The organism is Neopararhizobium haloflavum (genome assembly GCF_002750855.1).
GTDB lineage: Bacteria > Pseudomonadota > Alphaproteobacteria > Rhizobiales > Rhizobiaceae > Georhizobium > Georhizobium haloflavum.
In genome coordinates this window covers 1-57,671 of sequence record NZ_NWUC01000011.1, presented here as the reverse complement: position 1 = coordinate 57,671, position 57,671 = coordinate 1, and the positions used below count along the sequence as shown (strand labels likewise).

Annotated in this window: 47 protein-coding genes (1 of these 47 running past the window's edge); 28 read left to right on the top strand and 19 right to left on the bottom strand. The window is 61.8% G+C overall.

Translation table 11 applies throughout. The annotated features are described in order from the left end of the window. Positions 1-502: the final stretch of a TRAP transporter large permease subunit gene (locus tag CN673_RS18945; protein ID WP_198586064.1), read on the top strand. It extends 1,394 nt beyond the left edge of the window; only the last 502 of its 1,896 coding nucleotides appear in the window; the start codon falls outside the window, past its left edge; it ends in the stop codon at positions 500-502. 223 nt (positions 503-725) lie between these two features. Here the strand turns inward: CN673_RS18945 and CN673_RS18940 are convergent, their stop codons facing one another. From CN673_RS18940 to CN673_RS18915, 3 genes are all read right to left on the bottom strand, one after another. Beyond that, positions 726-1,850: a PAN domain-containing protein gene (locus tag CN673_RS18940; protein WP_157928951.1), complete on the bottom strand. Its 1,125-nt coding sequence runs from the start codon at positions 1,848-1,850 to the stop codon at positions 726-728. A gap of 143 nt (positions 1,851-1,993) precedes the next feature. Continuing rightward, complete coding sequence (locus CN673_RS21370; protein WP_099867977.1) at positions 1,994-2,782, bottom strand: SH3 domain-containing protein; 789 nt, start codon at positions 2,780-2,782, stop codon at positions 1,994-1,996. A gap of 1,777 nt (positions 2,783-4,559) precedes the next feature. Continuing rightward, positions 4,560-5,426: a LysR family transcriptional regulator gene (locus CN673_RS18915; RefSeq protein WP_245409998.1), complete on the bottom strand. Its 867-nt coding sequence runs from the start codon at positions 5,424-5,426 to the stop codon at positions 4,560-4,562. Between the two features lie 121 nt (positions 5,427-5,547). On the opposite strand from CN673_RS18915, the gene CN673_RS18900 reads away from it, so the two are divergent. Genes CN673_RS18900 through larB form a run of 5 tightly spaced genes read left to right on the top strand, consistent with a single transcriptional unit; the run spans position 5,548 to position 11,239 of the window. Then, positions 5,548-7,092, top strand: coding sequence for a class I adenylate-forming enzyme family protein (locus CN673_RS18900; RefSeq protein WP_280951205.1), 1,545 nt, complete (start codon positions 5,548-5,550; stop codon positions 7,090-7,092). Positions 7,093-7,095: 3 nt separating this feature from the next. Further along, positions 7,096-8,490, top strand: a complete 1,395-nt coding sequence (locus tag CN673_RS18895) for a lactate racemase domain-containing protein (protein ID WP_099867971.1) — start codon at positions 7,096-7,098, stop codon at positions 8,488-8,490. 1 nt (position 8,491) lies between these two features. Beyond that, entirely contained in the window at positions 8,492-9,766 is a 1,275-nt protein-coding gene (gene larC, locus CN673_RS18890; RefSeq protein ID WP_099867970.1) for a nickel pincer cofactor biosynthesis protein LarC, read from the top strand. Further along, the gene (gene larE, locus CN673_RS18885) at positions 9,759-10,577 is read left to right on the top strand and encodes an ATP-dependent sacrificial sulfur transferase LarE (RefSeq protein ID WP_099867969.1); all 819 of its coding nucleotides are present in this window, start codon (positions 9,759-9,761) and stop codon (positions 10,575-10,577) included. The genes larC and larE overlap by 8 nt, the downstream gene beginning before the upstream one ends. Then, positions 10,574-11,239 (top strand): nickel pincer cofactor biosynthesis protein LarB, encoded by a 666-nt coding sequence (gene larB, locus CN673_RS18880; protein WP_099867968.1) that lies wholly within the window; start codon positions 10,574-10,576, stop codon positions 11,237-11,239. Before larE ends, larB begins: the two co-directional genes overlap by 4 nt. 17 nt (positions 11,240-11,256) lie before the next feature. Here larB and CN673_RS18875 read toward each other — a convergent pair whose 3' ends face one another. The 8 genes from CN673_RS18875 to CN673_RS18840 form a co-directional block, all read right to left on the bottom strand. Beyond that, positions 11,257-13,431: a TRAP transporter permease gene (locus CN673_RS18875; protein WP_198586061.1), complete on the bottom strand. Its 2,175-nt coding sequence runs from the start codon at positions 13,429-13,431 to the stop codon at positions 11,257-11,259. Between the two features lie 113 nt (positions 13,432-13,544). Then, positions 13,545-14,567, bottom strand: coding sequence for a TAXI family TRAP transporter solute-binding subunit (locus tag CN673_RS18870; protein ID WP_198586060.1), 1,023 nt, complete (start codon positions 14,565-14,567; stop codon positions 13,545-13,547). 111 nt (positions 14,568-14,678) lie between these two features. After that, the gene (locus CN673_RS18865; protein ID WP_245409996.1) at positions 14,679-16,190 is read right to left on the bottom strand and encodes a class I adenylate-forming enzyme family protein; all 1,512 of its coding nucleotides are present in this window, start codon (positions 16,188-16,190) and stop codon (positions 14,679-14,681) included. Next, positions 16,174-16,908: a CoA-transferase subunit beta gene (locus CN673_RS18860; protein ID WP_099867966.1), complete on the bottom strand. Its 735-nt coding sequence runs from the start codon at positions 16,906-16,908 to the stop codon at positions 16,174-16,176. The genes CN673_RS18865 and CN673_RS18860 overlap by 17 nt, the downstream gene beginning before the upstream one ends. Beyond that, positions 16,901-17,749 carry a CoA transferase subunit A gene (locus CN673_RS18855; RefSeq protein ID WP_245409995.1) on the bottom strand — a complete coding sequence of 283 codons (849 nt, stop codon included), beginning with the start codon at positions 17,747-17,749 and terminating at the stop codon, positions 16,901-16,903. The genes CN673_RS18860 and CN673_RS18855 overlap by 8 nt, the downstream gene beginning before the upstream one ends. 11 nt (positions 17,750-17,760) lie before the next feature. Beyond that, on the bottom strand, positions 17,761-18,483 hold the full coding sequence (locus tag CN673_RS18850; RefSeq protein ID WP_245409994.1) for an enoyl-CoA hydratase/isomerase family protein: 723 nt from the start codon (positions 18,481-18,483) through the stop codon (positions 17,761-17,763). Then, positions 18,480-19,637 (bottom strand): CaiB/BaiF CoA transferase family protein, encoded by a 1,158-nt coding sequence (locus tag CN673_RS18845; RefSeq protein ID WP_099867964.1) that lies wholly within the window; start codon positions 19,635-19,637, stop codon positions 18,480-18,482. Before CN673_RS18845 ends, CN673_RS18850 begins: the two co-directional genes overlap by 4 nt. Next, the gene (locus CN673_RS18840; RefSeq protein WP_370853075.1) at positions 19,638-20,441 is read right to left on the bottom strand and encodes an IclR family transcriptional regulator; all 804 of its coding nucleotides are present in this window, start codon (positions 20,439-20,441) and stop codon (positions 19,638-19,640) included. It abuts the gene before it with no gap. 804 nt (positions 20,442-21,245) lie between these two features. Between CN673_RS18840 and CN673_RS18835 the strand changes: the two genes are divergently transcribed. From CN673_RS18835 to CN673_RS18825, 3 genes are read left to right on the top strand one after another with little or no spacing between them, the layout of a single operon-like run. Continuing rightward, on the top strand, positions 21,246-21,755 hold the full coding sequence (locus CN673_RS18835; RefSeq protein WP_099867963.1) for a 2Fe-2S iron-sulfur cluster-binding protein: 510 nt from the start codon (positions 21,246-21,248) through the stop codon (positions 21,753-21,755). Beyond that, on the top strand, positions 21,752-22,729 hold the full coding sequence (locus CN673_RS18830; protein WP_099867962.1) for an FAD binding domain-containing protein: 978 nt from the start codon (positions 21,752-21,754) through the stop codon (positions 22,727-22,729). Before CN673_RS18835 ends, CN673_RS18830 begins: the two co-directional genes overlap by 4 nt. Positions 22,730-22,732: 3 nt before the next feature. Continuing rightward, a complete protein-coding gene (locus CN673_RS18825; RefSeq protein WP_099867961.1) occupies positions 22,733-24,943 on the top strand; it encodes a xanthine dehydrogenase family protein molybdopterin-binding subunit in 2,211 nt (736 codons plus the stop codon). 46 nt (positions 24,944-24,989) lie between these two features. Here the strand turns inward: CN673_RS18825 and CN673_RS18820 are convergent, their stop codons facing one another. Next, the gene (locus CN673_RS18820; RefSeq protein ID WP_157928949.1) at positions 24,990-26,711 is read right to left on the bottom strand and encodes a sulfatase-like hydrolase/transferase; all 1,722 of its coding nucleotides are present in this window, start codon (positions 26,709-26,711) and stop codon (positions 24,990-24,992) included. A 421-nt stretch (positions 26,712-27,132) separates the two neighbouring features. Here CN673_RS18820 and CN673_RS18810 point away from each other — a divergent pair, with 421 nt between their 5' ends. Then, entirely contained in the window at positions 27,133-28,791 is a 1,659-nt protein-coding gene (locus CN673_RS18810) for an AMP-binding protein (protein WP_099867958.1), read from the top strand. On the opposite strand, the gene CN673_RS18805 is transcribed toward CN673_RS18810, so the two are convergent. The 3 genes from CN673_RS18805 to secA form a co-directional block, all read right to left on the bottom strand. After that, entirely contained in the window at positions 28,784-30,079 is a 1,296-nt protein-coding gene (locus CN673_RS18805; RefSeq protein WP_099867957.1) for a GNAT family N-acetyltransferase, read from the bottom strand. The two genes, CN673_RS18810 and CN673_RS18805, sit on opposite strands and share 8 nt — an antisense overlap. Further along, on the bottom strand, positions 30,079-31,488 hold the full coding sequence (locus CN673_RS18800) for a lipopolysaccharide biosynthesis protein (RefSeq protein ID WP_099867956.1): 1,410 nt from the start codon (positions 31,486-31,488) through the stop codon (positions 30,079-30,081). Before CN673_RS18800 ends, CN673_RS18805 begins: the two co-directional genes overlap by 1 nt. A 119-nt stretch (positions 31,489-31,607) precedes the next feature. Continuing rightward, the gene (secA, locus tag CN673_RS18795; RefSeq protein WP_099867955.1) at positions 31,608-34,319 is read right to left on the bottom strand and encodes a preprotein translocase subunit SecA; all 2,712 of its coding nucleotides are present in this window, start codon (positions 34,317-34,319) and stop codon (positions 31,608-31,610) included. A 250-nt stretch (positions 34,320-34,569) separates the two neighbouring features. Between secA and CN673_RS18790 the strand changes: the two genes are divergently transcribed. From CN673_RS18790 to CN673_RS18765, 6 genes are all read left to right on the top strand, one after another. Next, complete coding sequence (locus CN673_RS18790) at positions 34,570-35,556, top strand: peptidylprolyl isomerase (RefSeq protein ID WP_099867954.1); 987 nt, start codon at positions 34,570-34,572, stop codon at positions 35,554-35,556. Between the two features lie 136 nt (positions 35,557-35,692). Continuing rightward, positions 35,693-36,925: a bifunctional glutamate N-acetyltransferase/amino-acid acetyltransferase ArgJ gene (gene argJ, locus CN673_RS18785; RefSeq protein WP_099867953.1), complete on the top strand. Its 1,233-nt coding sequence runs from the start codon at positions 35,693-35,695 to the stop codon at positions 36,923-36,925. Between the two features lie 55 nt (positions 36,926-36,980). Next, positions 36,981-37,754, top strand: a complete 774-nt coding sequence (locus CN673_RS18780; protein ID WP_099867952.1) for a GNAT family N-acetyltransferase — start codon at positions 36,981-36,983, stop codon at positions 37,752-37,754. Positions 37,755-37,763: 9 nt separating this feature from the next. Then, positions 37,764-38,192, top strand: a complete 429-nt coding sequence (locus tag CN673_RS18775; RefSeq protein WP_099867997.1) for a (deoxy)nucleoside triphosphate pyrophosphohydrolase — start codon at positions 37,764-37,766, stop codon at positions 38,190-38,192. A 219-nt stretch (positions 38,193-38,411) separates the two neighbouring features. Next, entirely contained in the window at positions 38,412-38,723 is a 312-nt protein-coding gene (locus tag CN673_RS18770) for a hypothetical protein (RefSeq protein WP_099867951.1), read from the top strand. A 148-nt stretch (positions 38,724-38,871) separates the two neighbouring features. Beyond that, positions 38,872-39,081 (top strand): Flp family type IVb pilin, encoded by a 210-nt coding sequence (locus CN673_RS18765; RefSeq protein WP_099867950.1) that lies wholly within the window; start codon positions 38,872-38,874, stop codon positions 39,079-39,081. 4 nt (positions 39,082-39,085) lie between these two features. On the opposite strand, the gene CN673_RS18760 is transcribed toward CN673_RS18765, so the two are convergent. Beyond that, complete coding sequence (locus tag CN673_RS18760) at positions 39,086-39,952, bottom strand: methyltransferase domain-containing protein (RefSeq protein WP_099867949.1); 867 nt, start codon at positions 39,950-39,952, stop codon at positions 39,086-39,088. A gap of 60 nt (positions 39,953-40,012) precedes the next feature. Here CN673_RS18760 and CN673_RS18755 point away from each other — a divergent pair, with 60 nt between their 5' ends. From CN673_RS18755 to CN673_RS18735, 5 genes are all read left to right on the top strand, one after another. Beyond that, on the top strand, positions 40,013-40,789 hold the full coding sequence (locus CN673_RS18755; protein ID WP_099867948.1) for a ComF family protein: 777 nt from the start codon (positions 40,013-40,015) through the stop codon (positions 40,787-40,789). A gap of 78 nt (positions 40,790-40,867) precedes the next feature. Next, positions 40,868-41,137: a glutaredoxin 3 gene (grxC, locus tag CN673_RS18750; RefSeq protein ID WP_099867947.1), complete on the top strand. Its 270-nt coding sequence runs from the start codon at positions 40,868-40,870 to the stop codon at positions 41,135-41,137. Next, positions 41,134-41,994: a carbon-nitrogen hydrolase family protein gene (locus CN673_RS18745; RefSeq protein WP_099867946.1), complete on the top strand. Its 861-nt coding sequence runs from the start codon at positions 41,134-41,136 to the stop codon at positions 41,992-41,994. The genes grxC and CN673_RS18745 overlap by 4 nt, the downstream gene beginning before the upstream one ends. Next, on the top strand, positions 41,991-42,419 hold the full coding sequence (locus tag CN673_RS18740; protein WP_099867945.1) for a DUF1178 family protein: 429 nt from the start codon (positions 41,991-41,993) through the stop codon (positions 42,417-42,419). Before CN673_RS18745 ends, CN673_RS18740 begins: the two co-directional genes overlap by 4 nt. Then, positions 42,406-42,888, top strand: a complete 483-nt coding sequence (locus tag CN673_RS18735) for a DUF1284 domain-containing protein (protein WP_245409993.1) — start codon at positions 42,406-42,408, stop codon at positions 42,886-42,888. The genes CN673_RS18740 and CN673_RS18735 overlap by 14 nt, the downstream gene beginning before the upstream one ends. On the opposite strand, the gene ubiG is transcribed toward CN673_RS18735, so the two are convergent. Then, positions 42,851-43,615, bottom strand: a complete 765-nt coding sequence (ubiG, locus tag CN673_RS18730) for a bifunctional 2-polyprenyl-6-hydroxyphenol methylase/3-demethylubiquinol 3-O-methyltransferase UbiG (RefSeq protein WP_099867944.1) — start codon at positions 43,613-43,615, stop codon at positions 42,851-42,853. The genes CN673_RS18735 and ubiG overlap by 38 nt on opposite strands. Positions 43,616-43,837: 222 nt before the next feature. On the opposite strand from ubiG, the gene CN673_RS18725 reads away from it, so the two are divergent. The 7 genes from CN673_RS18725 (at position 43,838) to CN673_RS18695 (ending at position 55,171) form a co-directional block, all read left to right on the top strand. After that, a complete protein-coding gene (locus CN673_RS18725; RefSeq protein ID WP_099867943.1) occupies positions 43,838-45,091 on the top strand; it encodes an aspartate kinase in 1,254 nt (417 codons plus the stop codon). 111 nt (positions 45,092-45,202) lie between these two features. Beyond that, positions 45,203-47,467 carry a phosphoenolpyruvate--protein phosphotransferase gene (gene ptsP / locus CN673_RS18720; RefSeq protein WP_099867942.1) on the top strand — a complete coding sequence of 755 codons (2,265 nt, stop codon included), beginning with the start codon at positions 45,203-45,205 and terminating at the stop codon, positions 47,465-47,467. Positions 47,468-47,521: 54 nt separating this feature from the next. Next, on the top strand, positions 47,522-48,601 hold the full coding sequence (gene prfA / locus CN673_RS18715; protein ID WP_099867941.1) for a peptide chain release factor 1: 1,080 nt from the start codon (positions 47,522-47,524) through the stop codon (positions 48,599-48,601). Between the two features lie 5 nt (positions 48,602-48,606). Beyond that, entirely contained in the window at positions 48,607-49,491 is an 885-nt protein-coding gene (gene prmC / locus CN673_RS18710; protein ID WP_099867940.1) for a peptide chain release factor N(5)-glutamine methyltransferase, read from the top strand. A gap of 297 nt (positions 49,492-49,788) precedes the next feature. Next, complete coding sequence (locus tag CN673_RS18705) at positions 49,789-50,577, top strand: DUF4167 domain-containing protein (protein WP_099867939.1); 789 nt, start codon at positions 49,789-49,791, stop codon at positions 50,575-50,577. 219 nt (positions 50,578-50,796) lie between these two features. Next, on the top strand, positions 50,797-53,409 hold the full coding sequence (gene clpB, locus CN673_RS18700) for an ATP-dependent chaperone ClpB (protein ID WP_099867938.1): 2,613 nt from the start codon (positions 50,797-50,799) through the stop codon (positions 53,407-53,409). 274 nt (positions 53,410-53,683) lie between these two features. Then, a complete protein-coding gene (locus CN673_RS18695; RefSeq protein WP_099867937.1) occupies positions 53,684-55,171 on the top strand; it encodes a L,D-transpeptidase in 1,488 nt (495 codons plus the stop codon). A 65-nt stretch (positions 55,172-55,236) separates the two neighbouring features. On the opposite strand, the gene CN673_RS18690 is transcribed toward CN673_RS18695, so the two are convergent. Together CN673_RS18690 and CN673_RS21170 are read right to left on the bottom strand one after the other, a co-directional pair. Further along, positions 55,237-57,198, bottom strand: a complete 1,962-nt coding sequence (locus CN673_RS18690; protein WP_099867936.1) for a M23 family metallopeptidase — start codon at positions 57,196-57,198, stop codon at positions 55,237-55,239. Between the two features lie 154 nt (positions 57,199-57,352). Continuing rightward, positions 57,353-57,671: hypothetical protein (locus tag CN673_RS21170; protein ID WP_210200122.1), on the bottom strand; the 319-nt coding region annotated here is incomplete at its 5' end.

Sequence of the window (57,671 nt, the reverse complement as noted above, 5' to 3'; positions counted from 1 at the left end):
TGAATTGCCGCGCATTCTGGCCGATGGTGTGCTGGTCGGCGGCATGATCATGGCGATCATCTACGGTGCGCTTATTCTGGGAACCGTGACCACCTTGCTGCAGGTTCCTCAGCAGTTGCAGGCTCTGATCGAACAGGCTGAGCTGTCGCGTTGGGTGGTCTTCGCCATCGTTGCTGTCTTCTACATGATCCTTGGAATGTTCCTCGAAGTCGTTTCGATCCTGCTCATTACCTTGCCGATCATCTATCCCCTGATGAAGTCGATGGATTTCAACGGGATCTGGTTCGGCATCGTATTGGTCGTCCTGATGGAGATGGCCCTCATCACGCCGCCCGTGGGCCTCAACCTCTTCACGGTGCAAGGCGTGACCCGCGCTCCCTTGCGCCGCATCATCGCCGGGGTGACACCGTTCCTCATTCTCATGTTCGGTGTCTTCATGATGTTGATTTACATCGAGGGACTCAGCACATGGCTACCGAGCACGATGGGCTTCAATTTCTAAGAAAAAGGGTGCTGCTCAGCGGATTTTTTGCCGATGTCTTGGGCAGCATCCTGTGTCGCGCGGTGTAAACATATTGTGCGTCGAAAGATGCTCTTTCGCCTGCGATACGCGAGGTATCCACACATCGTCTCGAACGGCTTCTTCAAGCATCAAGCCTTCTTTAGTATGCGGCGGAAGACTGGGCCCCACTCTACTCAGACGGTACGCCAGCTCAGGTGGTGGTTTACTGATCAAGCTTTCGGCCTGACACGACGCCGGATGCCCGTTGCAGGTTCGACGCATCTTCCAGGAAGTTGCAATCGCCGTTTTGGTAGAACGTGTAGCCTTCACACATTCTGCTATCGATGCACTCGTCATGGCACCATTCATGGGTGACATCTGTGAAGCGCCAGACCGGACGACCAACGATTTCGTATCCACGGCTTGTCTGAAACGGCGTCAGATTGGAAGCCTTTCCAAGGACATCGGGAGGCTGGACTAGGTTGGGGCGATATCCTGAGAATGCCCCGGTAAAAGGCAGACCCTCGCGGATGTACCCTTTGAGAAAGCAAACACGATATTCCTGGTTGAACGTGTATCCGACACAGGCGTTGTCGCCCTCGCAGACGGTTTGACATTCACGCCAGCTCCGAAGCGATAGAGGCATGTCAGGAAGATCGCCGCCGGGCAAATCGACATCTGGTAGAGCCTCCCATGCTGGCTGTTCGGCATCGGACGAGCCGGAAGGGTCGACGCTGGCCATTTCCTGCCTGGAGGCATCATCAGACGCGACCTCGGCATCATCGGCAGGGTCGAGCCAGTTGACCTGGATCCCGAGCGCTTGGGCGGTGTCCGGCGTCAGCTGTCGCATCTCGTCCGGCTTGGCGATCGTGAACTCCGCAATAGCCCGGTCGCTCATTCCAAGCGAGTTCAGATAACTCCCGGCGATCGCGTTCCCTGTGGCGCTCGTCACCATCTCACCGGACAAGGATCGCATGTAGGCCGCATGGAAGCCGACATAGCCGTCGATAGAGGCGAAGCGCACATTGCCACCGAGCCACGCCAGGGCGCAGGCAGAGGCACAGACGGACTCTTCGAGGACGAGCGTTGCGAACCCCTTGATGCGGATCGTGCGACCGATCTCGATCCCCGCCTGCAGGTTGCCGCCTACGCTATTGAAGACGACGATCGCCTCGTCGAGCGGTATGGCAAGCGACTGGAAGCGCCGGTGGTCATCAACGAACAGCTCGCCCTCGATATGAATAACTGAAGGCAAGCCATCGTCGGGCGGATAGACGTCCATCTCAGCAGCAGAGCAAAGGCCTGCAACAAGCGAAGACAGCCAAACGTAAGCTGCAAGCCTCTTCATGAGACCGGCTCCCCAGCCAAAACGCGATCTTGCCCTGAAATGCCCTACCTGGGAAGGTGCATGATCTGCGAGCAGTATGAACGAAAGGATTACATCATCACGAGTGTCGGCGGGGCCCGGAACGCCGATGACAGAGGCCGGTATCATCCGGCCAGCCAGCGGCTGTGCGCCCAACCTGCGTTCGATTTGGAGGGGCCGTAGACGATGGCTAACCAATCCCCCCTCGCGCCGCAAATATAGACAGCATCACCATTATGGAGTTGGTCGATTTTCCGGTATTCCGTCCCTGGACCTGCGCGGACGGCTAAAAACCCGTCGCCGTTCGGATCGAGCCCGCTGACAATGCTTTGGCTCGAGCACCATTCCTGTGATCCTACGCGGTCGGTTTCCGCAAAGGGAACGTCCAGGAATTGCGTGATTTTCTGCAATTCGGCAGGCAGAGTGTCAACCGCATCGCCGCTGCTAACGTCCAGCGTGAACGTCCGCTCGCCCGTGGGACAGCAGTGAGCATCATTGCTCTGTGGCACGGTTGTCGTCACCGAGATACGATCAAGGGCAAACGTCGCGTTGCGAGGATCGTAGCCAAACACCTCGTCGCTGGAGACCGTTCGAGACAGGGTGTAGTCTCCGCCAGACTCGCGCCAGACCCAAGTGACCAGTTGGGGGCCGCTGCCGCCAACATCATGATACACAAAGGAAATCGCGTCGTTCGTTCTTTCACCTGTCAAGTCCCCATAAAAAATGCTGACCTGTGGCGAGCGCAACCCTGACGCGCGGATTTGCGCCTCAATGGCCCTTGTGGCATCGCGATGCAATCCTTCTATCTCTTGACCTGAAGCAATGCCGGAGGCAGACAGGAAGCCAAGCAGAACTGCAAACGCTAGTAAGACCGCCCACGCAGATTGTCGGATTTTTGCTGTAATCTTTGACACTTGCGCCTCTCACATAGGGGAAATAAGTAACGATAGATGATGTAAATCGATTACCAAGTACATAATGCCGATGTCGATGTGTAGAAACCACTTTTAATCACGCCCACCCGTTTGAACGGACATCGCTTCAAAATACCAAGGCGAAATATGGACTTCAGTCATGATGTCTTCTGGTAGCACGCCGATTATGACATAGCCGTAAGTGCCCTCCCCAATTCCTGATACGCCCCCAGACCCAAGGGGTGTTGGGGGCATCGGACCTCCAGCTGTCGTCAAACCTGCTCGTGCTTTCAAATCTTGGAGGATTGCCACGTTCAGCGCCTCTGATCGCGCTTGGTCACCCTCCAATGCACCTTGGACGTAACATTCCTGGACGCGACGCTCTCCCACGATGAGGGTCGTAGTTTGCACAGCCGTGGCGTCGGTGGCTGCAAACGACCACCTTACGTTTCTGTCCAGTGTACTTCCGATATCGTTTGTATTGGTTCCTTCGCCGATGGTCCTCAGATATTCGTCCATGTCAGTGTAGGCGAGGCTGCAGCGATCAAGAAAATAGTACCAAGTCTTTTCAAGGATCGATTTCGATTGCTCCTGCGCGTGCGTCAGGTCAATGCTGCACCAGCAGTGCGGTCAACGCAGGGACGAAGGATCGAGAGCACGTCACCGAGACTGGGTTGCGATCTAAGGTATGGCTCAGTAGCCGCCGCATGATCTAGTCCCTCGCGAATTCGTAGCCGGATTGGATCTCAACCACGGACTGTCCCAACGTGATGAAGACCACAATGTTATTGGGCAGAGCACCCAGTACGACGTAGCGATAGGGGATTGCTGGATAGAATTTGTCCAATTCCTCCGAAGAACGACCACCAGTCACCGTAATTCCAGGCTGATTTACGACGTTTTGGACAAAGTCATCGTTCAGCCTCTCGGCCGAGATGGGATCCGCATCAAAATGCCCCATCACGTAGCACTCGTGTCGTCTTCGGTTTCCGCCCTCTAGCATTGCGAAGCTATCGTGCAACTGAACTCCGGTAGTACCCGCTCGCAGGATGGATCCATCTGGAGTGCTTCCGATATTGCCGCGTCCAGCGGCTAAGTCGTCCAAGTATCGCTGCGGCTCGGTATAGGCGAATGAGCAACGCTCAATAAAGTATCGCCACGTCTTGCTCAGGATCGTTCCGCCATCCTGAGAAAACGCTGAGGTCGCGGAGATGAGCAGTAAGCTTGCGACCAACACGGCGCGATATACAAACACGGGAGTCGCAGCGGCGGACCAAGCGTACCGTCGAAGCATTATTCTGCTCAACTCACTTAGTTCAAAGCGCGCCGTGTCGCAGAGCATGACTCGCCTCCCAGCTCAAAGAACGCACGGTATCATTGATGGTCTGGTGACGATTACACCTTTAAGGCGGCAAAGCCTCGCCAATATTGGTGAGAGACGTCGCTGGAGGGCAGCCGAAAGGGTCAATTTGGGCGCGGAATGCGCCAATACCTTCGCCGCAAGCGCGACCTTCTGTATCTGGCCGGGGTAGCGGTCGCTGCACGACTTCAGCCTGCAATCCAGAGTCAGCCGCTTTTGACCGGCACCTTTCGGTTCGTGTCGCCTGGGACGACGGCCCGAGCGATGCGGTTTGCCGAGACCTCGGCAATCGGCTAACCGCTGTCGGTGATCTGGGTGATCGCATCGCGCTCGAAATCGTCACTGAAATTGCCAATCCCCGTCATGGCTTCCTTGCCCCAAACTAGGAAAAAGGGCCACCACTCGTTGTCTTCTGCCTCAACTGCGGATTTCGGTGATAGCTTTAAGGAGCGCCGAGCAGACCACGCTATCGGAGGATCTTCGCGACACAAAGGAGAGATCTACTTCTGGATAGCGCGGTTCGATAGGCAATACCCTTAGCCGACCTTCGGCGATTTCCCTTTTATAGCACTGTCGTGGAAGAAGGCTGATGCCGTGGCCAGCAGCCGTGAGTTCAGCCAACACATTCATGTTGTTGCACGAAATAACGGGTTCGAAAGGCAATTCATTCTCCCGAAACCAGCGCTCGATAACGGGATAGTGGTAAGAATCGACACTCAGCGCAAGTATTGGCCGTCCCCGGAGGTCGTTCAAATCGACACTTTCCGCTGGTAGCGAAAAGGATGGTGCGGCAGTCCAAACAAACTCATCCCTTCCGATCGAAACCGATTCAATTCCGGGTTCATCCAAAGAGCCCGCGATGATCGCGTGATCGATCCGACCCTGGCGCAAATGTTCTATCAATACGCGCGTCAAACCTACATCCAGACTCAGCTTCAAACGGGGATATCGGCGCAGCAACGCGGAGACCATCAAAGGCAGCCAAGTATGAGCGACCATGCCGACGACACCTATCCTGACGAGATCAGTAATGTTGGCAGGATCGCGATATCGACGGCTTATCGCGTTAGCGCGGCTTGCATATTGGTGGGCAAATTCGAGTACTTCTTCACCCTTAGCGGTGAGCGAAACCCGGTACCCGCTCCTATCGAACAGTTCGGCGCCGACGAATCGCTCCAACTCCCGGATGCGGGCGGAGACCGTTGACTGCGTAGCGCCAAGGGCTGCGCCGGCCCGTGCGAAGCTGCCCTGCTCGACAATCGCGATCAGGGTTTCGAGTTGCACAAGGTTCAATGCTTTCCTATCGAATATTTCGATTGGTTTCGCTCAATTATTATCGTTTTTATCGCCCGTGCGCCAGACCGTAAGATGGGGTATCGACAATTGCACAGCGACCGAGCCGCCCATGTTCGCCGGAGACCTAATCCAGCCACACCATAACAACGTTGCAATCGCTTTCGAGGATAACAAGTTGTATTCGCACGAGGTGCTGGACGGCCTCGCGAATCGATTTGCGAACCATTTTCGCGCAATCGGGCTGGATGCCGGAGACCGCGTCAGCTTCCTGATGGGCAACGATCCCTTGCTGGTGGCCGGCTATATCGGCGCCTTTCGCGCTGGTTTCATCGCCAACCCGTTGAACAACCGCCTGACGCCTGCCGAACTCGCTTATATTTTGGGGCATGCCGGCAGCCATGTCATCGTGGTCGGCCGGGAATTTGCCGCGCTTATAGAGCAGACGATGCCACTCTTGTCGACACATCCGCATGTCTTGGTTCTTGGCGCGGACCTGCCGCCGGCCTATGCCCGCTCGGACGAGCGCGATGTTCTTGCCTCCGCGGACACGTTCGTGCTTCAGCCGCCGCTGGACGATGAGGACGGAGCGCTCCTGATCTACACGTCGGGAACGACGGGGGATCCCAAGGGTGTGATGCTAAGTCACCGCAACGTCGTGCGAGCGGTCGAATATGTGCGCCGCGGCTTTCGGATCGGGCCATCGGATCGCACGCTCTGTGTGATGCCGCTGTTTCACACCAACGGATTGATGTTCAGCACATTGCCGTTTCTTTCCGCCGGAGCGACCGTGATCCTGCGCAGGCGTTTCAGCGCCACCCGCCTCTGGGCACAATGCCGTGACGAGCGCGCAGACAGTTTCAGCGCTTCGCCGACCATTCTGGCCCTGCTTCTGGAGCATGAAGCGACCGCACCGCCATCAAGCGAGATCGCGCTGAAATATATCAAGGTGGCGTCTGCGCCAACCAGTGTGGAACTCGCACGCCGTTTCGAGGCGCGCTTCGGCGAGGGATTGCTGCTGGAGACCTTCGGCCTGACCGAGACGACGGCAATCACCACGATGAACCCGCTCGAAGGCCCGCGCAAGTTCGGATCGATCGGAAAGGCGCTTCCGCCGCAGGAGGTGCGGATCGTCGATGATACGGGACGCTGCGTGCCGGCCGGCGAAACGGGCGAGATCGAAGTGCGCGGCGAAACGGTCATGAAAGGCTATTATCGCGATCCCGACAACACGCAAAAGACATTCCGCGACGGCTGGTTGTGCACCGGCGATCTGGCTCGGATGGATGAGGACGGTTATGTCGTGATGGTGGGACGCGCAAAAGAGATGATCGTGCGTGGCGGCGAGAACATCTCGCCGCTGGAGGTCGAGGCGGTTGTGTTGCGTCACCCTCTCGTGCACGAAGCCGCTGTCGTTGGGCTGCCGGACCGGATCTGGGGTGAAATCGTCGGCCTGTTCGTTGTCGCCGACCCGTCGATTGAGGCCGGCGATTTGATCGAACATTGCGGCGGCGCGCTCAGCACGTTCAAGCTGCCCGAAGTCGTGCATTTCGTCGAAGAACTGCCACGCAATGCGATGGGGAAGGTCATGCGCAGCCGGCTTGCCGGACTGGTCAACACATCCGCGCCACCGACCGCCGAAGGAAGAGGAGCCTGAGACATGACGACCAAACGCATCGCGGTCGATTATGGCGACCGGAAGATCGATATCGACGTCCCGAACGAGGCAGTGGTGGTAGAATACGAAGACCCTCCGCTCCTCGAAAATCCGGAAGAGGCAATTCTCGCCGCGCTGCGCAACCCGCTGGACAGTCCGCCGCTGGCAGATCTCGCCCGACCCGGAATGAAGGTGGCGATCGGTTTCGATGATATCACCCGGCCAAACCTGCCGCCGCGCACGATCCTGCCGATCATCGTCGACGAATTGAACCGTGCGGGCGTTCCCGACAGGGATATCCTGTTGATCAATGCCTGCAGCAATCACCGCAAGAACACCCGCTCCGAACTCGCCAATCATCTCGGCCCCGCGATCTTCAACCGGTTCTGGCGTTCCGGTCAGATCCGCAATCACGATTGCGCCGATCAGGAGGGGCTGATCTATTTCGGTGTCACCGAAAGCGGCCGTCACGTTGAACACAACCGCGATTTCATGGAAGCGGACCTGCAGATATATCAGGGCAACGTCTCGGCGCAGCCCTGGCGCGGCTTCACCGGGACGGGCGTGATCGTCGGCCTGGCTTCGACGCGCTCGATCGCGTCGCATCACAGCTTCAATACCATTCCCGATCCAATGCGAAAATCGCGCAAGACCGGCGCCAAGAAAGTCGGAATGAAGGAGGAGATGACGGCTTTCCTCGAAGAGGCGACAGGCAAGAAGACATTCTACGTCAACGCCGTCACAGCCACGGGCGGCCGTTTCATCAATGTGTTTGCCGGGTCCGCCGGGGCCGTGTCGGCGCCGGCCTGGGAACTTGCAACCAAATCGGTATCACGCAAGGTGCCGCAAGCCGACGTTCTGATCGTCGGCCTTCCACCGGCGTATTCCTACGGCAGTTCCGACAACACGCTTATCGCCGCCGTCGGCGCACTGGTTCCCCCGCGCTACAGTCCCGCAGGACCCGTGCTGCGCGAAGGCGGCGTGGTGATTGCGATGTCGCCAAGCCGCGGCCAGATCGACCTGGCGCGATATCCCTCCTACCAGGACGCGGCGGATCTCTACGCCCGGTGCCATCGCGTGCGCGAGATGGTCGATCACGAGGCCGAGTTCGATGCGCGTCCGCAATACCGCCATCCCTATCATGATGGCTTCGGCTATCCGCCGCTGCATGCATTCTGGCTGTTCTACGAGCTGGAATACACGCTGGACCGGGCAGGTGCGGTCGTCATGGCCGGGACGACGAATCCCGGCGCGTTCCGCAGCCTTGGCATCACGCCGACGACCGATTTTGAGAGCGCGTGGAAGATTGCGGAAAGACATTGCGGCAAGAATCCCGTAACCGTCGTGGCGCCGACCTTCTGGAGTAGGCCACGAATAAAATTCATCGTGGAGGAGTGACATGCCTGCGCCGGAGGATGGCAGCCCCACCCGCATACACCTTGATCTGATCGGCGGACTGGCCGGCGACATGTTTGTGGCGGCGGTTTGCGACGCATTCCCTGAAAAGGCAGAGAAACTGTCCGCTCTGTTGCACGAACTGAACTTTCCTGATCCGGTACATGTTTCGCTTGTGACCTACCGTGACGACGCGCTGGTGGGTCGGCGGTTTCTGGTCGATGGGACCGATGTGGCCGAGATACGGCATGCACATGGCCATGAACATGAACACGAGCACGGCCATGGGCATCGCGCCTATCGCGACATCTGCCGGTGGCTTGACAGCTCTGGTCTCGCTGACGGTGCGCGCGTCCATGCCCATGGATTGTTCCGGCTTCTTGCCGAGGCAGAAGGAGCCGTCCACGGCGTCTCGCCGGACGATGTCGTCTTCCATGAGGTGGGTGCGCTCGATTCCATCGTCGATTTCGTCGCTGCCGCTTTCCTGATCGATGCCATTGAGCCGGCGCGCTGGACTTGGTCGCCGATCCCACTCGGCGCCGGCAGGGTGCGCACCGCGCACGGCGTACTTCCGGTGCCCGCACCCGCGACGGCTTTGCTGTTGAAAGGACTGGAGGTCATCGACGACGGCGTTTCAGGCGAGCGGGTGACGCCCACAGGCGCCGCCATCTTGAAATATCTAACCCGATTTGGCGGACGGCATTCCGCCTCCCAGGCGCCGTCGATGCTGATCGCGACTGGATGCGGTTTCGGTACGCGCAAATTACCCGGACTTGCCAATGTCACGCGCTGCCTCGCCTTTGCCGCCACCGGACATCCGGTGATCGCCGACCAGATCGCCTCGATCCAGTTCGAGATCGATGATCAGTCGGCCGAGGACCTCGCCGTCGCGCTCGACTCGATCCGCCTGGCTCCTGGCGTGCTGGAGGTCTTCCAGCTCCCGCTCTACGGCAAGAAGGGACGGCTGGCGACGCAGGTCCAGATTCTCGTCGAGCCGCAGGCCGTCGAGGCGGCCGCCCGGCTTGTGCTGGACGAGACAACGACGCTCGGCTTGCGCATCGCAGAGCTGCAGCGTCGTAAGCTGCGCAGGCGCAGCCTCGTCGATATCGACGAGGCCGTTCGCACCAAGCTTGCCTGGCGTCCCGGTGGGGCGCTGAGCGTCAAGGCGGAAATGGACGATCTCGCCGCTCTACCTGGCGGCGCCGAAGGCCGTTTGCGCCGCCGCCGCCGCGCCGAACGGGGGGCGCTCGACAAGGCCGGGAGGAACGAGGATGAGTGACGTTGATATCGCCGCCGTCGAGGCCGGGCTTGAAGGACTTGGCCCCGTCGCCATCGCAGTCAGCGGCGGCATCGACAGCTTGACCCTCGCCACCATCGCCGGTCGTTGCGAAGCGGTCGAGGCACGGATGATCCATGCACTCTCTCCTGCCGTTCCGGCCGAGGCGACCGAGCGCGTCCATGCGATGGCCCGGCAGGAAGGCTGGCAGCTCCGCCTGATCAATGCGGCGGAATTCGATCGCAGCGAATATGTTTCAAATCCCGTCAACCGCTGCTTCTTCTGCAAGCAGGCGCTTTATACCACTATCGCCAATGCCGTGCCGGGGCGGATACTTTCAGGGACGAATGCGGACGATCTTGGTGAGTACCGGCCGGGGCTCGATGCGGCCCGACTGGCGCGTGTGCGTCACCCGTTCGCGGAGCTCGACATCGGCAAGAGCACGATCAGGGCCATGGCGCGCACGCTCGGTCTGGGCGACCTTTCGGAACTGCCCGCATCGCCCTGCCTGTCGAGCCGCGTTGAAACCGGCATCGCCATCTCGCCACCCTTGCTGGCTCAAATCCATAAAGCCGAAACAGCGGTGCGAAACCTGACCGGCGCCCGGGTCGTCAGGTGCCGCTATCGAAGGGAAGGGATCGTCATCGAGCTGGAAGACGCGATACTCGCCGGACTGCGCGGCTCGATGCGTGATGCGTTGCGCGATGCTGTGTGCAACGTCTTCGAAGGCGGCGAGGAATCGGTCTCCTTCGCGCGCTATCGTGTCGGCAGTGCGTTCGTGGCGCCGGCAGCCGGATCGGGAATTGCACGATGAGAGATGACATCCTGCTCGATCTGGAACGGGAGCGACGGATTGGTTTCGACGAGGCCGTTTATGCGGCTGGAAAGTCAGGCGAGCAGTTGGAGGCCATTGTGCAGATGGCTGTCGATGCAAGGACACCGCGCCTTTTCACCCGGCTGGATGAAGACAAGCTGAATGCGATGGCCGCCCAGGCGACGCAGGTGCTGGACTATGATCCGGTCTCGCGCACTGCGTTCTATATGAGCCATGAGCCCATCGGCGATCCGCCGCGCGTCGCGGTCGTCCTGGCCGGGAGTTCCGATGTTCCGGTCGGCGCTGAAGTTGCGCGCACGCTGGAATTCTATGGACATGCAGTGCGCCGCATCACAGATGTCGGGGTCGCGGGCCTGTGGCGGCTGCTGGCTCGCATTGACGAATTGAGCGCCATGGACGTGGTCATCGTCGCCGCCGGCATGGAGGGCGCGTTGCCGAGCGTCATCGGCGGACTGGTGCCGGGCGCCGTCATTGCCGTCCCGACCTCGGTCGGATACGGCGTTTCGGCGGGAGGCAAGGCGGCGCTCTCCTCCGCGCTTGCAAGTTGCGCTCCCGGCATCGTCACCGTGAATATCGATAATGGCTATGGCGCCGCCTGCGCGGCCCTGCGCGCGATGCGTGCTGCGCACAAGGCCGGTTGAAACTCCAGCCTATCGGTTCAATGGGCGGTTGCCGGGATCGAAACGGCCCGGTCGCGCCGAACATTGAGCACCAAGATCACCAAGAGGACGAGGCCGCCCGCTATCTCCAGAAGCGGAGTTTGAGGCCACATCAAAGCCACGCCGGCTGCGCCGGTCAGCGCCCGCTCCGGCCAGGTCAGCGGCGCTTCCATATGCCCCTCCATCGCCGCCCCAAGCGCGTAGACGCCGATGACGGCGATGAGAAAGATGGTGACCATTTCCAGCGGCGTGCCGTAGAGAAAGGGCGTGTATGCGAACAGCAGGGGCATGAGATAGAGCCCCTTGGAAAGCTTCCATGCGGTGAAGCCCGTTGCCATCGGGGGCGTCTTTGCGATGGCCGCGGCGGCGAAAGCCGTTAGGCAAACCGGAGGCGTCACATTGGAGTCCTGGCTGAGCCAGAAGATGACCATGTGCGCCGACAAGAGGGCTGCTGTCACGAGGCTCGCATCGAGCGCCTGCGGGTAGATGAGCGCCAGCGCCTCCGGCGGCGTAGCCGCCAACAACGCTGACGCGGCGCCGCGCGACATTGGCTCGGCGAGTTGCAGGGCTGCTTCCGGCGATGCCAGCATGAACGGCGCACGCGCCGCCTCCGGCAAAGTGCCGGCGACCATCGCATCGATCAGGAAAGAATTCTGGATCAGCGCCTGGAGCGCCGGCGCCGAGAGCGTCGCCAGAACAATATAGGCGGCAGTCACCGGAAGACCCATGCCGAGGACCAGGGAGGCGATGGCGATCAGGATCATCGAGATCAGCAGGCTGCCGCCGGCCCAATCGGATATGACCAGGGAGAATGTATTGCCGATGCCGGTCATGGAAATGACGTTGACGAGAAGGCCGATGGTGACGAGGAGCACCCCGGTCATCACCATGTTGCGTGCGCCGAGCGCCAGCGCTTCGAAGATCGCGCGCGGGCCCATGCGGTTCGGCGTCATCCAGGAAGCGACGACAACCGACAGGATGGCCCATCCGGCTGCGTAGACCGGCGTGAAGCCGCTGACGAGCAGGCCGATTAGGACGACAATTGGAATAACGAAGGACGGTCCGCCGTTCTTCAGCGCGTCGAGAGGGGATTCGTCGTCCTCGTCAATACTGGTCAGGCCTTCCTTCTTGGCCGTGATGCGAACGAAGAAGGCGACCGACAGAAAATAGACGACGGCGGGCAGGAAGCTGACGGCGACGATGTCGAGATAGGGAATCTGGGTGTTGGAAGCCATGACGAAGGCCCCCGCGCCCATGATCGGTGGCATAAGCTGGCCGCCTGTGGACGCCGCCGCCTCCGTTGCCGCGGCAAAGCGCGGGGGGAAACCGGAGCGCTTCATTAGCGGAATGGTGATGACACCGGTCGAAACGGTATTCGCTACCGCCGATCCAGAAACGGTGCCTGTTAGCCCCGATGCCATGACAGCGACGAAGCCTGGACCTCCCACAAAACGCCCGGCGGTCAGGCGGGCGATCGATATGATGAAGTTGCCGGCCCCCGAGCGCACCAAGAAGGCGCCGAACAAGATGAACATGAAAACATAGGTCGCGGAGATGCGGCCGATCGTTCCGAACATGCCGTCATCGGCGAAGATGGAACGGAACGTAATCGTCTCGACGGAAAGACCGGTGAATTTGAGAACGCCGGGGACATACTGGCCGAGCGGCGAGGCATAGGCCAGCGCGACCAGGATGATGATCGGTATGATGATTCCTGTAGTGCGGCGCGTGAGCTCGATGGCTCCGAAAACGACGATTGCTGCTGCGACCCAATGTTCCGGAGACAAGCGCACCCCCTGACGATAGATGGCTGTTTCCGATGCGATAATGAAGACGGTCGCCGCGAAGACGATGAGACCGAGCGCGAGATCAATGAATAGCGCCGGCTTCGATGCCGCCCATCGACTGTCGGAAGCCGGCGTTCCAAGTGAACACAGGAGTGCGAGCCCGGCGAAGTGCATCGCAATCAGCCACTGGTCAGAGCCTATTCCGATGAGGTTTGCATAGATGTGAAAGCATGAGATCGCCACGGCGAGCAGTGTCATCATGTTGGCCACGGGACCCTTGAAGCGCCGCAAATGCACCTCCGTCTCGCCGATATCCACGCCAAGGTTTTCTGGGCGTGCATCCTCGGTTGTCTTGAGCATTGCAGTCTGCTGGCCGTTGGCCGTCATGATCCGTCTCCACCGATTTTCGCTTGCCTGTCGTCAAGGATCAGCGCGGCCCCCTTGAACGGAGCGCCGGGCCGGCCAGCCGGCCCGGTACGCGGTCGCGATGAGGCAATGCCTCATTCAGGACGCAGCCGATCGGGAATCTCCGCGCCCACTTCCTCGAAATAGCGAAGCGCGCCGGGGTGGAGCGGTAACGGCAGCCCCGCTAGCGCATTGTCGATCGTCATCTCGTTTGTCGCCGGATGGATGCTCTGCAGGAAGGCGAGGTTTTCGTATATTGCTTTGGTAATGAGGTAGACCGTTTCTTCCGGCACGTCGGAATTGACAGCGAGAAGGTTCGGCTGGGCGATCGTGTTGATATCCTCACTCTGCCCCGGATAGGTCTCGGCAGGCACGACGTATCGTGTCCACAGGTCGAGATCACCGTTGGCTTCCTGCATCTGTTCATCGGTGAAATTGAGAACGGCGACGTTGTCGGCGCCCATCGTGGCATAAGCCTGGGTCACAGCCGAGACGGGCGCGCCGCCCGGCGTGGAAGCGAGCATGACCTGGCCGTTCTGTAGCGCCTCGACGGCGGGATTGAACCCGCCATACTGCAAGGAGAAGTCGCTTTCCGGCTCGTAGCCGAGATTGCGCAGGATGGTCTCGTTGGAGCCGAGCGCGCCAGAATTGCGTGCGCCAAGCGCCGCGCCTTCGCCCGTGACTGCGCCAACGTCGTCCATCGTACCCGTTTCGGCGAGGTTGGCGGGTATCATGAAGTGTTCGACATTCGGCCAAAGCGAGGCGATGGATCGCAGGTTTTCCTGTACGCCCTGTTCTTCAAGGTCGCCTGTCCCCCGCGCTGCATAGGCGCCGAATAGACCTTGGAGAATGGAAAATTGCGCCTGACCGTCGCGCATCAAGGCAATGTTCTCGCCAGAGCCGGCGGAACTGATCGCCGACATTCCGATGTTATGCTCTGGCTGCAGCTTGATCTTAACGAGTGTCGCAAGCGCAACGCCGACGGCATAGAACGTGCCGCCGGTCGAGGCCGTGCCGAGCAGGTAGTTCTGCTCCTCCTGCGCGGCGGCAGGCTGCCAACCGGCCAGGACGAGCGCCGTCGAGAAGGCGGCGCATTTCAAGGTCTTCGAGATGTTCAAGGTTATTCCTCCCATTCCTGAACGTCGTTCACACAGTCTTGCCCCTCGCGTGGACTCCTCAATCGGCGACGGGCGGCTCCGTCGACGTGGCTCGTCGACGGAATTGCGGTGTCATGGCGCACTCTCCGGCTCTCGCTCGCACAGCTTGCGCAACGCCTTGCGGTCGATCTTCCCGACTGCGTTTTCCGGCAGTTCATCGACGAACCAGATATCCTGGGGCACATGGGCCCGCGACAACCGGGTCCGCACGCGCTGGGCGACGGCTTCGCCCTCCAGTGGTATGCCGGGTACGCGCACAATGAATGCGACGGGCACCTCGCCGAGATCGTGATGAGTTCGACCGACGATGCAGCAGGCAGCCACCGACGGATCAGCGAGGATGACTTCCTCGATCATTTGCGGCGACAGGTTCTCTCCGCCGCGGATGATGACGTCCTTGATGCGGCCGGTGAGGCTGAGATATCCGTCCTCGTCGAAACGTCCGAGATCGCCGGTGCGCAGCCAGCCGTCGACGATGGGCCGTTCGCCCGGCGCATTCAGGTAACCCGACATCAGCGACGGTCCGCCGATGCAAACTTCTCCTTCTCGGCCGCCGCCGACCGGTTGCGTACCGCCCGGTTCGAGCAGCGCGACGGTCTGATGCGTCAGAACGGTGCCGACTGAACCGATGCGCCGTGCCGATGGCGGGTTGATGGTCGATGTGCATGTCGCTTCCGAAAGGCCGTACGAGACGGCGAGCGGCACGCCGAAGGCGGCTTCGATCTCCTCGTGGAGCGCGGCAGAGATCGGCGCCGATCCACAGCGAAGGAGACGCAGCGCCCCGGCGCGGATTTGGCCGCCGCAATGTTCAAGGATGCGCGAATAGGTCGTAGGAACGCCCGTCATGATCGTCGGTCGATATCTGTCGATGAGATCTTGCGCATCGGCCGCAGCGAACCTGTCGGAGAGCGCAATGCTGGCGCCCGCGAGAAGCGGCGCAATTACCTGATTATTGATTCCGTTGGTGTGAAAGAGCGGCATGACGTGCAGGAACCGGTCCTGGGGGCCGATGCCGGTATGCCGCATGACTCCGATCGCGTTGCAGACGAGGTTCCTGTGGCTGAGAAGCGCGGCCTTGGGCATCCCTGTGCTGCCGGACGTGAACTGAACCATTGCCCGGTCGTCAGGTCCGAGTTCATCATCGATGAACGGGCATGCGTCCGCAAGTTCGTCCATCCGTGTGATGCGCAGTGAGCTGCCTCCTTGGTGCCGGGAAAGCGAGCTCTCGTCCGTCAGAAGATATCTCGCGCCGGCACTGGTCAAATGTGCGGTGCGCGTCGCCATGGGTAGGCGCGGATCGATGAGGCAGGGGCATGCGCCGACCCGCAGCGCCGCGAGAAAGGCGACGATTCCGACACGCTTGCCGGAGAACGACAATCCGGTGATATCGCCCCTTCCGATGCCCGAGACACGCAGGCTGCCCGACATGGCGGCAACGGCTTCGGCAAGGTTGGAATAGGTGACCGCGTCGTCACCATCGAGAAGCGCGATGTGCCCGGCGGCGGCGTGACGCGCCAGCGCCTCGCCGATCAAGGCGGTGAGCGACAGATCAGGCAGCTCTTCGCTTTCAGCCCAGAGATACATCCGCGTCCCTCTCGAACTCGCCGTCGGGGTCGAGCGCCTGCAGTGCCGCACGCTCCTCGTCCGTTGGTCCCGGCGTCGGTGATGCATCGGTGCCGTCGATGGCGAATCCCGTGCGTGCGATGACCTCGTCGAGCGACTTCTCCGGATGCCAGGACTGCAGAGTGAGACGGCCCTCGCGCTTGATGAAGACGGCGATCGGCGTGACGACGCCGTGCATGCCGCCCGAGGCCGTGACGAAGTCCAGTCTGTCGACGAGGACCCGTGGCGAATGCTCCGTGCGCCAGGTGCAAGAGCGCCGGGCGGTGGGCAGCATGACGGCGCCGCCGCCACCGCCGGGCAGCCGGACTTTCGGGTTGTGCCAATCGCCGATCGCGGAGACGTTGGTTTGCCCGGCCCCGTCGATCTGCGCGGCGCCGAGAAAGCAGAGGTCCATCCGGCCACGAGTGCACAGGTCGTAGAAATCCTCATTCGCGAAGATCGCGGTCGAGCCCGCGGCAAGCACTGGGTCGGAACTGGAGAGCGGAACGCTGGTCGGCTTTGGATCGACCCCGCCCGCTACGTTGATATAGGTGAAATAGAAGTCGTAGCTCTTCTTGGCGAGCATGCATGCCAGCATGGGCATGCTGGAATTGACGCCGCTGAAGGTGACCTCGTTCGGTCGGATGAACCGCGCGAGATTGGTGACAATATACGAAAAGCCGCTCCAGGTCTCAGGCATCTGCGCGTGCCTCTCTCTCGACGGCCGCCTCGAGGTGGCGGGAGAGATCGCGGTCGCGCTCGTCGACATAGGCGCGCACGGCCGGGTAGTCGATCTCGTAAAGCGGCCAGCACGAGCCCGGCCAAGCGCCGCCGGGAACCACGGAGACGGCCTCGACCATGAAATGCGGCACCAGTGTCAATTCTGGTTGTTTGCGGAATTCCTCGATTGGCAACAGTTTCTCGGCGATCACCAGCACGCGCCGCGCGGCGCGTGACATGATCCGGTCCCAGTGGAAGGTGCCGAGGACGCGCACGTCGCCGAGCTCGCTGACCGCGTTTGCATGGATGACGGTGAAATCCGGCGTGATCGGCGGTATGAGGCATACCTTCTCGCCGGAGCCGTAAGGGTCTTCGCCCCATTTCCAACCATTGAGCTCGGGGAGTGCCGATCCGTGAAGGCCGCCGCAGGGTTGGAACGGAACGCCGAAGGCGGCAGCGCGCAGGCCGGCGGTCAGGCTCGCGCAGGCGTGTTCCTCCAGCTCGATCTCCTTCTCTTCGACGGCTTTTCTGTACCAGCGCGCCAGGCCGAAATTTCCTTCCATGGCGACGATCCCGGCACGCGTGCGGCGCAACGCTCCGGCGCGGCACAGAATGTCGATATCGTAGCCCGGCGATTGCTTGATCAATTCCAGATCGCGCCGACCCTGGCGGATCAGTTCGCGCACGAGCGCGAACGGTCCGCGATGCAGAAAGCTGCCGCCAAGTGCGACGGAGCTTCCATCGGGGATCATGGAGGCCAGTTCTGCCAGTGACTTGATCTTGTCGCCGGGGGCGTCGCGACTGCCGGGTTGGGGCTGCACGGGTGGACTCCTCATCTCAGCGTTTCGAAATAGGCTTTGAGCCGCGTCTTGATGCCGGGAAACGCGGCTGAACGGACGAGGTCGGCCATGTCGGCATCGCGCGTATCGGGCGTGACGCGTGAAAAAAGTGTCGCGGATGTTCGAGGTTCAAGTGCTGCAGCTTCCTTTGCCGCGACCTCGATCAGGCCGCACCACTCATCTTGCGGCGCAAGGCCGGTTATGAAGCCCGAAGCAAGAGCCTTCGGCGCATCGAAAGTGCGCGTCGCGCCGAGTACGTCGCGCGCCGCGTCGCCGCCGACACGCGCGGCGAGCCGGCGGGTGCCGAGAACGAGGCCGAATTTGAGGCCCGGCATGCGGAATTTCGCTCCGGGTGCCGCGATCCGGCGCGCGCAGGCGCAAACAAGATCCGCGCCCGCGCCCATCGTCGGCCCATGCGCCAGCGCCAGCGTATCGAACGGCGCATGGTGAACGGCCTGCAGCAGTTCCTCGATTCGAACGAAGCGCAGGAGAAGGCTCGCCTCGCTTTCGTTCTCGAAGTCTGAGAAATCGAAGCCGGCGCTGAAATTGCGACCCTCGCCGCGCAACACGAGCAGCCGCGTGCCGTCAGCTTGCGAAAGCAGGACTTCCTGCAAGAGACGATCGACCAGCTCTGCGGAGAGCGCGTTCATCTTCTCTGGCCTCTGCAATGTCAGCAGGCAAACGCCGTCGGAGCGTTCTGTCGCGAGAACGCTCACGACACCGCCCTTGTCGGATCGCGCAATTGCGCGAAAATCTCGTCATTGTGCTCACCGAGTGCCGGCGGATCGCGATAGATCGCCGGCGCATCGCCGGAAAATCGCAACGGTGATCCGAATGTACGCGCCGAAGCGCCGCCGGGCAGGGTGATGTCGCGAATCCACCCCATATGCTTCACCTGCTCGTCGTCGAGCGCTTGCGAATAGGTGTTGATCGGTGCGCAGGGGACGCCAGCGTCGCGGAAGAGCGTCAGGAGTTCGGCGCAGGTCTTTCCGAAAAACTGCTCTTCCAGAAGCGCCTTCAGTTCGCTCTGGTTATGCGCCCGCAGCGATGTCGAGGCGAAGCGCGCATCCTCGGCCAGTTCGGGCCGGTCGAGCGCGCGACAGACCGCGCGCCACAAGCTGTCGTTGCCGGCGGCCATCGCAAAATGGCCATCTCTCGCTTGGAAGGCTTGGTAAGGCGCATTGCGAGGGTGCGCGGAGCCCAGCTTGCGCGGATCCCTGCCGCTGCCGAAATACTCGCTTGTCTGCAATGCGGCGATCGCCAGCGCCGACCCCAGCATAGAGACGTCGATATGCGTGCCCTCGCCAGTCTTCTCGGCCTGACGCAGTGCTGCAATCACGGACATGGCGGCATAAAGACCAGTCGAGAAGTCAGTCAGAGGAACACCGCACTTGACCGGCGCGCTGTCGTTCTCTCCCGTGACGCCCATTATACCGCTGATGGCCTGAAGCGTCAGGTCAAAGCCGCCCTCCGGCGCGCGCGGACCGTCCTGTCCGAAAGCCGAGATCGAGCAATAGACGATCTCTGGCTTGTTCTCGCGGCACCATTCGTAGCCGAGCCCGAGTCGGTTCATGACACCCGGTCGGTTGTTTTCAAGGACGACATCGGCTTCGAGGACAAGCTGGCGCGCGCGTTCTAGATCCTGTGGTTGCTTCATGTCGAGCGCGACGGAACGCTTGTTGCGGTTCAGCGACGCGAAATTCTCACTAAAGCCTTCGGTCAGCGGCGGCCATGAACGCAGACTGTCGCCGCCATCAGGACGCTCGACCTTGACCACGTCGGCGCCGAAATCAGCAAGGAGCATGCCGGCAAAAGGACCAGCCGCTACATTACAGAATTCGATGACCTTTACGCCTCGCATGGATTGCATTCAATTCTCCCTCGGTGTTGCTGCTGACGCTCGCGCGACGTTGTGGCCGAGCGCACCAGAGATAGCCCGCGCGGCTTCAACGACGTCCGGAATGAACTCGACGATCGCCGTTTCACTGAAGCGTTCGGCTGGGCCGGATATACCGATCGAGCCGCTGATGGTTCCGGTTGCGTCGAATATCGGGGCAGCGATGCCGCGCACGGCCTCCCGCCATTCCCCCCAGTTGATCGCCACGCCGCTCTGGCGGATCGTCTCGAGTTCCTTTGCAAGGGCATCGACGCTAGCCAGAGAGCGCGGAGAAAATGTGGGAAGCGGATCGCTGAACAATTCGAGCGACCCTCGCGTGAAGGCGAGCAGTGCCTTGCCGGATGCAACACAGTGTGCCGGCGCGCGTCCACCTATCGAGGAGTAAGCGCGGACGGGCTGTGGACTTTCAATCTTGTGAATGTAGACGACGTCGCGGCCATCGAGCGCCGAAAGGTGAATCGTCTCTTTAGTCGCGGAAGCCAGTGCCTGCATCGTCGGATCGGCGATCTGGCGAATGTCAGTGCGCGCCACGACCGCACTTCCAAGTTCGAAAAGCTTCAATGTGCAAGCGTAGCGCCCTCGTTGATCAACCCTCGAGATGTAACCAGCGTCGGCGAGGGTTTGCAGAGTTCGGTGCGCGTTGCTTTTGGTGAGACCGAGTTCGCGTGCAAGATCCGATACCCCTAGCGGCTCATTGTTTCGAGCGAGGTGGTCGAGCACGCGCAATCCTTTGAGAAGTGTCAGATCCACAACATGTCCTATATAATGGAACGCCATTTCATATTATGATACAAGAAATTGAGCGTCAAGGCCGGCCGTGACAACGGACGCTGGGTGAGGGTTCTCGCTCTCGGCTGTGGAGCTCTGAGCGCGCCACGTGCTCGAGATCGTCTTTCGGGAGTTCAGTAGGCCAAATGGACGAGTATGGACCGGCAAACACTGAGCCAACGACGAAAAGAGCAACACGGCTGGCCTGTTATCCCGCTTGACCGATGAGGGTCGTATGCTCAATCTTCAGAAACTTCATCGGCGACAAACGAATGACGCGGCCATCGCGCTCTCGTTGACCTAAGTGACCGACCCGGAAAACGATCAATCGTGCTTCCACAAGAGAGCTGCGATTCTCGCGTGCTCAGTTTGGGTAGGCAGGCGCAAGTCCGAAAGGCAACTCGGAGGGTTTGACAGTCATTGGAAGAGGTCATAGCCGAGACGAGCGCGCTCGCGGCTCCAATCCGCAAGGGCTGCTTGGCACCAAACGGAACGGCATGAGACGCAGTAGCTTTTTCAGTAACAGGAAAAATGAAGCTATATTTAACAAAATAAAATAAGGGAGTTAACGGTAATTCGCGATCCCGGCCAGGGGCACCAAGACTTCCTTTTCCCATGCGCGATCGGCGGGCGAAAACTTCGCCACGAACCGGAACCCTTCCGGCGGAGCCGCTGGTTCGTTGCGCGCATTCTATTGGCTGGAGAACACACGCGGCCGAACCGGGCGAAACAGGTTTTGATCGTGGAACTTTAGTTGTCCTGAGGAATTGCACAGGTCTGCCGCGGCAGACTGCCAAACCAACGGATGATTCCATGAAGACCGAACTCACAGTCAACGGCCGGCGCGAACGGCTGGATGCGGACGCGAGAACCACGCTTCTCGACGCCCTTCGCGTCCACCTCGAACTGACCGGCACGAAGAAGGGTTGCGATCATGGCCAGTGCGGCGCCTGCACGGTCTTGGTCAACGGACGGCGCATCAATTCCTGTCTTTCGCTTGCCTGCATGCACGAGGGAGACGAGATCGTCACCATTGAGGGATTGGGAGAGCCCGATCGGCTTTCCGACCTGCAACAGGCATTCTTGAGCCACGATGGGTTCCAGTGCGGTTTCTGTACGCCGGGTCAGATCTGCTCGGCGACGGCCATGCTGTCCGAGATCGAAGCGGGCTGGCCGAGCCATGTCAGCGACGACCTCGACAGGACGCCCGAGCTTTCATCGACCGAGATTTCCGAGCGGATGAGCGGCAACATATGCCGCTGCTCGGCCTATCCCAATATCGTGGAAGCCATCAAGGAAGCGGCCGATCGGAGGCGCGGATGATCCCTTTCGATTACCAGCGCGCGGCAAGTGCCGCCGAAGCAACAGGTTTGGCAAGGGATGGCGCCACGTTCATCGCTGGCGGGACGAACCTGCTCGATCTCATGAAGCTGGAGGTGATGGCACCGAGCCGGCTCGTCGACATCAACAGGCTGGATCTCGGCGGTATCGAAGACACGACGGGCGGCGGCCTGCGAATCGGTGCCCTCGTGCGCAACAGCGATCTTGCTGGCGATCCTCGCGTGCGCTCTTCCTATCCGGTGCTGGCCAGGGCGCTCCTGGCGGGTGCGAGCGGGCAATTGCGCAACAAGGCGACGACGGGAGGCAATCTCCTGCAGCGCACGCGATGCTACTATTTTTACGATACCGCAATGCCCTGCAACAAGCGCGAACCAGGCAGCGGCTGTCAGGCAATTGGTGGTGCGACGCGCCTTCATGCGATTTTCGGCACCAGCGACCACTGCATCGCCACGCATCCCAGTGACATGGCGGTCGCCATGCGCGCGCTGGATGCGTCGATCGAGATCGAGGATAGTGCGGGCAATCGGCGAAGCGTGGCGATATCAGAGTTCTACCGCCTCCCGGGCACCACGCCTCATATCGAAACCGTTCTTAAACCGGGCGAATTGATCACCGCCGTCCTGCTGCCGCCGCCGGGCGGGACGCGGCAAGCCTACCGCAAGGTGCGCGATCGCGCGTCCTATGCCTTCGCGCTGGTTTCCGTCGCCGGTGTCGTTGAAATGGCGGACGGTCGCATGAAGCGGGTGGCTCTTGCCTTCGGCGGCGTTGGACCGCAACCGTGGCGCAACGCGGAAGTGGAGGCCTTGCTTGAGGGCAAGGCGCCATCTGCCGAACTGTTTGAACAGGCTGCTGGCCTGCTCGTCGCGAAGGCCAGGACGCAGGCAGGAAACGCCTTCAAGGTTCCGTTGCTGCAGCGGGTGCTTTCGGCGACCTTGAACGAACTGACGAAAGGCTGAGGAATGGCGCTTCACCTCAAGATGGACGAACGCGACGATTGCGACCGACTCGACGCGATGGCGCAGAAGATCATTGGGACGCCCATCGACAGACCCGAAGGGGCGCTGAAGGTGGCGGGCAGGGCACGCTATGCCCTGGACATGCTGCCCGCTGGTGCCTGTCACGGCGTCCTGGTTCGTGCGACTGTGGCGAAAGGCAAGCTCAGCTCGGTCGACAAGGATGCCGTTATGGCGCTGCCGGGCGTGCGAGCCGTCATTGCCGACGAGAGGCTGCTGCGGAACCCGGCCCAAGGCATGGCGGGCGAAGCGCCTGTGCAGGGGGTGAGCGACGTTGCCTATTTCGGCCAGCTCGTGGCGCTGGTTGTGGCCGACAGCTTCGAGCAGGCGCGACACGGCGCGCAGCGTCTGAAGCTGACCCTGTCGTCTGATCCCGATGTTGTTGTGCGTCCCGACGACCCGGCCGCGGATCTCGAAAGCCCTGACGACCAGAAAAGCGAGATGGGCGATCTCGGGCGCGCCATGGTCGATGCCGCCTTCTCGATCGACGAGACGTACACGACACCGCCGCACGCGAGCGCCGCGATGGAACCGCACGCGTCGATCGCCGAATGGTCGGGCGAGAAGCTCACCCTGCATGGCAGCTATCAGATGCTGCCCTTCAACCGATCCGAACTCGCAGATGCCCTTGGGATTGATGAGGGAAACGTTCGCATCCTCGCACCCTATGTCGGTGGCGGCTTCGGATCGAAGCTCGGCATATCGCAGGAAGCGGTGGCGGCCGCGATCGCCGCGAAGGAGCTCGGTGTGCCGGTGGCTGTCGCAATGTCGCGGCAGCAGGTCTTCGAAGGCATCATGCGTCGGTCCGAGACGCGGCAGCGCATTCGCCTGGCTGCCGGTGAAGACGGCGTACTGACTGGCATCGGACACGAGGCGTGGGTCTCTAATCTCCCGGATGAAACATTCGCGGAACCGGTCACCCAGGCAACGCCGTTTCTTTATCAAGGCGCCCACCGGCTGATTGGCCAGCATATCGCACGTGTTCACAGGACGTGTGCTGGATCCGTGCGCGCGCCCGGCGAAGCGGTGGGCCTCACTGCCCTCGAGATCGCGATGGACGAGCTTGCCGAAATCTCGGGTATCGATCCGCTCGAGCTACGGCTCCGGAACATTCCGGACAAAGACCCGACGGAGGGCATCCCGTTTTCCTCCAACAAGCTTTCCGAAGCGCTCAAGGTCGGCGCAGAGAAGTTCGGGTGGAGTGAGCGGTCGGGTACGCCCGGAACGCGCCGTGAGGGCGAGTGGCTGGTCGGCATGGGCATGGCGTCTGCGGCGCGCGTCAACATGCTGATCGAATCCAAGGCGCGTGTGACGCTGACGGGCGATGGTGTGGCGCGAATTGAGTCGGACATGACCGACATCGGCACGGGCACCTATGCCGTCCTCAGCCAGATTGCCGGGGAAATGCTGGGGCTGCCGATAGACCATGTCGACGTGCATCTGGGTGACACCGACCTGCCGAGAGGCTCGGGATCGGGCGGCTCGTTCGGAGCTGCCTCGAACGGAACAGCCGTATTTCTGGCCTGCGAGGACATCCGCAACCAGCTTTGCGAGAAACTCGGCTGTGATCCCGAAAGCCTGACCCTGAAGGATGGGCACGCCATTTCGGGAAACCAGCGCCTTCCTTTCTCCGAAATTCTGCAAGGGACGGATTTGGTGGGGGAGGGCCATGTCGAACCCGGAAAGACGGAAGAAGCGGTCCGCCAGGCGACGTTCGGAAGCTATTTCGCCGAAGTCGGGGTGAATGCGGTGACGGGCGAGACGCGACTGCGCCGCATGCTTGGCGTCTTTTCGGCCGGCCGCATTCTGAACGAGAAGACCGCGCGATCCCAGTGTCTTGGCGGTATGACGTTTGGCATCGGCATGGCGTTGCTGGAGGAATTGATCCATGACGACCGGGACGGCCATATCGTGAACCGCGATCTTGCCGAATACCATCTTCCCGTGAACGCGGACGTAAGCGGTCTCGAAGTCGTGCTGCTGGATGAACGCGATGGCTGGGCAAATCCGCTGCACGCCAAGGGCATCGGCGAACTCGGCATCTGCGGCGCTGCCGCATCCATCGTCAACGCCATACACAACGCCACGGGTGTGCGCGTGCGCGATCTTCCAGCCACGCTCGACAAGGTGCTGGAGGGTCTGCCGCCGCTTTCGTGAACCAGGATGCCGGGCCTCCAGCCAGTGCATCGCCAGCCGGATGCCATCAATCCGTGACGACCGATTGCCCGGTCAGTTCGGCAATGGCATCGCCTGTCTGAGGTTGCTGAACCGTCGGATCGGCGGGGTGCCAGTCGGGTTTGGGGGAGAAAAGCCCCAGGATGTCGCCGGAGACGAAGCTGGGCGCCCAGGAAAGATCATCGAGCAGCGACACGTCATATCGGCTGGCGAAATCAGAAGGCCTGTAGCCCATCAATTCCAGGATCGTCGGTGCAATGGCGAAATGCGTGCCGCGCCCCGCTCCGTGCGCCGCGGTGTCTCGCAATCGTGCCGCGATTTCCATGTTGTCCGTGGCTGCCATCAGTGGAACGATCGCCTCGTTGACATCGACGTTGGTGTCGGAACTGCAATGCGTCAGACGGCCGGGCTCGAAGTGCTGGCCATGATCGGACGTGTAGATAACCACTGCATCGTCGAGTTCCGCCTCCGCCGACAGGCGTGCCATCGGTCTGTCCGTCGACCATTGCACGGCGCGCAGATAGTTCTCGAACATATCGTGGGTGGCGTCGGAGTCGGTCGGCAGGAAAACGCCGCTCGGGATGAACGCTTCGGGCGAGCCGTTGTCGTAGGGGAAGTGGGCGCCGTTCTTGTTGGCATAGATGAAGACCGGGCCATCTGCCGCGAGTTCTTCGAGAACGATCGTCGTCAGCGCGTCATCGAGGTCATGGGTGGCGATGTCGCTGCCGAGCTGATGCATGCGGTCGATCTTCAGCGTCTCAGCGGGTGTCATGAGGTTCTGAAGTTTGCCGTGGACGTTGACGAACTTGGCCTGCGCATCGATGAACACGGTTCGATAGCCGGCGGCCTTGGCGTAGTCCCACACGGTCGGACTGGTGTGGATCGAGCGCACGACGTCGTGCCGGTCGGCCATCAGCCGCAGAATGGCATTGGAAAGCCGCGAACAATTGCCGGCCGCCACCGCAGGGCCGAAATCGACCCATCGTTCGGCGTGTTCGGCGAAAGCGGGCGTTGAGCGGTTGCCAGGGGAAAGACTGACATGATCGGCCCTGATGCTCTCGTCGACGATCAGCACGATCGCGCGGACAAGGGGCGTTCCATGTGGCAAGGCAACTGCGTGGCGTTCCTCAAAGCCGCCCGTATTGATCTTGTAGGCTGCCAATGCGGCAAGCGAGATCGGCGCGAACTGGCGGGGGAGGGAATAGGATCCCTTGCCTTCTTTCATCACGACGACACCGGCGATCATCAGGATCGGGACCAAAGGTGCGACGAGCATTGCTGTGTGTGAAATGCGTGGCAGTCGCCTCGGCAACGCCGGCGGCATGATGATGGCGATGAGGCCGATCAGGAGAACGGCGATGGCGGCTGGAATGGCCTCTCCGTAAAAATCCGCTGCCCGCCCAGCCTCGTGCCGGGCCGCCCACAGATTGAGAACATCGAAGATGAAGAATTCGCCGCCCTGGGCGCGGTGATAGCCGTAGGCGATCGCAGAGGAAAGGGCGATGGGGATCGCCCAGAGAAAACGCACGAGCGGACGAGGGTGGAATGCGGCCGCCGCAAGAGCGCCGAGACAGATCATCCAGATCGCGACGAAGACGATGGCGGTGAGGGGGCGCGCGTCATCGATGACGAAACGAAGCCGGTCGACGACGCCGTTATTGGTCAGGTAGACCAGCAAGATGAGGGCGGTCAGCTTGCCCCCAATTCCCAAGTGAACTTTCGAGCGTGACCGCCAGAATCCGTAGCCCATCTTCACCCCTCCAGCAGTGGCCCCGCCTGGAAGCGTAGCGCACGCAGTGCGTATCGGAAGATGGCAGTTCGAGGAGGGCATCCATCAGCTATTCGGATGATGGATGCGACAGGCGGTCGCCCTGATCTTGCGGCGACAATTCCGCAGAATTGGGGTCAGGCGCCCATGAAGGAAAAACCTCCTAGAACGATGACGAGGACGATGGCGGCGGCGATGAGGGTGTTGCGGCTCATGTGGGATGACATCCTTGGTTCTGCGGCTACTATTTTGCGACCGGGTAGTCACGGGGAAACGGCGCACGCCATGCGGTGGTTCCCGCTCCTCGCCAATGGGCCTGGCAGTTCGTCAGTCAAGCAGCGCTTTCGCCGGACGCGGAACCGGTTTAGGAAGCTGCGATAGCGGCTGACGATGGCGGTAGACGATGCTTCGATCCGGTAACACCTATGAAGCGCTTTATGGCGGCTTTTCCTGGGCCCTGCCGCAAGCGTTCAATATTGCGGAAGCCTGTTGCACGCGTTTTGCGCAGAGCCAACCGGACCGGGTGTGCCTCTATCAGTATCGCGGCGATGACGCACCGGATCGGCTGACCTACGGCGCATTGGAGGGCCGTGCGAGCGCTCTGGCTTTGGCGCTCAAGCGCGCCGGGATCGGGCGGGGCGATCGCGTCGCAATCATGCTGCCGCAAGGATTCGACACCGTGGTGGTCCACATGGCGGTCTACAAGCTCGCCGCGGTCGCCGTCCCGCTTGCCCTGCTGTTCGGGGAGGATGCGATCGCGTATCGATTGGCATCGTCCGGCGCGAGGGCAATCGTGACGGATTCTTCGGGTCACGAGAAGCTCAGGCGCATCGCCGACAATCTTCCAACGCTTGAAACCGTGATCGTCAGCGGCGCCGAAGCGGTCCCGGAAGGCACGCTCTCGCTTGCCCTGCTGACGGCAGCGCCGACAACCTTCGCCGGCGAACCAACGGCGCCGGATACGCCGGCCATGATGATCTTCACGTCGGGAACCACAGGGCCGCCGAAGGGAGCTTTGCATGGTCATCGGGTTCTGCTCGGCCACCTGCCAGGTGTCCAGATGCACCATGAATTCCTGCCGGTGCCGGGCGATATCCTTTGGACCCCGGCTGACTGGGCGTGGGCCGGAGGATTGTTGAACGTGCTCTTGCCCGGCCTCTTCTTCGGCGTACCGGTCGTTGCGACCCCGGCACAGAAGTTCGATGCGCCGACGGCCTTCCACATTCTTGAGCACTTGAACGTGCGCAATGCCTTCATCCCGCCGACCGCGCTGCGCATGATGAAGACGGTCGAGAACCCCGCCGCCCGATATCGCCTGGACTTGAGAACGGTCGGGTCAGGCGGTGAAGCGCTCGGGCGCGAGACCTATCTCTGGGGCGAGCGCACCCTGGGTCTGACGATCAACGAATTCTACGGTCAGACCGAATGCAATCTCGTGCTGGCATCCTGCGCCGCCATGGGTGTCACCCGACCCGGCGCGATCGGCAAGGCGGTGCCGGGCCACCGGGTCGCGATCATCGATGAAACCGGCCAGATGGTTCCTGCCGGAAAGCCTGGCCAGATCGCCATCGCGCGTCCGGACCCGGTGATGTTCCTGACCTACTGGCAGAACGAGGCCGCGACACAGTCGAAATTCATCGGCGACTGGATGACCACCGGAGATGCCGGCGTCATGGACGAGGAGGGCTATGTGGCCTTCTTCGGCCGTGACGACGACGTCATAACCTCGTCCGGCTATCGCATCGGTCCGGGTGAGATCGAAGACTGTCTTCATGCCCATCCGGCCGTGCAGATCGCGGCGGCAGTCGGCAAGCCGGATCCGGTCCGCACCGAGAAGGTAAAGGTGTATGTCGTCCTTCGGCCCGGCATCGGGGCTTCGCCTGAACTTGCAGAGGAACTGCGGTTGTGGGTCAAGACGCGCCTGTCTGCGCACGAATATCCGCGCGAAGTGGCGTTCGTCGACGCATTGCCCCTGACGACCACCGGCAAGGTGATCCGCCGCGAGTTGCGCTCCCTGGCAGCTGAAGAGGCCAGACGGGAGGCGGGCGAGGCTGTCAACTGAGCCGGCGCGCCGCCTTTCGCCGTGCGACCGCGCGAATCTTTCCGCGCAGGATACGGGCCAGATTGCGGGTATTGCGATATAGGTGCAGCCCGCGCGCGACCTGGCGCATGTCGCGGTCCCGCTCCGGCGTCAGGCCGATCACCATCGTCGCAATGCCGCCGCGCTCGCGCCACAACCGGCTGGCGATGGGGTGATCCGGGACCGCGCAGGAATCGGTTCGCTCGATATTGGCGTCGTCGAGGTGTTGCTCCGTAAGCCGCGCAAAAAGCAGCTTGCCAGGCGAATAAGCCGCGAAATCCTCATCATACGCCGTCTTCCACGTATAGGCTTCGCCGGAAATCACGAAGACGACAATGGCGGCGATCGGCTTGTGATCCAGCGTCAGCGTGTGGATGCGCACATTGTCCGTGGCCGCGAGATTGGCGACCGCCTCGCGGGCAAATGCCGCACGCAGCCGATCGTGCGTCATGGCCGATTTGCGTCGACCTTTCCATCCGGATGCTTCCAGTGCGAGAAAGGCTTCCAGCCCGGCTGCCACGGCGCGTGGTTGCCTCGCCACTTCGTAGGACAGCCGCCCGCGTTCCTCAAGGCGACGCCGCTGACGTGCCATCTCGTTGAAGTGGTGCCGGGAGATCGATGCTTTCAGATAGGTCTCGCCATCGGCTTCGGAAGCCAGCATCGGCCGGGACAACGCTTCGGTGAATGTCAGCGGCAGGCCGCGTGAGATGGCGACGGCCCGCAGCAGTTCCGTGACCGGCCCTTCGATCCGCATATCGGGTAGAACGAGGACACCGGGCAGGCCGCTTTCCGGACGGGAAAGGGCCTCGAGCAGATTGTCGAGTGTTTCGGCGGCGCCTTCCGCGTCGACCAGCGGCGTACCGAGCGGCCCGAATGGGTGCGTCCAGACGCGCATCACCGACGGCCCGACCGCGAAACCGGGTTTTTCGATCGAGAACGGCATCAGAAACCGCATGCGGCTGCGTCGCGCATCTTCATCACGCATCAGGAGAAGACGGACCTGACGGTCTTCCAGACGGGGCATTGCCGGTGCCAGAAAACGGCCGGTGAAGAAGACGTTTGGCTCCATCACACGGTTGGCGAGGAAATCGAGCTCGTCCTGCAGTTCGTAACCGGCACGGCCGGGATATAGGGTCAGGCTGCGGCCAGGGCGCCCGACGGCCATTTCCGTATCCGGCGGCGTGCGCATATCTGGCTCATCGGCCAGTTCGCCTACGAGCGCATTGGCTTGAGAGGAGTAACCGGTTTCGAAAATGCGGTCTGATACCATCAGCGCGAACTCCCGGCGGTGGCGGGTCGAGGCGCGAACAGCACCATAGCGAACTTGAGGCGCCACCGCACCACGGTGAAAAGCAAGATCGCCTCCAGGCCCATCGACAAGGCTGTGGCCGTTGCTGCGCCAAAGAGGCCGAAGCTTGGAATGAGCGCGATGTTCAGCGCGACGTTGGTGATGAGGACGCACAGGTAGACAAAGGCGCAGATCGTCTGGTGCCCTGTCATGGTCAGCAGGACTTCTCCCGGTCCGATCAGCGATTTGGCCATGATCCCGGCGAACAGGATCGCCATCAGCGCCTCACCTTCGGCAAAGCCGGGTCCGAAGAGCGAGAGCAGGAAAGGGCCGGCGAGAAGCACGAGGCTGCCGACGAAGAGCGAGGGCCAAAAGGTCCAGCGGATCGTCTGACGGGCGAAATCGGCAAGGCTTGCGCGGTCACCTTCCGTCACGAGTTGCGAAAACCGCGGCTGGGCGCCGGCCCTCACGGCAAAATAGACGAAGTGCACCAGCGCCATTGTCTTGGCCGACGCGAAATAGACCGCAACCTGCTCCGGCGGAACGAAAAAGCCGACAACGATCACGTCGGAATTGGTCAGCAGGAAATAGAAGCCCTCGATGAAGAAGATCGGCAGCGCGACAAGGAACCATCGGCGAAAGGTGATCGTCTTCAGCGGCGTGGCAAATCGGCGTTTGACACGCAATGTGACGGCCCAGTACTGCGCGATGGTCGTCAGATAGGTCGCCAGTATGGCTGCTTCCAGGGCCGTTTCCGCCGTTCGTTCCATCCCGCTCGCGGCAGCGATGACCATGAAGACGAGGATCAGCGTCGGGCGCAGGAGAAATGTTGCGCCGAGCCCGAAAAGCGGCCAGTTGTTGGCGCGCGCCGTACCGTCGAGGACATCGCCGAGCGCGATCATGGGCAGAGTGATCATGCCGAGATAGAGCGGCACCAGATAATAGTCCGAGATCGCGTCGCCGAAGAGCTGGACGCCGATCATCCCGACCAGAACGACGAAGCTCGCCGAAGCGACCGCGAAGCGTCGCGCGGTCTGGGTCAGTCCACGAATTTCCGCATTCGCTTTTTCATCCTGATAGCCGGGGAGAAACCGGATGATGGCGGTGTGAAAGCCGAAGCAAGACAGATTGCCGAAGATCACGGCGAGCGCCCATACGAAGACGAAGATGCCGTATTCGAAGCTGCCCATGAGACGGGCGAGGACGATCTGTGAGCCGAAGGCGATGCCGGCGCTGACCACGCGAATGGCAAAAGCGGAGAGCGCCATGCGCTGTGCCTGAGCGTGGCGGTCGCGTTGCCGGAGGATGGCATCCATCCGGTCGACGAGCGGCAGCAACCGCGCATGGATATGCGACGGCAGCCATTTCTCCGCGGTATCGACAACCGTCATGTTTATCGGACACCCATGTCACTGAAACGCGTGGGCGCTTGATGCCATGATGCCCGTTAAGAAACGGTGTTGTTTTCAAGGATTTCGCGATGGGCAGCGCAGTTGCTCGGCCCATCGGATCAGGCTGTTTGTTCGAAAGCGCCGTGGCAGTGCTTGAACTTCTTGCCGGAGCCGCAAGGGCACGGCTCGTTGCGCCCGACATGGCCCCAGCTTTCGGGCGCGTCGGGATTGCGCGCGGAGCCGGCAGACGGAGTGCCGCTATCGTCGGCAAATTCGTCATCGCCGGTTGTCGCGTTGACGTGATGCGGCTTGCCTTCCGGAACTTTCGGTTGCTGCGCCGGCTGCTCGCGGCGGACTTCGACACGCATGAGCTGCGCCGTGACTGCCTGGCGAAGATTGCCCAGCAGCGCCTGGAAAAGTTCGAAGGCTTCCTGCTTGTATTCCTGCAGCGGATCGCGCTGCGCGTAGCCGCGAAAGCCAATCACCGAGCGAAGGTGGTCGAGATTGACCAGATGCTCGCGCCAGAGCATGTCGAGCGTCTGCAATAGCACCGACTTCTCGACATAGCGCATGACGTCCGGTCCAAACCGCTCGGTACGCTCCGCCACGGACTTCTCGGTGGCTTCGATCAGACGCTCGCGGATGTCGTCTTCCGCGATCCCTTCTTCGGCCGCCCACTGGTCGACGGGCAGATCGAGATTGAGATAGGTGGCGACATCCGTCTTCAGCCCCGTCACATCCCATTGCTCGGCATAGGCATTTTCAGGGATGTATTTCGCGACCATATCGTCGATCACGTCGTGGCGCATGTCCGTCGCCGTCTCCTGAACGTCCTCCGCGTCCATCAGTTCGAGACGCTGCTCGAAGATGACCTTGCGCTGGTCGTTCATGACGTCGTCGTATTTCAGGAGGTTCTTTCGGATATCGAAGTTGCGAGCCTCGACCTTCTTTTGTGCCCGCTCCAGCGCCTTGTTGATCCAGGGATGTACGATCGCTTCGCCTTCTTGCAGGCCAAGCTTTTGCAGCATTCCCTCCATCCGGTCGGAGCCGAAGATGCGCATCAGGTCGTCCTGAAGCGAGAGATAGAATTTCGAGCGACCCGGATCGCCCTGACGACCGGAACGGCCGCGGAGCTGGTTGTCGATGCGCCGGCTTTCGTGACGCTCGGTGGCGAGCACATAGAGCCCGCCGGCATCGAGCGCTTCCTGCTTGAGGCGCTGGACGTCTTGGCGGATAGCGGCTTCCCTGGTCGAGCGTTCCTCGCCTTCCGGCAAATCGCCCAGTTCGTGAGCGATGCGCATGTCGACATTGCCGCCCAGCTGAATATCGGTGCCGCGGCCGGCCATGTTCGTTGCAATCGTGACGGCGCCTGGCACGCCGGCCTGACTGACGATGTACGCTTCCTGTTCATGATAGCGGGCGTTGAGGACCTGGAAGTCCTTCATGCCTTCCTTCTTGAGCAGTTCAGCCAGAATTTCGGATTTCTCGATCGACGTGGTGCCCACGAGGATCGGCTGGTTGCGCTCGCGAGCCGAGCGGATCTCGCCGACGATAGCGCGGAACTTCTCCTCGAAGCTGCGATAGACCTCGTCGTCTTCGTCGATGCGCTGGATCGGCAGGTTGGTGGGCACTTCCACGACTTCAAGGCCGTAGATGTTGCCGAATTCCTCCGCTTCCGTGGAGGCTGTGCCTGTCATGCCGGCGAGCTTCTTGTACATCCGGAAGTAGTTCTGGAAGGTGATGGAGGCCAGCGTCTGGTTTTCCGGCTGAATCTTGACCTTTTCCTTCGCCTCCAGTGCCTGGTGCTGTCCGTCCGAAAAACGGCGCCCGGGCATCATGCGTCCGGTGAACTCGTCGATGATCACGACATCGTCGCCGCGCACGATGTAGTCCTTGTCGCGCTGGAAGAGCTTGTGTGCCTTCAACGCGTTGTTGAGGTGGTGGACGACGGCGACATTCTCGATGTCGTAAAGCCCGGCGCCCTTGAGGAGGCCGGCCTCTGACAAGATTCGCTCCAGCTTTTCGGTGCCGACTTCGGTGAAGGTCGCCGATCGCTGCTTCTCGTCGAGCTCGTAGTCTTCTTCGGTCAAATTGGGGATGAAGGCATCGATCCGTGTATAGAGATCGGATCGATCGTCGAGCGGGCCTGAAATGATCAGAGGCGTGCGCGCCTCGTCGATGAGAATGGAGTCGACTTCATCGACGATCGCGTAGTTGTGACCGCGCTGAGCCATCTGCTTGCGGTCGTATTTCATGTTATCGCGCAGGTAGTCGAAGCCGAGCTCGTTGTTGGTCGCGTAGGTGATGTCGCAGGCGTACGCGGCCCGTCTCTGCTCGTCGTTCAGCTCATGCACGATGATGCCGACCGTCAGGCCAAGAAACTGGTAGATGCGCCCCATCCATTCGGCGTCGCGCTTGGCCAGGTAGTCGTTGACGGTAACAACATGCACACCGTCGCCCGAAAGGGCATTGAGATACACTGGCAATGTCGCCACGAGCGTCTTGCCTTCGCCGGTCTTCATCTCGGCGATCGAGTTTTCGTGAAGGATCATCCCGCCGATCAACTGCACGTCGAACGGCCGCATGCCCAGGACGCGGTGGGCGGCTTCGCGCACGGTGGCGAAGGCCGGCACCAGGATGTCGTCGAGAGATTTGCCGTCGGCGAGTTCCTGGCGCAGCACGACGGTCTGGTTCTTCAGCGCATCGTCGGAGAGTGCCTTCATCTCTTCTTCGAGCGCATTGATGGCGTCGACGCGGTGTCTGAAGCCCTTGACGCGACGCTCGTTGGAGGAACCGAACAGTTTGCGGGCGAGGCCGCCGAAGCTGACCATGAAGATGGTCCTTTCCGATTGTTTCAGTAAAGGCGCCGGGTCCAAGTCGCGGTTTTGAATGAGGACGACCAGACGGGACCGGGGCCGCATGTTCTTGAGAATTGAGGAACTGGACGCGCGGTTTCGTGACAGATAAGAGGGGGGGTAAGCGATGTCAACGGCCCGCACGGAGCCCCTTCTGCCCTAAAACGGCTCGTTTTGCCGGCCATCGACGGCGCATCAATTTCACCAGGAAAGAGGCCAGGTTCTTATGAAGCGATACATCACTCTTGCTGCTGCGACCGTGTTGGGCGCGGGTGTCGCGCTTTGCACACCCGCTTTCGCGCAGACACCGTCGACCCCGCAGACAGGAGCTGAAGACGCCGCACCTGCCGCGCCGACCGAAGGCGAGGACACCGTCATCGCGACGATCGGCGACACGGAGATTTACGAGTCCGAGCTCGCCTATGCGCTCAGCGATCTCGATCCGCAATTCGGCCAATTGCCGCCGGAGCAGCGTCGCGTCGCGGCGCTATCCGCGTTGATCGACATCAAGCTGTTGGCACGCAAGGCAGAGGAAGAAGGCACTGCAGACAGCGAATCCTTCCAGAAGCGCGTCGCATTCCTCAGGGACCGGGCGCTTCACAATGCGTATTTCCAGGACGAGATCCTGGCGGGCATTTCCGATGAGGACGTGCGTGCGCGTTATGATCAGGAAGTCGAGGCAACGCCACCGGCCGAGGAAGTAAACGCTCGCCACATCCTCGTGGAAACCGAGGAAGAAGCCACAGCGTTGATCGAGGAACTCGACGGTGGTGCTGATTTCGCTGAACTGGCCGAGGAGAATTCCACGGACGGCTCTGCGGCGAATGGCGGCGACCTTGGCTATTTCCAGCGGGGCCAGATGGTCGGTCCATTCGAGGAAGCCGCGTTCGCGCTCGAGCCGGGCAGCTACACGGAAGAGCCGGTCCAGAGCCAGTTCGGCTGGCACGTCATCAAGGTCGAGGATCGCCGCGAAGCCGAGCCGCCGGCGTTCGAGCAGGTCACAGAGCAGGTGCGCCAGATCGTACTGCGCGAGCGCTATCTGGAAGTTCTCCAGGAAGAGCGCGGTGAATCCGGCGTTGAGATCGTCGATCCCGAGCTGCAGCAGGCCTATGAAGCCGTCAACAACCCTGCCGCTGCCGCCGAAGGCGAGGAAGAACCGGCTGCCGATGAGCCCGCCGAAGAGCAGCCGGCGGAAGAAGCACCCGCCGAATAAGGCGTCTCACAATGGCCCGGCCATCCCGGCCGGGCCATTTTCATCGGCCTTCTTGACGCTGCTCAAGAGATGGCCGGGCGCGCCGCGAGGCGCCGCCGACTGCCAGCCCTCAGCGTCATGAATGGCGGAAATAGCGATGCCGACAGCCATCTCCCCTCTTGCTCCGAAGACCTATGCCGTCCTGCCGCCGATCAGGGGTGTGCGCATGGCGACGGCTGCGGCAGGTATCAAATATCGCGGGCGCACCGACGTTCTGATGATCGTCTTCGATCACCCCGCATCTGCGGCCGGCGTCTTCACACGATCGAAATGTCCGTCGGCGCCTGTCGATTTCTGTCGCCGCAACCTTGCCGCAGGCCGCGCGCGTGCTCTCGTGGTCAATTCGGGCAACGCCAATGCCTTCACCGGCCGCAAGGGCGATGAATCGACGGCCATCACCGCCAAGGCCGCTGCGGCTGCGGCCGGGTGTGGTGTGGACGAGATATTCCTTGCCTCCACGGGTGTGATCGGAGAGCCGCTCGACGCTTCCAAGTTCTCCGGCGTCCTGGGCGATCTGGTGACCTCGGCAGCGGACGATCGCTGGTTCGAGGCGGCAGAGGCCATCATGACGACGGATACCTATCCCAAGGTAGCCACACGTCAGGCACAAATCGATGGCGTGACCGTCACGATCAACGGCATTGCCAAGGGCGCCGGCATGATCGCGCCCGACATGGCGACCATGCTGTCCTTCATCGCGACCGATGCCGATATCGCGCCGGCGGCGCTCCAGACCATGCTCTCCGATCACGTCGAACCAACCTATAATTCGGTGACCGTCGACAGCGACACGTCGACCTCCGACACCCTCATGCTGTTTGCAACAGGGGCGGCCGGCGCACCCCGTATCGAGGATGCGAGCGATCCACGCCTGGGCGATTTTCAGAAAGCACTCCACGATCTCATGCATGACCTGGCATTGCAGATTGTGCGGGACGGCGAGGGGGCCAGGAAGATGGTGGAGATCACTGTCACCGGCGCCGAAACCGACGCTGCCGCCAAGCGTATCGCACTTAGCATCGCCAACTCCCCGCTGGTCAAGACGGCGATCGCCGGTGAGGATGCCAATTGGGGCCGTGTCGTCATGGCTGTCGGCAAGGCTGGCGAGATGGCTGACCGGGATCGCCTGGCCATCTGGTTCGGCGATGTGCGCGTGGCCGTGGAGGGAGAGCGCGACCCGGACTATTCCGAAGACGCGGCGAGCGCCGTCATGAGAGCCGAGGATATTGCCGTCAGGGTCGATCTTGGTCTGGCCAATGGACGCGCAACGGTCTGGACTTGCGATCTCACCAAGGAGTATGTCGCCATCAATGGTGACTACCGGAGCTAGGGCGCCAGCCCGGCGGCAGGTCGCGCCTCTTACGCATCGTGATCGGGAGAGCGTCATGAAGACCAGCGGACCGGCTCTCGCCATCGTCCGCCGGCTGGAAGCGGTAAGCTTCAGGGCCTGGCCGGCAGCGCTCGTGAAGTATGACGGCACCTGGCAAACGCGCCTCACTGCCGGCCATCCCTCCCGAAGGCTCAATTCGGTCAACGCGCTCGACCCGTCGGACGCGGGTGATATCGAACCGCGCGTTGCCAGGGCCGTTGAGCGTTTTGACGCATATGGCCGGTTGCCCGTCTTTCGCCAGACACCCTTGTCGCCGGTCGCGCTGGACGACTACCTCGCCGGTCAGAGCTGGCAGCGCGTGGACGAGACGCTCGTTCTGATGGCTGACATATCGGCCCTCGATCTTGACGATGCCCTTGATCAATTGCCGTTGCGGGACGTGGCGCGTTACGTCGATGTGGCACTCGCCGTTCAGGGCCGCGATCCGGCCCTCAGGTCGGGTATGATGGAGGTTCTGAATGCCATCCGGCCGGCGAAGGGCATGTTCATCACGGAAGCGGCGGACCGCGAGGCGACGGCGACAGCATTGTGCGTCCATGACAATGATATGGCCGGCATTTTCGAGTTGGCCACCCGCGCCGATCTTCGACGGATGGGCCATGGCCATGCCATTGTGAAGACTGCGTTGCGCTGGGCCCGCCTTCGCGGTGCCAAGAGCGCCTGGCTGCAGGTGGAAGCCGCCAATGTCGCCGCGATCGCGCTCTACCAGCGCTTCGGTTTCGAGGAGATCTACCGCTATGCCTATCGCCAGCCTGCCCGCAAGGACTGACGCATGTCGATGACACCGTCAGGCAAAGACCTGGACTCCAAACCGATCCTGCTCGTTGCGGCCTGCGCCCTCGTCGATATCGATGGCAGGGTCCTGATCGCGCAGCGCCCGGACGGCAAGGCAATGGCCGGGTTGTGGGAGTTTCCCGGGGGAAAGGTCGAGCCTGGGGAAACGCCGGAGGAAACGCTCATTCGTGAGCTGGCTGAAGAGTTGGGCATCGTCACGCAGGAGGCATGCCTGGCGCCGTTGACGTTCGCCAGTCATGGCTATGAGCGGTTCCATCTGCTGATGCCACTTTACGTGTGCCGGCGCTTCGAGGGCGTGGCGCAGGGCCTGGAAGGCCAGGCCGTGAAATGGGTAAGGCCAAACCGTCTGCGTGACTATCCCATGCCGCCGGCCGATGAGCCCTTGATTCCAATCCTTGCAGATCTTCTCTGAACGGTGTCCGTGACTCTCATTAAGGCAATGTGATCGCAAACAGCGTCGTTGGTGGGCGCTGATATGATACCGTTAATCAATCATTTAGCACTATGGTCGCAATCTTCGTCAAAGCGGCTGTGCCACAATGTGACAGGAATTTGGCTTGTGGGCCAAACTGCTGTAGCCATGATGAAGGTACGATTCGCGGGCATCGATCCTGAAACCAAGGGGTAATTCATGCGCAATTCCGATTTCTGGCTATCGGTAGAGACGGAAGCCGATCGCGGAAATACCCGGGCGAAAGTCGGCCCGATGCGCGTTGCGCTGTTGTTCGGTGTCATGGCAATCGCAATGGCGCTTTTCCTGCCGCCGATGGTCGATCACACGCCACGCTTGACGGCCTATAATAGCGGTGGTCTCGATATGATCTCGACGGGTTCCATCCCTATGGATGGTTCGCGCAGCTATACCGTACGCCGCAGCATACTGGACGAGCCCGGCGTCAACTGCGTCTATGACGGCATGGGCCGCGTCCAGGGTCACTGCTGAAGACGCATCTTTCCCAACGATTTTGGCCGCGGAGTTAGTCTCTGCGTAATTCTTTGCGCCTAGAATACCTTCAGTCCGGAGAGCTCAGGCCTCTCATGATGCGTCAGCATAACAGGCGCACCGGCAGGGCTTTGGGGGCCGAGCTTTCATGCTGAAATTGAGGCGGTTGCTGCAATCACGACGCGGAGCGACGAGCATTGAGTACGGCTTGATCGCGTCGCTGATGTCGATCGCGATCATCGGCGGGGCGATGGCCATGAGCAACAATGTCGTCGATCTCTACGATGGTGTTGCCAAGAAGGTGAGCGACGCGATCAACGGGCCGCCGCCTGCCGGCGACGGCGACGAAAACGCCTGATCGGCTATTTGAGTACGTCAGCCAGGCTGACCCGCGCCGAGCCGGGCTTCAGCGGTTTCTGCTGGCTTTCGTGCGGTCGCCATCCGGATAGATAGATGATGTTGAACGTCGCTCGTATGCGCCCGTCCGCGTCGCTGAACCTTTCGGCATAGATCGATGCCGCCCTCAAGACCGTGGCGCGGCTGAGCGGTTGACTGCTGCGCCCGATAAGTGGGTTCTGCATGCCCATGGCCCTGAGGTCACGGACGAGGCCGAACATCGTGTCATAGCGAACGGTGTAGGTCTCGATGTCGGCCACGGGAAGGGCAAAGCCGCCTCGCTGCAGCAACGCGCCGGCGTCGCGCACATCGGCAAACGGGATGACGCGAGGACCCACGCCGCTCGCCATCTCGGCTTCTGCTGCGAGCAGTGACTCGCGCAGTTCCGAAAGCGTACCGGCGCCCGGCAGCGTCGCGAGGAAAAGGCCGTCGGGCCTCAGAGCGCGGCAGATCTGTATGAACACACCCGGCGTGTCGTTGGTAAGGTGAAGCGAAAGCGGCGAGACGACGAGGTCCAGACTTTCAGGCGCCAGCGGGACATGCTCGAGCGACGCCACCATGCTGCCCTCGGCCCCCGCCAGCAGTTCGCGACTCGTCTCGATGCGCATGATCGTGTCGACCTTGCCACCCTTGCGAAGCGCGTCCGCGACAAGGCCGCTATAGCCATGCAGTTCCGCCGCGACAGGAAAATGGCGCTCCACCGCCTCGAGTCGCTCGGCAAGTTCCCTGCTGACGATGTCGAGAAGAAAATCTGCCCCCGGCTCAAATCGGCGGGCGGCACGAAGGCGGTTCACCGCGATCCTGGCTTCGTCGAAAAGCGGGGTGTTTGGCATGCGTCCATCGTCCTTGCGAAAACCGTTTCACCTGTCCAGTCTATGCTCTACTGTCAACAGATGGGGATTGAGGGGGCATTCGGCCACCGCGAGGGATGGCGGGCTGCAGCCGGGAGGCTGGGCACTTCGCTTGTCGGCCTCTTCTTCCCGACGACCTGCCTTGCCTGCGCGGTCATGGTCCAGCGCGAAGGAGCGCTTTGCGTCGAGTGCTGGAAGGGCCTTCAGTTCATCGAGGAGCCGGTCTGCCCGGTCCTTGGTGTTCCCTTCTCGTATCAGGTGGATGAGGGCACGGTTTCTCCCGCGGCGATGGCAAACCCGCCTGCATTCGACGCGGCGCGCTCAGCCGTTCTTTATGATGATATCGCAAGGCTGCTGGTTCATCGGTTGAAATACAAGGACCGCGCGGAACTGGCACTGCCGATGGCGCGCTGGATGCTGCGAGCCGGCGCCGGCATCATCGAAAGCAGCGACATCGTATTGCCTGTTCCACTGCATCGCGCGCGCCTGCTTTTGCGCCGCTACAACCAGGCCGCAGAACTCGGGCGCACGCTCTCGGGGCTGGCCGGCAAACCGTTCGGCGCCGATGTTCTGATACGGCGCCGCGCCACCCGTCAGCAGGTCGGCCTCGGCCAGAAGGCGCGGGAGGCGAATGTTCGCGGTGCCTTCAAGGTCAAGCGGCCCGAGGACGTGATGGGACGAAACGTTCTGCTGATCGATGACGTCTTCACGACAGGGGCAACGGTGAATGCCGCCGCCCGCGCGCTGCGCCGGGCAGGCGCTGCGAAGATCTGCATCCTCACCTTTGCAAGGGTCGGTGAACCTGACCATCCGGCATGAATTGCGGTGACTTGCGACGCAGCGCAGCAACACCCTATATGATCAAATGAGTGGAATTGACGGCAGGAGCTGCCCCCGATGCAACCGGTAACGATCTACACACGCCAGCTCTGCGGCTTCTGCACCGCGGCCAAGCGCCTGCTTGAGAGCAAGGGGGTCGACTTCGTGGAGCATGATGCAACCTTTTCCAAGGATCTGCGCACCGAGATGATCGCCAAGGCGTCCGGTCGCGCGACGTTTCCGCAGGTCTTCATCGGCCGAACGCATGTCGGGGGCTGCGATGAACTGCATGCCCTGGAGCGCGATGGCCGGCTCGATCGCATGTTGCAAGGCGAGGCAGCACAATGACGAAATTCACGGCGGCGGTGGTTCAGCTGCGATCCGGCGTGTCGCCGGACGCCAATGTGGATCGGCTCCGCGATCTCGTCGCCGAGGCCGCAGCGCGCGGCGCAACTTATGTGCAAACGCCGGAAATGACCGGTGCGGTGCAAAAGAACAGGGCACAGCTGCGCGCGGTGCTCAGTGAAGAGGAGACAGACCTGACGGTGCGCGTCGCCTCCGAGCTCGCGGTCGAACATGGGATCTTTCTGCATATCGGATCAACGGCGGTCGCGCTCGACGATGAACGCATCGCCAACCGGGCATTTCTTTTCGGCCCGGACGGCGCGATCATCGCGCGCTATGACAAGATCCACATGTTCGACGTGGATCTCGACAATGGCGAAAGCTGGCGCGAGAGCGCGGTCTATCGTCCCGGCGATTGCGCGCCAGTCGTTGATCTTTCGTTCGCCCATCTCGGGTTGGGCATCTGCTACGATATCCGTTTTCCGCAGCTTTACCGCGCCCAGGCGCTTGCCGGTGCCGACATACTGACCGCTCCGGCGGCGTTTACCCGGCAGACGGGTGAGGCGCACTGGCAGGTACTCCAACGCGCCCGGGCGATCGAGAACGGCGCCTTCGTCATCTCCGCCGCCCAAGGCGGCCAGCACGAGGATGGCCGTGAGACCTACGGTCACTCGATGATCGTCGATCCCTGGGGGCGCGTGCTTGCCGAGATCGACCATGACGAGCCCGCCGTGGCGGTTGCCGAGATCGATGTCGCAGCCGTGGCTGCCGCGCGCAGCAAGATCCCCAATCTGAAGAATGCGCGGGAATTTACGATCGACCATGTCGATGGTGTCGCGGATGATCGGCGGCGTGCATGATCCGTTTTTCCATCCGCTGCGACCACGGGCATGATTTCGATGCCTGGTTTTCCAAGGGGGCCGATTTCGATGAACAGGCTTCGCGAAAGCTGATTGCTTGCCCGCAATGTGGGTCCACCGCGGTCGAAAAGGCTCTGATGGCACCTGCAGTTCCCGCCGCGCCGCGTGCCGAGGACAAGACCGGGCTGGCCATGAGCCCGGCGCATCGGGAGCAGCTGAAGAAGATCAAGGAAATGGTCGCTGCCATTCGTTCAAGCTCCGAAGATGTCGGTGAGCGCTTCCCGGAAGAAGCGCGGCGAATCCACTATGGAGAGGCCGACCATCGCGGCATTATCGGCCGCGCCGATCCCGACGAGGCGCGGGCGCTGCTGGAGGAAGGCATTTCCGTCGCGCCGCTCCCGCATTTCCCCGATGATGCCAACTGATTCACGCTCCGCAGACGCCGCGGTCATAGCGCTCAGGGCGCATCACCTGGTCTGCATGCTGACCTATATCGGGAAGGGCTACACGCCCGGCTTCGTTTCCAACTACGATCGCATCGTGGCGGCCGTGGATGGCGGCTGCGTCATCCGGATCGTCGAGGGGCCGGATGATATTTGCGAGCCGCTCGCCCGCGACGAGAATGCGCATTGCCATCGCTGTTCGGTGGACTGGCGCGATCGCCAGGCGGCGACAGCGCTGTCCGATCTTCTCGGCCGCGACTTCAATCCGGGCGCCAGTATCGGCCTGGACGACGAGGATGTTCGGCAGATGCGGCAAGCCTTCCAGCACGGCAAATTGCGTGCGCCCTGCACCGGATGTCAGTGGAATGCCCTTTGCACCGGCGTCGCCGCCGCTGGGTTCAAGGACGCGCGTATTAAGCCTTCGGCCGTGCCGCCAGAAGCATGTAGTTGACGTCCATGTCGCGCGACAGGTTCCAGCTGTCGGAAAGCGGGCTGTAGAAGACGCCCGTCCGCCCGATTACCCGCATACCAGAGCCATCAAGCGGCTGCTCCAGCTCTTCGGGCCGCACGAGCTTTTCGTATTGGTGGGTGCCGCGGGGGAGCCAGCGTAACACGTATTCCGCGCCGACGATCGCCAGGGCCGCCGCCTTCAGGGTACGGTTGATCGTCGCGACGAACATCAGCCCGCCTGGCTTCACCATCGCTGCGCACGAGCGGATGAACAGGTCGACATCGGCAACATGCTCGACCACTTCCATGTTGAGAACGACGTCGAATGTCTCTCCGGCCTCGGCAAGCGCCTCGGCCGTGACGGCGCGGTAGTCCACGGCAACCTCGCTCTGCGCCGCATGGATTTTTGCAACTTCGATATTGGTCTCCGACGCGTCGGCCCCTACGACCTCAGCGCCCATGCGCGCGACGGGCTCGCAAAGCAGACCCCCGCCGCATCCGATATCGAGCACGCGCAGACCTTCCAGCGGATGGCGCGACCGCTGGTCACGGCCAAAATGCGCCGAAACCTGATCGCGGATATAGGCCAACCGCACAGGATTGAATTTGTGCAGCGGCTTGAACTTGCCGGACGGATTCCACCATTCCTGCGCCAATGCGGAGAACCGGTCGACCTCGCCTTGGTCGATCGTCGTACGCTCGCGCTCCGCAGCAGGCCGGTCCGTCATCCCAGGTCTCCCTTGTTGTCCAGTTAGGGGAAGTCGGGCCCCGCGCCCCCAAAGTCAAGCGTGTTGAAGGTCGCGGCCGCCTGGCCGGCGCAATCGAGCCGTTGCGGGCCTGCGCATCTTGCGCTATGAGGCGGCGAAATTCGGCTCCGAAATCAGTCTCGGCCGCCGGCCTTTTGCGTGCAATCCCCACCATCCTGGAAGATCGGAGCACGGATACCGCCTATGGCACGTATCGTCATGAAGTTCGGCGGCACATCGGTTGCCGATCTCGATCGCATCCGCAATGTGGCGCGCCATGTCAAACGCGAGGTCGATGCCGGCCATGATGTCGCCGTTGTCGTGTCTGCCATGGCGGGCAAGACGAACGAACTGGTCGGATGGACGCGTGGCGCTTCAGCCATGCACGATGCGCGCGAATACGATGCGGTCGTGGCCTCGGGCGAACAGGTGACGTCGGGGTTGCTCGCCATCACCTTGCAGGACATGGGCGTCAACGCGCGCTCCTGGCAAGGCTGGCAGATACCGATCCGCACCGACAGCGCCCATGGCGCGGCCCGCATTCTCGAGATCGATGGAAGCGACCTGATCCGCCGGTTTGGCGAAGGCCAGGTGGCGGTCGTTGCCGGCTTTCAGGGCCTTGGCCCCGACAATCGTATCGCGACGCTGGGCCGGGGCGGGTCCGATACGAGCGCTGTCGCCATTGCTGCCGCTGTGAAGGCCGACCGCTGCGACATCTATACCGATGTCGACGGTGTCTACACGACTGATCCGCGCATCGAGCCGAAGGCCCGGCGGATGAAGAAGATCGCCTTCGAGGAAATGCTGGAGATGGCGTCGCTGGGTGCCAAGGTTCTGCAGGTCCGCTCGGTTGAACTGGCGATGGTCCACAAGGTTCGCACCTTCGTGCGCTCGAGTTTCGAAGATCCGGATGCGCCGGGGATGGACGATTTTGCCAATCCGCCCGGGACGCTGATTTGCGACGAGGATGAGATCGTGGAACAGGAAGTCGTTACAGGAATCGCCTACGCCAAGGATGAGGCGCAGATTTCGCTCCGTCGCCTCGCCGACCGACCAGGCGTATCGGCCGCGATCTTCGGCCCGCTGGCCGAAGCGCACATCAATGTCGACATGATCGTTCAGAACATCTCCGAGGATGGATCGCGCACCGACATGACCTTTACGGTGCCGACCGGCGACCTCGACAAGGCGCTGACCGTGCTGGATGCAGCAAAGCCGGCGATCGGCTTTGATGCGGTGCAGAGCGAGCCCGGCCTCGTGAAAGTGTCAGTGATCGGCATCGGCATGCGCAGCCATGCTGGCGTCGCGGCGACCGCGTTCCGTGCGCTGGCCGAAAAGGGCATCAACATCAAGGCTATCACCACGTCGGAGATCAAGATATCGATCCTGATCGACAGCCCCTATGCCGAGCTGGCCGTCAGAACTTTGCATTCGGTCTACGGCCTAGATAAAAGCTAAAGACACAACTGGGGAATCGTGTTGGGGATTGCTCGTAACCCTACGAGCAGATGAGCCACACGCGCCGTCCGGCTAGCCGGATCGTGATGGAGAGTTTGGAGCCCACACGTCATGAGAGACCTGTCGGCAGGTCCACGCGTGCTGCTCAGGCGGCTGCGGGAATTGATGGCGGAACCGCTGGATCCGCAGGAGCGCCTCGACCAGATCGTGCGCCAGATCGCGCAGAACATGGTCGCGGAGGTGTGCTCGTTCTATGTCCTGCGTGCCGATGGCGTGCTGGAACTCTATGCAACCGAAGGCTTGAATCCCGGCTCGGTCCACTTGGCACAACTGAAGATGGGGCAGGGCCTCGTCGGTACGATCGCCGCGAGCGCACGACCGCTCAACCTTTCGGACGCACAGACCCACCCCGCCTTCACCTATCTCCCGGAAACGGGAGAAGAGGTCTATCACTCCTTCATGGGTGTTCCGATCCTGCGCGCGGGCCGTTCGTTGGGTGTTCTCGTCGTTCAGAACAAGGCACGGCGCAATTATCGCGAGGACGAGGTCGAGGCGCTCGAAACGACCGCCATGGTCCTGGCCGAGATGATCGCGACGGGCGAACTCAAGAAGATCACCCGGCCCGGCCTCGAACTGGACCTGTCGCGGCCCGTCACCATCGACGGGGACGGCTATGGTGAAGGCATCGGCCTCGGCTATGTGGTGTTGCACGAGCCGCGCGTCGTCGTCACGAACCTGCTCAACGAGGACATGGATCTCGAGCTGAAGCGGCTCGATGATGCCCTCGGCTCGCTGCGCATCTCGATCGATGACATGCTGTCGCGTCGCGACGTATCGATGGAGGGCGAGCACCGCGAAGTGCTCGAGGCCTATCGCATGTTTGCCCACGACCGTGGTTGGGTGCGCAAGATGGAGGAGGCGATCCGCAACGGCCTGACAGCCGAGGCGGCCGTGGAGAAGGTGCAGAGCGACACGCGGGCGCGCATGCTGCACCTGACCGACCCCTATCTGCGCGAACGTCTGCATGACTTCGACGATCTCGCCAACCGTCTCTTGCGCCAGCTCATCGGCAAAGGTCCCGGCTCTTCGGAGGACTTTCCCGATGACGCCATCATCGTGGCGCGGGGGATGGGTGCGGCGGAACTCCTCGACTATACCCGCGCCAACATCCGTGGCCTGGTCCTTGAGGACGGTGCCGTGACCAGCCATGTCGTCATCGTGGCACGCGCGATGGATATTCCTGTGGTGGGGCAGGCGGCCGGCATCGTCTCGCTGGCGGAAAACGGTGATGCGATCATCGTTGATGGCGATGACGGAAAGGTACATCTTCGGCCGCTTGCCGACCTTGAGAGCGCTTATGCGGAGAAGGTCAAATTCCGTGCCAAGCGGCAGGAGCGCTTCCGCGAGTTGCGGTCGGTCGAGCCCGTTACGCTCGATGGGGTCAAGATTGATCTCATGATGAATGCCGGACTGCTTGTCGATCTGCCCCAGATCGAGGAATCCGGTGCGCAGGGGATCGGGCTTTTTCGCACGGAACTGCAGTTCATGATCGCGGCGACCATGCCGAAGGCGGACGAGCAGGAGCGGTTCTATCACAATGTCTTGCGGCAATGCGGCAACCGGCCGGTAACGTTCCGAACACTCGATATCGGCGGCGACAAGGTGGTGCCGTATTTCAGGGCTGCCGATGAGGAAAACCCCGCACTCGGCTGGCGCGCCATCCGGCTTTCCCTTGATCGACCGGGTCTGTTGAGAACACAGTTGCGTGCGTTGCTGCGCGCGACGGCAGGACGCGATCTCAAGCTGATGGTGCCGATGGTCTCCGAAGTCTGGGAACTGCGGGAGGCACGCCAGCTCCTGCATCGGGAAGTGCGCCATCTTTCGCGTTTCGGGCACCATCTGCCGCGCAGCCTGCAGTTCGGCGCCATGCTGGAAGTGCCGAGCTTGATGTGGCAGCTCGACGAGCTGATGGAAGAGGCCGACTTCGTCTCCGTCGGGTCGAACGATCTGTTTCAGTTCGCCATGGCGGTCGACCGGGGCAATGCCCGCGTGAGCGAGCGGTTCGACACGCTGGACCGGCCCTTCCTGCGCATGTTGCGACAGATTGCCGAGACGGCGGATCGGCATGGCACACCCTTGACGTTGTGCGGTGAAATGGCGGCCAAGCCGCTCGCCGCAATGGCGCTGATGGGGCTCGGCTATCGGTCCATCTCCATGGCCCCGGCGGGGATCGGGCCGGTCAAGTCGATGCTCCTTTCTTTGGACGTTTCCCGTCTGCAGGCTTTCCTGCTCGAGGAAATCGAACGGACGGGCGAAGGCCGGCCGATGCGCGAGCTGCTTGCAGAATTCGCGCGCGATAACGACATTTCACTGTAGTTCCGGCAGGCGCCGGGCGAGTGCAGCCGGCCCTGCCTGTTTGAAGGATGAACGATGGCATTGCTGCCGATGGAAAAGATGCGCGAACTCGATCGCCGCTACGGCGAGATCGAGGCGCGCATGGCTGCTGGGCCGGACGCTGAGACCTATGTGCGACTTGCTTCGGAGTATTCGGAGCTGGGGCCCGTCGTCAGCAAGATTCGCGAGTACGAAAAGGCGTGTGCCGAACGCGAGGATCTTGAGACATTGATGGCCGATCGCGCGACGGACCGTGAAATGCGCGAGATGGCGGAGCTCGAATTTCCCGACGTGCAGGAGCGGATCGAGACGCTCGAGCAGGAGATGCAGATCATGCTTCTGCCAAAGGACGCGGCAGACGAGAAGAACGCGATCCTCGAAATCCGTGCGGGTACCGGTGGATCGGAGGCTGCGCTTTTTGCCGGTGATCTCTTCAGGATGTACGAGCGCTACGCCTCCGATCGTGGCTGGAAGGTCGAAGTGCTGTCGGCAAGCGAGGGCGAGGCAGGCGGATACAAGGAGATCATCGCGACCATCTCGGGTCGCGGCGTCTTTTCCCGCCTCAAATTCGAGTCCGGCGTCCATCGCGTTCAACGCGTTCCAGAAACGGAGTCGGGCGGACGCATTCACACCTCGGCCGCAACGGTCGCAGTCCTCCCGGAAGCGGAGGATATCGATATCGACGTGCGCGCCGAGGATATCCGCGTAGACACGATGCGCGCCTCCGGGGCCGGCGGGCAGCACGTCAACACGACTGATTCCGCGGTGCGAATCACGCACCTGCCGACGGGTATCGTGGTGACGTCCTCGGAAAAATCGCAACATCAGAACCGCGCGCGCGCCATGCAGGTGTTGAAGGCGCGCCTTTATGACATCGAACGTCAGAAGGCCGACAGCGAGCGGTCCGCGTCCCGCAAGAGCCAGGTGGGATCAGGGGACAGATCCGAGCGCATCCGCACCTACAATTTCCCGCAGGGCAGGGTGACTGATCACCGCATCAACCTGACGCTCTACAAGCTCGATCGCATGATGATCGGCGAGATCGACGAAGTCGTGGACGCCCTCGTCGCCGACTATCAGGCCGACCAGCTCTCGCAGCTCAGCGAGGGCGTTTGACGCTCATGGGCGCGATTGGGCCGACGATCGGCGAGGCCATGGCGAATCTTCGCCAACGCCTGCGCGCTGCGGGGATCACCAATGCCGATTTCGACGCGCGCCTCTTGCTGACCGAAACGCTGGGTATCGAGCTGACCGATCTGGTCGTCCGGCCAGACATGCCCGTCGAGCACGATGGCCTGCAAGTGCTGGAGGCCCGGATAAGCCGTCGGATTGCCGGCGAGCCGGTACATCGGATTCTCGGGCATCGCGCATTCTTCGATCTCGACTTGATGCTGTCGCCCGAGACGCTGGAGCCGCGGCCGGACACCGAAATTCTCGTGGAGGCTGTCTCGCCGATCGCGGCTGCGACAATCGAGCGCAAGGGAGAATGTGCCATTCTCGATCTGGGCACCGGCACCGGCGCCATCGCTCTGGCGCTCTTGGCCCGGTTTCCAGGGGCCCGCGCCAAGGGGACGGATCTTGCCGCTGGCGCACTGGAAACGGCACGCCTCAATGCGCAGCGCCACGGCCTGGAGCCCCGTTTCGAGACGCTGGAAAGTTGCTGGTTTTCCGCCATCGACGGAAAATTTGACATCATCGTCTCGAATCCTCCCTATATAAGAACTGAGGATATGGATTCGCTTGCGATCGAGGTCGGCGCGCATGATCCGCGGCTGGCTCTGGATGGCGGGATTTCGGGGCTCGACGCATATCAGACGATTGCCGCCGAGGCTGCACCGCATCTTTATGAGCGGGGCGCTCTCGCCGTCGAGATTGGCCATGATCAGCGTCATGAAGTGACCGCAGTTTTCGTGAACACCGGCTTCAGGCTGAAAGCCTGCCATGTCGACCTCGGCGGACGCGATCGTGTGCTGGTTTTCGAAGCGCCAGAGCAGGAACAATCCTGACGGACGACTTTTTCCCGGCCATGGAGAAAGGGCTTGGAATTGTAGGAAAAGCGATATAGGTTCACCGCAGCATTAGGCAGCAGGTCTCAGTGAGAACGGCTCTGGAAGAGCGCAGTTCGATTGTCGCGAACGCGATTGTTGCAAGACCTCTGGTGCTGGAATCTGTTTTAACCCCACTCGACGACAGGACTGCGCAGGCCGCGTCTTGATCGCAAGCCCACAATGGTCTGGGCGTGTTCGGCACGTCCGCAGTGCGGCCACAAGACTATCAGAACCAAGGAATCAGGTGATCGACTAATGAGGTCAGGACAGCAGAAGCAGCGCGGGCGCGGCCGCAACAACAATGGTGGTGGCGGCAACAACAACAACCGCAAGGGGGGCAATCCGCTTTCTCGTTCCTATGACAGCACCGGTCCGGACGTGAAGATTCGCGGCACCGCTCAACATATCGCCGAGAAGTACGCGACGCTGGCCCGCGATGCGCAGAGCGTCGGCGACAACGTGATGGCGGAAAACTACCTGCAGCATGCCGAGCACTACAATCGCATCATCGCAACCGCACAGGCGCAGATGCAGGAGCGGTTTCAGCGTAATGAACGCGAGAACCAGGATCGCGACAGTGACGATGGCGACAGCAACGAGCAGCAGAGCCATCGTGACAATGAGTACGGACAGGACGGCGAGCGTCGGTCGGCCAATGGCAGCGAAGCTCGCCAGATGAACGGTCAACGACCTGATCGTGGTCCGCGCCGCGAGCGACAGGACAATGAAGCGGGCGAGGGCGAGGGTGGCCGTGAGCGTCGCGTGCGTGAATCGAAGGAGGAGTCCGGGCAGCGCGCGGCTGAAGCGCAAGCTCAGCCCGCCGAGGGAACAGGCCCGCAGCCGACCATTGAAGGGACCCCGGCGGAAGTTTCAATCGAAGACGAGACGGCCGCCGCTTCGGGCGCACGCCGCACGACGACCCGCCGGCGTACGGCCGCAGCTCGTCCCCGCCGACCACGCAAATCCGATGGTGAGAGCGATGGTGGTGACGAGCAGTCCGGCACCGACAAGCCGACGGATGTCGCGGTCGCCGCAGGCGAATAAGCGCCGTCGGACAGATTTTTACGAAGGCCGCCGGGCGATGAGTCCGGCGGCCTTTTTTGTTTGGTCATCATCGGATCGAAATCGAACGGTCTGCTCTTCCACCTTGGCGCATCTGTTCCCATATCTCGGACAACAACGGCTCGCCTCACAAGGGGGCCTCATCCCGAACCACTGGATTACGCCGCAAATGCGGGTGGTCCAGGCAAAGGAGACAGACGAATGAATCCGGAAAAATACACCGAGCGCGTGCGCGGCTTCCTGCAATCCGCGCAGACATACGCCCTGGCCGAGGGCCATCAGCAATTCACGCCGGAGCATGTCCTGAAGGTTCTTCTGGACGATCCGGAAGGTATGGCGGCAGCGCTGATCGAACGGGCCGGAGGACGGCCGGCGGATGCTCGCATGGGCGTCGAAGCTGCGATCCAGAAACTGCCCAAGGTTTCGGGCGGAAACGGCCAGCTCTATCTGGCCCAGCCGCTGGCGAAGGTCTTCCAGACAGCCGAGGCCGCGGCCAAGAAGTCGGGTGACAGCTTCGTCACGGTAGAGCGATTGTTGCTGGCGCTTGCAATCGAGACCGGAGCGAAGACGGCCGGCATCCTCAAGCAGGCCGGCGTCACCCCGAATGCGCTGAACACGGTCATTAACGACGTACGCAAAGGGCGCACGGCGGATTCCGCTTCGGCCGAAAGCAACTTCGACGCGCTCAAGAAATATGCGCTGGATCTCACGGGCAATGCCCGAGAGGGCAAGCTGGACCCCGTCATTGGGCGTGACGACGAGATCCGCCGCACGATCCAGGTCCTCTCCCGCCGCACCAAGAACAATCCGGTGCTGATCGGTGAGCCGGGAGTCGGCAAGACGGCGATCGCCGAAGGGCTTGCCCTCAGGATCGTTAACGGCGACGTACCCGAATCGCTGAAGGACAAGCAGTTGATGGCGCTCGACATGGGCGCGCTCATCGCCGGGGCGAAATATCGTGGCGAATTCGAGGAGCGCCTGAAGGCCATCCTGTCCGAAATCCAGGCGGCAAACGGCGCGATCATTCTGTTCATCGACGAGATGCACACCCTCGTTGGTGCCGGAAAGGCCGACGGCGCAATGGATGCGTCGAACCTGCTGAAGCCGGCATTGGCGCGGGGCGAGTTGCACTGTGTCGGCGCCACGACGCTCGACGAATACAGAAAGCACGTTGAAAAGGATGCGGCGCTTGCCCGGCGTTTCCAACCCGTCTTCGTGAGCGAGCCGACAGTGGAGGATACGATCTCCATCCTGCGTGGGCTGAAGGAAAAATACGAGCAGCACCACAAGGTTCGGATTTCCGACTCCGCGCTGGTTTCAGCCGCAACGCTGTCCAACCGTTATATCACCGACCGCTTCCTGCCCGACAAGGCGATCGATCTTGTCGACGAATCGGCGGCACGACTGCGCATGCAGGTCGATTCCAAGCCGGAAGAACTCGATGAACTCGATCGCAGGATCATCCAGTTGAAGATCGAGCGTGAGGCTCTGCTAAAGGAAACCGACAAGGCTTCGCAGGATCGTCTTGAGCGGCTGGAGCAGGATCTCGCCGATCTTGAAGAAAAGGCCGACGCGCTGACGGCCCGCTGGCAGGCGGAAAAGCAGAAGCTGGGCCTTGCGGCCGACCTCAAGAAGGAGCTCGACGAGGCCCGAAACGAACTGGCCATCGCCCAGCGCAGCGGTGAATTCCAGCGTGCCGGCGAATTGGCCTATGGCCGCATTCCCGAACTGGAAAAGAAACTGGCCGAGGCCGAGGCGCATGAAGACGGCGCGGCAGGGTCGATGGTCGAGGAAACCGTCACGCCCGATCACATCGCGCATGTCGTATCACGTTGGACGGGCGTTCCGGTCGACCGGATGCTGGAGGGCGAGCGCGAGAAGCTGCTGCGGATGGAGGACGAACTCGCCAGACGCGTCGTCGGTCAGGGCGAAGCGGTGCAGGCTGTTTCCAAGGCCGTTCGCCGGGCGCGTGCCGGTCTGCAGGACCCCAACCGGCCGCTGGGCTCGTTCATATTCCTCGGCCCCACCGGTGTGGGCAAGACGGAGCTCACCAAGGCGCTCGCCAATTTCCTGTTCGATGACGACCAGGCTTTGGTCCGCATCGACATGTCGGAGTTCATGGAAAAGCATGCGGTCGCGCGGCTGATCGGTGCGCCTCCCGGCTATGTTGGCTACGAGGAGGGCGGGGTGTTGACCGAGGCCGTGCGCCGCCGTCCCTATCAGGTCATACTGTTCGACGAGATCGAGAAGGCCCATCCCGACGTCTTCAACGTTCTGCTTCAGGTGCTTGATGACGGGCGCTTGACGGACGGGCAGGGGCGCACGGTGGATTTCCGTAATACGATGATCATCATGACATCGAACCTCGGCGCCGATCTCCTCGTCAATCTCGGCGATGGCGAGGATGTCGACAAGGTTCGCGAAGAAGTCATGGCCATCGTGCGCACCGCGTTCCGGCCGGAGTTCCTGAACCGTGTCGACGAGACGATCCTCTTCCATCGCCTGCATCGCAACGAGATGGGCGCGATCGTCGAAATCCAGTTGGCGCGTCTCGTCAAGCTGCTCGGCGACCGCAAGATCAAGCTTGATCTTGATGAGGAAGCGCGTCGCTGGCTTGCCGACAAGGGCTATGATCCAGCCTATGGCGCACGTCCGCTCAAGCGTGTGATCCAGAAGGAAGTTCAGGATCCCCTTGCCGAGAAGATTCTTCTGGGTGAAATCCCGGACGGATCGAGCGTGAGGGTCACCGCCGGCTCCGACCGACTGCTGTTCAAGCCTCGCGCAACTGCGCCCGGCGAAGAAATCGCAGCCTGAAGACGCAGCCCGAGAGCGGCGCCAACGCCGCTCTCGGGCGAGAATTCGCGCGCGTTGTCATTTTGCAACAGCAGCGGATCCTCCAGCTGAAAAGCCCCGTTCTGCAGCCTTCAGCGCTCATTCATCTTCAATTAGCCATCATGGTCGGCACTGCTGGGCGCTCTTGGCGCAGGCTCGGCTCGGGCAGTTCGGGACCGAAAACCGCAGTCGCGCGTTGATCCCGGTCTGCGGCGCGGCCGCGGCAGGCTGACATTGAAGAGGATAGGATAGGCCCATGAAATTCGTACCGGTCATCACTGTCGCGTTTTGCTTTCCGTTGACGTCGGGCGTGCTTGAGCCAGCTGTGGCCGCACCGTTTCAGGCCGGCCCGCCCGTCGGCATGACATCGAGCGACGTTCGGCCGGCTCAGTATCGGGTCTATGACTATTCGGCGCCGCGGCCGGCCCCCGAATTGCGCGAGTTTATCGACCGAAACGGCAATCGTGTCTTCGTCGACGAGTATGGCGATGTCGTATCGGTGGTGCCCCCGGCGGGACAGCAAGGCAGCGATTGGGGCCGGCCAGAACAGCCTGGTTTTGCCGAGCGCCCAGCGCCGGTGCCCGAGGATCCCTATTACAACCAACGTCCCGTTGAGCCGGAATACGGGCTGCGGTCCTTCCCACCGCCACCCGGCGGTGGTGTCGAGCGCGCTCCCCTGCCGGCTCCGGGAACGGCCAACGCCCCGACATCCGAGCCGCCCGCAACTTTCGACGGCGGCCCGCGACCCTATACGCCGCCAAGCGTGGCTCAGGAGCCGGCGTTCGATCAGCCGACCTTTGCAAAGAACAAGGGCACTGCGGAAATAGCCGCGGTGCAGATCATGCTCGACCGGGCAGGCGTATCGCCTGGCGTTATCGACGGGCAGGTCGGCTCGAATGTACGCAAGGCCATGGAAGCCTACGAAATGAAGACCGGACGGACGATCGATCCCGACAATATCGATCAGGTCATGGAGGAACTGCGCGCATCGGGCGGCTTGCCGATCACACAGTATACGATTGCCGAATCGGACGTTGCCGGTCCGTTCCTGTCATCGGTGCCTGCCGACTATGCCGAGAAGGCGGAGCTCGATGAACTCTCCTATACCTCGCCGGCCGAGATGATCGCCGAGCGGTTCCATATGGATGAGGGATATCTTCGGGCGATCAATCCCAACGCCGATTTCTACGAGGTCGGCACAGTGATCAAGGTCGCCGATACAGGCGCGAAGATGAAGGCGAGCGTGTCGCGCATCGTTGCCGACAAGAGCCGAAAGCAGGTTTTCGCCTACGATGAAGGCGGCGCGCTTGTTGCCGCCTACCCCGCAACGATCGGCTCACGCTCGACGCCGTCGCCGACCGGTACGCATCAGGTCGAGCGCATCGCCCATGATCCCAATTACACCTACAATCCTGCCATCAATTTCAAGCAGGGCGACAATGACAAGGTGCTGACCATCCCGCCGGGTCCGAATGGTCCGGTCGGCTCTGTCTGGATCGCATTGTCGAAGCCGACCTACGGTATTCACGGCACGCCCGACCCGTCGAAGATCGGCAAGACGGAAAGCAATGGCTGTATCCGGCTGACAAACTGGGATGCGGCCGAGCTTGCCGACATGGTCAAGCCGGGCGTGACGGTGGAATTCGTCGAGCAGGATGGCATGCTGGTATCTGAAACGGAGGCGGTCGCGCCGATCGGCACCACGCGCCTGGAGACAGAGGCCTTCGGGACGGAGACGGATTGATCGCCACGCAAAGGCGCGCCGGCGTCGCAGGTTTTCGTCAAGGTGTGTGAAAAGGGCTTTGCCGCTCAGCGGCTGGCAACCTCGGTGTCGACGGCTTCCTGCCCCAGGAGAGCGTCGATGCGATCGCGCTCCTGCCTGAACGCGGCAAGCGCGTCGCCTTCCAGCGACGATGCGTCGGGCAGGCGCACACGAAGCGGGTCGACCTTTGAGCCGTTGACCGTCATTTCGTAGTGCAGGTGAGGTCCGGTCGACATCCCGGTCGATCCGACATAACCGATGACCTGACCCTGGCGCACGGTTGCGCCCGGCGACACGCCCTTGGCGATCTGGCTCTGGTGGGAATAGGTCGTGACGTACCCGTTGGCGTGACGCACTTCCGTGTGGCGGCCGAATCCGCCCGAATTCCAGCCGGCCTTCAGCACGACGCCGTCACCGGGCGCGATGATCGGAGTGCCTGTGGGCGCGGCCCAATCGACACCCGCATGCATGCGGCTATAGCCCAGGATAGGGTGCCGTCTCATGCCGTATGGCGAGCTGAAACGGCCGTTCGGCACGGGATTGCGCAGCAGAAACTGACGCACGCTGCGACCGTCCGCATCGAAATAGTCGACGGAGCCGTCCTCGGGGTCGCGAAAGCGGTAGAATTGGGTGGTGGTGTCCCCGAAATTCGCGTGGACGTAAAGCAATTCGGAGTTCTCGTTGGCGCGGCCGGTCTCTTCGGCTACGGAGAAGAAGGCTTCCAGCTTGTCCGTCGGGCGCAGTCGCGCCTGAAAATCGACGTCGCTCGCCAGAAGACGAATGATCTGTCCGGTGAGGTCCTGGTTCAGTCCGTAGGAGAGTGCTGCCCGGTAGATGCCGTCATAGACCGTCGGAAGCTCTCGCCCTGAAACGGCCGGCACCATATCGGTGTCGGCGTCGAGCACGCTCGCGACGATATCGGCGTTGGAAGGCGCGGCGGCGCGCACGAAGAAGCCGCGGTCGTTTTCGGCAAGCGTCAACTCGTGCTCGGTGCCGGAATAGACGCTGGCGCGGATGATGCGCGCCTGCGCACCGGCTTGTTCGATGCCGAGGCGCAGGACGTCGCCCTCCTCGAGCATCGACGAACTGTTGAAATTGGCGAAAAGCCCCGACACCATCGAGCATTGTGTGTCGTCATAGCCGGCGGCGCGCATGATCTCGACGATCTGGCCGTCGGCTGACACCGGGATAACGTCTTCGGCGAACTCGACGTTCTCTTCCGAGAGCGGATCCTGCACCGAGACCGAGACGTTCTCGGTGATGATGCGGGAGTTGAGACTGGCACTGAAGTCGAGGTCGAATCCGAAATCGGCAAAACGCTGCGGATCGACATAATGCAGTGCGGCAACCTGGATCACCCCGCCGGTCAGCAGCGATCCGTTGCTGCGCACCGCTTCCTCCGCTTCCTCGGCCGACATGCCGGGTCCCTCGAACCTTTGGCCGGAGGGATCGGCGGGGAAATCGGTCGTCCTTAGGGTGATTTCCGATTCCACCTGCGCGCCGTAGATGACGCCGGCATCTGCGAGGTCCGTTTCTGTCTCGTCGGGCTCGTTCTCGGCGACGATGGCGAGCGGGTCGAAGGCGGGATAATCCTGATCGGTGGTGTGGTTGGCTGCCAGAGCAACCTTTATGTGCGCAAAGGGCCGCCGGCGCACGACGTCCCTGTCGCCGTCGCGAAACAGTGTCGAGACCTCCATGATCTCACGGTCCGTCGGTCGGGCCGGGGCGAGCGCCGCGACGATGCGTCCGCCTTTCGCGACGCCTTTCGGGCCCGTGCCTGACCCCGGATCGGAGGCGGCGACGGCTTCTCCGGGAAGCGCGAGTTGTTCGCGCCCGTCGACCGCGGCGAAGAGCGCGATCCCCATCAATGCGCAGGATGTGATGCCGGTCAGGAACGTTCCGGTCAGCCAGCGCAACGAGATTTCGCGCCGATCCGGTGCACGGCGCCCGTCCGCCAGAAGCGGTGGCTCATTGCCGAGTTGACCGCGTGGATGTCTCGCCGAAAGCATGCCGGGTGAACTAGAGCCTTGGACCATCGGGGTCGGTTGAAAAGCAAATCGTCTGTTTCAATGGCATTCTGTTTGCCCCCTGCCGGTCGCCAAGTCAAATGCGCCCGCTTGCGTTTCAGTCCGTCATGTTCGCCGGCTGACATGAGCCGCCCGCTCACACGCGCGTCGTGCGCGCGTTCTCGACATACCAGCAGACGGTCATGCCTAATGGATGAAGATTGCGCCAAGGATGCGGCGAGGATTGTTCTATGCTCAATTTTCCCTGAAGAGGCCCTCCCGAAGTGAACGGGGAGGCCGCCGCGCCGCGCCAGACCCAGGTCCAGACGGGGGCCAGACGGGAGCCTTGTCGTTTTGTGTCACTTTTTTGAATTTTGTCTGTTGACGGTTTGGGAATTGGGGGGCTTATAAGGCGCTCACCAACGAGGGCGGCGGCGCTGCTTGCGGCGCGAGATTGTTGCCCTTGAATTGGTTGG

Excerpts from the sequence above, each read along its gene's own strand:
- CN673_RS18940 (WP_157928951.1), bottom strand. The coding sequence starts at position 1,850 with ATGAAGAGGCTTGCAGCTTACGTTTGGCTGTCTTCGCTTGTTGCAGGC.
- CN673_RS18900 (WP_280951205.1), top strand. The coding sequence starts at position 5,548 with ATGTTCGCCGGAGACCTAATCCAGCCACACCATAACAACGTTGCAATC.
- CN673_RS18895 (WP_099867971.1), top strand. The coding sequence starts at position 7,096 with ATGACGACCAAACGCATCGCGGTCGATTATGGCGACCGGAAGATCGAT.
- larC (WP_099867970.1), top strand. The coding sequence starts at position 8,492 with ATGCCTGCGCCGGAGGATGGCAGCCCCACCCGCATACACCTTGATCTG.
- larE (WP_099867969.1), top strand. The coding sequence starts at position 9,759 with ATGAGTGACGTTGATATCGCCGCCGTCGAGGCCGGGCTTGAAGGACTT.
- larB (WP_099867968.1), top strand. The coding sequence starts at position 10,574 with ATGAGAGATGACATCCTGCTCGATCTGGAACGGGAGCGACGGATTGGT.
- CN673_RS18875 (WP_198586061.1), bottom strand. The coding sequence starts at position 13,431 with ATGACGGCCAACGGCCAGCAGACTGCAATGCTCAAGACAACCGAGGAT.
- CN673_RS18865 (WP_245409996.1), bottom strand. The coding sequence starts at position 16,190 with ATGTATCTCTGGGCTGAAAGCGAAGAGCTGCCTGATCTGTCGCTCACC.
- CN673_RS18860 (WP_099867966.1), bottom strand. The coding sequence starts at position 16,908 with ATGCCTGAGACCTGGAGCGGCTTTTCGTATATTGTCACCAATCTCGCG.
- CN673_RS18845 (WP_099867964.1), bottom strand. The coding sequence starts at position 19,637 with ATGCAATCCATGCGAGGCGTAAAGGTCATCGAATTCTGTAATGTAGCG.
- CN673_RS18840 (WP_370853075.1), bottom strand. The coding sequence starts at position 20,441 with ATGGCGTTCCATTATATAGGACATGTTGTGGATCTGACACTTCTCAAA.
- CN673_RS18835 (WP_099867963.1), top strand. The coding sequence starts at position 21,246 with ATGAAGACCGAACTCACAGTCAACGGCCGGCGCGAACGGCTGGATGCG.
- CN673_RS18830 (WP_099867962.1), top strand. The coding sequence starts at position 21,752 with ATGATCCCTTTCGATTACCAGCGCGCGGCAAGTGCCGCCGAAGCAACA.
- CN673_RS18825 (WP_099867961.1), top strand. The coding sequence starts at position 22,733 with ATGGCGCTTCACCTCAAGATGGACGAACGCGACGATTGCGACCGACTC.
- CN673_RS18820 (WP_157928949.1), bottom strand. The coding sequence starts at position 26,711 with ATGGGCTACGGATTCTGGCGGTCACGCTCGAAAGTTCACTTGGGAATT.
- CN673_RS18810 (WP_099867958.1), top strand. The coding sequence starts at position 27,133 with ATGCTTCGATCCGGTAACACCTATGAAGCGCTTTATGGCGGCTTTTCC.
- CN673_RS18805 (WP_099867957.1), bottom strand. The coding sequence starts at position 30,079 with ATGGTATCAGACCGCATTTTCGAAACCGGTTACTCCTCTCAAGCCAAT.
- CN673_RS18800 (WP_099867956.1), bottom strand. The coding sequence starts at position 31,488 with ATGACGGTTGTCGATACCGCGGAGAAATGGCTGCCGTCGCATATCCAT.
- secA (WP_099867955.1), bottom strand. The coding sequence starts at position 34,319 with ATGGTCAGCTTCGGCGGCCTCGCCCGCAAACTGTTCGGTTCCTCCAAC.
- CN673_RS18790 (WP_099867954.1), top strand. The coding sequence starts at position 34,570 with ATGAAGCGATACATCACTCTTGCTGCTGCGACCGTGTTGGGCGCGGGT.
- argJ (WP_099867953.1), top strand. The coding sequence starts at position 35,693 with ATGCCGACAGCCATCTCCCCTCTTGCTCCGAAGACCTATGCCGTCCTG.
- CN673_RS18780 (WP_099867952.1), top strand. The coding sequence starts at position 36,981 with ATGAAGACCAGCGGACCGGCTCTCGCCATCGTCCGCCGGCTGGAAGCG.
- CN673_RS18775 (WP_099867997.1), top strand. The coding sequence starts at position 37,764 with ATGACACCGTCAGGCAAAGACCTGGACTCCAAACCGATCCTGCTCGTT.
- CN673_RS18770 (WP_099867951.1), top strand. The coding sequence starts at position 38,412 with ATGCGCAATTCCGATTTCTGGCTATCGGTAGAGACGGAAGCCGATCGC.
- CN673_RS18765 (WP_099867950.1), top strand. The coding sequence starts at position 38,872 with ATGCTGAAATTGAGGCGGTTGCTGCAATCACGACGCGGAGCGACGAGC.
- CN673_RS18760 (WP_099867949.1), bottom strand. The coding sequence starts at position 39,952 with ATGCCAAACACCCCGCTTTTCGACGAAGCCAGGATCGCGGTGAACCGC.
- CN673_RS18755 (WP_099867948.1), top strand. The coding sequence starts at position 40,013 with ATGGGGATTGAGGGGGCATTCGGCCACCGCGAGGGATGGCGGGCTGCA.
- grxC (WP_099867947.1), top strand. The coding sequence starts at position 40,868 with ATGCAACCGGTAACGATCTACACACGCCAGCTCTGCGGCTTCTGCACC.
- CN673_RS18745 (WP_099867946.1), top strand. The coding sequence starts at position 41,134 with ATGACGAAATTCACGGCGGCGGTGGTTCAGCTGCGATCCGGCGTGTCG.
- CN673_RS18740 (WP_099867945.1), top strand. The coding sequence starts at position 41,991 with ATGATCCGTTTTTCCATCCGCTGCGACCACGGGCATGATTTCGATGCC.
- CN673_RS18735 (WP_245409993.1), top strand. The coding sequence starts at position 42,406 with ATGATGCCAACTGATTCACGCTCCGCAGACGCCGCGGTCATAGCGCTC.
- ubiG (WP_099867944.1), bottom strand. The coding sequence starts at position 43,615 with ATGACGGACCGGCCTGCTGCGGAGCGCGAGCGTACGACGATCGACCAA.
- CN673_RS18725 (WP_099867943.1), top strand. The coding sequence starts at position 43,838 with ATGGCACGTATCGTCATGAAGTTCGGCGGCACATCGGTTGCCGATCTC.
- ptsP (WP_099867942.1), top strand. The coding sequence starts at position 45,203 with ATGAGAGACCTGTCGGCAGGTCCACGCGTGCTGCTCAGGCGGCTGCGG.
- prfA (WP_099867941.1), top strand. The coding sequence starts at position 47,522 with ATGGCATTGCTGCCGATGGAAAAGATGCGCGAACTCGATCGCCGCTAC.
- prmC (WP_099867940.1), top strand. The coding sequence starts at position 48,607 with ATGGGCGCGATTGGGCCGACGATCGGCGAGGCCATGGCGAATCTTCGC.
- CN673_RS18705 (WP_099867939.1), top strand. The coding sequence starts at position 49,789 with ATGAGGTCAGGACAGCAGAAGCAGCGCGGGCGCGGCCGCAACAACAAT.
- clpB (WP_099867938.1), top strand. The coding sequence starts at position 50,797 with ATGAATCCGGAAAAATACACCGAGCGCGTGCGCGGCTTCCTGCAATCC.
- CN673_RS18695 (WP_099867937.1), top strand. The coding sequence starts at position 53,684 with ATGAAATTCGTACCGGTCATCACTGTCGCGTTTTGCTTTCCGTTGACG.
- CN673_RS18690 (WP_099867936.1), bottom strand. The coding sequence starts at position 57,198 with ATGCTTTCGGCGAGACATCCACGCGGTCAACTCGGCAATGAGCCACCG.